Origin of the sequence: uncultured Ferrovibrio sp., assembly GCF_937960835.1 — a bacterium.
Taxonomy (GTDB): domain Bacteria; phylum Pseudomonadota; class Alphaproteobacteria; order Ferrovibrionales; family Ferrovibrionaceae; genus Ferrovibrio.
Window position 1 is genome coordinate 392,017 of sequence record NZ_CALGPC010000006.1, and the last position, 56,892, is coordinate 448,908.

Here is a 56,892-nt window from a genome sequence, read left to right on the forward strand (position 1 = left end):
GTCACCTCAGGCGGCGAACGGCTGACATTTGCGGGCGATGCCATCTTCCCTGTCGGTTTCGATCATCCCGACTGGCACAACGGATTCGAACATGATCCTGAGGAAGCGGTTCGTGTCCGCATCCGTCTTTTGCAAGAGGCGGCAATGACACGCGAATTGCTGGTGGCCACCCATCTGCCCTTTCCGTCCGTCGGCAGGGTGGCGGTCGATGGCGATGCCTTCCGTTGGATTGCGGCCTTCTGGGACTACTGACCCATTGGGGAGTTTTTCACGGTTCCACCCAGCATCAGGAACATCATGTCCACATTGGAAGATAAAGTCGTCATCGTCACCGGCGGCAGTTCCGGCATCGGCCGGGCTGCGGCACGACGCTTCGCCGAAGTGGGGGCGAAAGTAATGATTACCGGTCGCCGGTCGGCAGCACTCGAGGAAGCCGCCGGCGACCACCCGGGCATTTTCATGCTGGTCGCCGATTCTGCTGCGCCGCAGGATGCGGCGCGGACGGTCGCCAAGGCCGTCGAAGCCCATGGGCGGCTGGATATCCTCGTGAACAATGCCGGCGCTGGGGCCATCCTTCCTCTGGTCGATGCCACGGCCGAGCGGATCATGAGTATTTTTGCGGCCAATGTCCTTGGACCGAGCCTGCTCGCCGCCGCGGCGCTGCCCTATCTGCAGGCAGCAAAAGGAACCATCACAAATGTGTCGAGCACCTTCGGTCACAGAGCAGCAACGGGGCTATCGCACTATGCCGCCAGCAAGGCTGCCCTGGAGCACCTGACCCGCTGCTGGGCGCTGGAACTTGCTCCGCAGGGCGTAAGGGTCAATGCGGTTGCGCCGGGGCCAACCGACTCGGGCGCATTAACAGGAATGATGGGGCTTTCGCCGGAGCAGGCCGCCGCCATCGAGAAACAGGAGCGTGCCAGGATTCCGCTCGGGCGGCGGGGCAACCCTGACGACGTGGCCCGATGGATCGTCGCCTTATCGGATCCAGCGTCCGAGTGGGTCACGGGCCAGGTAATCGCCGTCGATGGCGGGCTCGGCGTTGCGTGAGGCTCAGATCGCGGAACTGAGTCCGATCGCCGAAAATGGTTTGCGATGGTACACAAAATTCAGCCCCATTGGTACACAATGGGGGCAGAGCGGTCGAGAAGAACCTGTAAATATTGGTATTTTCGACTGGCAGACTTGGTTTCCCCGTGGGGACGCCAATTCCACTTTCCACGCATTTCCGGTACCTTTTCGGTCGTACTTCCCTCAGCTGATACACCGGCTGCTACACAATGCTCATTCCCATGAGCTATGACGCGACGCAGCGGCGCCATCGGGCCGCGTGAGTTGAAGCGTTCGCTGGCCTCACGATGAGCCGTTGCCATCGCGCAATACGCTGCCACGCACGATTGGACCGAGAGAGTAACTGCACGCAGTCTTCAGGCGGCCGAGCGGGCCGCACGTGCTGTGACTTTATATTTGAAGCCGGTAGCGACGCTGGAAGGTGTGGCAGCGGCTGCGCCGTATGGGGGAGACCTCAACCGGGCCGAATATGCCGGGGCGCGCCTGCCGGCGAGGTTTGCCTTCGGTGAAGAGCGCGCCGATGACATTTCTTGCAGCTATCCGCGCTCCTCGATGGGCCCCTGCTGGTATTTTGCAAGCCTTCCCGAGGACGCCGGGCTGATTGCTCTGGCTATCCCTGCCTGACTATCCCTGTACCATCTTCTGGCGGCGTTCCTGCAGATTCTTCCACCCGACTTCAGTGTTGACTCTGACATGTTCGCGTAGCGCTTCGATGTCCGTCCCCATCTTACGGACCACAGGCCCACGCTCTGGCGGCAGATAGACCTCATCGGGTCGGGTCCTGAGCGCTTCCAGGATGGCCGCGGCAACGTCTTCAGGCATCATGGGCTTACCTGCGAATGCCAGGGCCAAGGCATCGTCCTTTGCTTCTTTCTCCAGCATGGGCGTCTCGGTGGCACCCGGGTAGATGAGGCTGAAGTCGACGGGGCTGTCGCGCTCCTCGATCGCTAGGGCAACATGGAAGGCACGTAATGCATGCTTTGCGGCGGCATAGCTGGCGAGGCCAGGATAGGGGATGAAAGCGACCATGCTGGCGACTGTCACCAGATGGCCGCTGCCCTGGGCCTTCAGACGGGGTAGTGCCGTCATCATGCCGTTAATGGCGCCCATGCAATTCGTTTCCATGGTCTGCCGGTGCGCTGAAAGCGGAAGATCCCGGGCCCAACCGGTATGGACAATGGCCGCGTTGTTGATCAGAACATCCAGGCGTCCCTCAACCTCCCAGACCCGGTCCAGGGCGGCTTCCCAGTCACTCTCCAAGGTAATATCGAGTTTTACGGGCCAGGTGTGCGGACCGAGCAGTTTGGCCGTCGCCTGCGCCTTGTCCAGATCGATATCCGCAATCACGACCCGATAGCCTGCGGCCACTGCCAATTTCGCCGTTGCTGCGCCGATGCCGCTGGCGGCACCGGTAATCATCACCACTTGGCTCTGTTTCTTGTCGTTGTTCATGTTGCTACGCAGGCCTTTGCTTAAAAATACGTTCTGATGGAACCGGTCACCTGATAGGCCTCGTCCACCAGATGCAGGACGCGCCACTTATCAAATGTCAGGCAGGGGTGAGAGATGCCGAAGCCGACCAGGTCGCCGACCTGCAACGGTGAGTCCTCGGGCAAACGAAGGTGGCAATGCTGGTCGTTCAGCTTCTCGACTACCAGGCCTGCAGGCGCAGGCTGCGGCGACGTGTGGAGGCCGGGGCGGAGCCACTTCAGTGCAATGGGCGGATCGTCATAGGAAATGTCGCGCTTCCCCATCGAGATGATGGCTTTGGCCGCCTCGGGACGTGACTGCACCGCAGCCCAGACCTCAAGGGCCGGTTGCAGATCGCCGATGGCGGCTACGCCGGGAGAGCGGCGGGCAAGCGCATGCCGCGCCCGGACATACATATGCGAATCATGAGTGATGTAGCAGCCGGACCGGATAATCACTCTGGTGGGCCGAGACAGCCGGACCTTTTTCAGCGCGGTGGCTACAAGATCGAAATACGAGGAGCCGCCGGCGGACAGGAGAACTTCCGGACGGCCATACAGATTCTCGGCATCCGCCATTTCAGCTAGGCGCCCCATGCCGGCGAGCAGCGCCTCGATCTGGGCGAGGACCTCCGGCGTTCCGTCGTTTCTCAGAAGGCCTTCAAAACCTTCGATTCCGGAAAGGCATAGAGCTTCAGACTCGGCTGCGACCTGCCGCGCAACTTCAATGGCCTCCTCAACGGTCCGGCACCCCGTACGGCCGCCCTGATAGCCCAGTTCCACCAGCGCATTCAGGGGCCGGGCGAGACCGATCTCGCGGGCGGCTGACGCGAGGGCAGCAACATTTTCCTTGCTGTCGACTAGGCAAAAGAATTCGACATCCGGATTGGCCTTCAGGCCGCGCAGCACGTCCCGGATGCTTCCGGCGCCGATCAACTGGTTGGCCATAAGGATGCGGGTGAAACCTGAGCGCACCGCCAGGGTGAAATGCTGGGACGTCGAGACTGTGATGGCCCAGGCGCCGTCGGCAATCTGCAGATCAAATAGGGCCGGGGCGAGGGTCGTTTTGCCATGCGGGGCAATGTCGACGCCGGTCTGGGCCAGAAATCTCCTCATCCAAGTGCTGTTGTTCAGCAGGGCCTGTTCGCGCAGAACAGCGACGGGCAGAGGCAGGTCACCGGCCAGCAGGCTCCATTTCCGGTCGCCGACCTGATCCAGAGGAAGCGGCTGTTCCAGGAAGGGCACACCCTTCTCGATGGTGGTCAGCGGCGCTTCCCAGTCGCGTATTTTGTAGTGGATCTTCGAATTGCTCATGGCGTTTCTCAAATCGGAGCCGGATCAAGGAAACGGGACAGCACGTTCTTGGTTATGCGGGCGACGTTGTTGCGGTAGCCGTTGTGGGATAGCGCGCAGCACCATCCAATCGACCCCACGGAGAAAACCGCGCCACCTTCTGCCGTCGGTGTCAGGACGATATCGGCGCGGGCGATGGTGCTCTCCTCGCCGGTAAAGCCGCGATACAGCACCGGCAGCTCTTCTGGGGCAGGGATGCCGCCCGCACCGGTATTGTCGGCTGTCGCCAGAATCATGGCTTCGGGAGCCGTACCCAGATCCCGGTCGGCACGGTCAATCTCGAGCGACGCAGCGCCCCCTGCACGGAGGCCGAAGTTTCCAATCACTTCGTCGTCGGCCAGCCCTTCCATCACGAATGCTGCCCGGGGGAGATGGCTGTCGGGCAGGCGACGGTAGGACGCACCCCGGTCAAAGACCTGGGCGGAGAACCCAACGCCGGTCAGGCGCTGCGGCGCACGTCCGGAGGATCGCCAAAGGCCGCTGGGCTCGCCCGTGAATGACAGGCAGTCTTCCCCAGCCTCGGCTTCCCAGCTCCGCAGGCCGGTGACGCCGCGCCGCAGTTCGATGAGACCAGATTTCGTCGGGTGGAAGGCAATCCGCCAGTAGAAGCCGTTGCCGCCGAGATACATGTGGCGTCCGCCGTCGTCTTGATACTCCTGCAGAGCATCGAGCATGTTTTTTGACGTGTACTCCGGATGAGTCATCGTCACGGCTACGCGATACGGCTTCAGAATCTTGACGCCTTCGCGATCCAGATCCTCATCGGTGATGACGTCATAGGCGAAACCTTCTTCTTCCAGCCAGTCGAGAAGATGGGTGTCGTTGACGTAATTGAACGTATAGGCTCCAGGCCGCTGGTTCAAAATCGGCCGGCGCGCTGAGGAATAGCAGACTCCGCTGTGGTCTCTGTGTGTGTCGTAGACCGAGCTGCCCAGTTCGCGGTGCTTGTGATTGTAGAGATCGTCGGGCGACAGCACGATCAGGCCATCGGCCATAACCTCGAAATGAATCTGGTCGATGCGGGATTTGTTGTTCGCATAGGCCAGATACGTGGCCGTCGGCGCTATCACCACAATGTCAGCGGTGGTTTTCCCTCGCGGAGGGCGCACAAAGAACGGGATATGGCTCTCGGTCTTTACCCCGTCATGCTCGGCAGTCAGTTCAAGCGAGTAGAAGCCCGAACGAATGCCGTCCGGCACCTTCGAGCTCTGTGTGACGGGCCAACCTGCATCTTCAACATCGTCGTCGTGGAAATGGATGGCGCCGTATTCTTCCGGTGCTGCGGTCCAGTTCGTGCGTGTGCCGGTCCAGTTTGCTCCGGTTGCAGCCCGCATCGGCATGCGCCTGACGGTGCCATGCAGGGCATTTCGCGAACGGTCAGAAATCGCGTCAGTGGAGATGTCCAGGCTAAAATCCCAGGCACCGATCAGGTGAGGATCGTTCAAATCCGGGACAACGCTGTCGACGATGCGGCGCATCTCGGCGCCGCTGAGAGCACGGCCATACAGGCGCGGCCGGTCAATCTTGCCGTTGAAGTGATTTCTGGTGGGGGAATGAGGCGCGGTTTTCCCGGACAATTCGGCTGCAAATGTCAGGGAGGCAACCTCTGCTAAATTAGGCTGCACAGAACTGCTGCCGCTCAGGTCCACATGCTGAGCTCGCCCACCATCCTTGTGAAGGCTTTCCGCCGTCAGCGTGAGCTTTCCTTCCGTTGCGGAGAAACTGGCGTGAACGTACAGCCATTCCCGCACGACAACCGGCCGGTCCGCTGCGAGCGACGCGGTATGTGTGCCATCCGTGATTTCGAAGGCGAGGCACCCGTCGGAATTAATATAAAGGCGCCAGCCGCCAGCCGCTGTTGAGCTCCCGCGGGCGAAGACGACCTGGTCTTTACCAGTCAGAAAGGTCGGCCAGATCCAGGCGCCAATGCTGAAGTCCTTCAGATTCGTCAGACCCTTCGTGTCCGGGATATCGCCATAGCTTCCATTGTGGATCGGATGCGAAGCGAGTTGGATCTCGCCATCCAGCGGGGACGGTTGATGGTGGAGCTTCATGCCTGGCCCGCGCGGGTCCGCATCGGCACACCGGATGCGAACAATTCGTGCAGAGGCACTCTTCAGAACATCGCTGGACAGATGAAACTGCACCTCGTCACCTGGGGCAACGGACCAGGGAAACGCGTAGCCGATAACCTTGCTGGAATCTTTCATGCGATTAGTCCATCTCGGCAGGCAGGGCATTGCCTGTCAGGGCTTCCCAACGAATGCGGAATACATGCCATTCGGCATCGTTCAGCGAGGTAAACGTTATCTCCGGGTAAGTGAGGATTTCGCCGTAGCGTTCATCCGGGAGCCGCGCGAGCATCCATCTGACGCCGGGCTCGACCGTCACCACACACCACCGACCACCAGTGCCAGACCAGCGCATGCGATGAATGACGCGGCGCAGTTCGGGGCTGTGCGGCCCCTTCGGCGCACGACGGAATTCACGGGCGAGATCGAGCCGGGTCGGATCGATCTCAAAATGCGCGGTATCTCGGCTGGTTCTCAACATGACTATTGTCTCCGGATAAACCGGTCCGGGATTGCTCCCGGACCGGCCTGCCACTTATACGCGGCGGACGTTCCAGAACACCGGGAAGGTGTCCAGAATGCCCTCGAGATTGCTCCGGTAAGCCGTCGGGAAGTAGAAAAGACCCAGTGGGATAAAGGGTACTTCCTTGAGGCAGATTTCCTGCAGCTTCCGGCCAATCTCACGCTGCTCTTCAACGGTGGTCGCTTCCAGCCATGCTGCGCGCAATTCCTCGATTGCCGGGATGTTCGGCCAGCCATCGAAAGCCGAGGCGCCAGCGCGAAGGTAGGTGTGGGCGGCCGTGTTGAAGGTGCCCGCGCCCGCAACGAAGTTGGCGAAGATGTGATAGCCGCCGGCGGAGATGTCGCCTTTGTTCTTCATGCGCGCCGACACGGTTGCCCAGTCCTGAACCTGGTGGTCGACGTTCATGCCGATTTTGCGCTGCATATCGGCAGCCACTTCGCCGAATGCGCCGATGACGGGGAAGTCGGCCGTCGACATAAGGACGATCTTCTCGCCCTTGTATCCGGCAGCTTTGAGCTCCTGCTTGAGCGCTTCGTAGTTCTTCTTCTCGACGAAGGTCGACAGACCGAAATCGCTCGCCAGTGTCGACTTGGGATGGAAAAAGCCCTGAGGAACGGACCAGCGGCTCTTATCCTCACCCACGGCAGCCAGCATGTAATTGGTCTGCTCGACAGCCTTGAGCACCACTTCACGAACGGCGCGGTTGTTGAACGGCGGCTGAAGGAAATTCATGCGCAGCAAGCCAATGTTGCCGCTCGAATCCTTGACGCCGACCTTGACGTCCTTCCCCTTGAAGATGGGGAGGAGATCCGGCGTCGGCGCTTCCCACCAGTCGATCTCGCCGGACATAAGTGCTGCGGCCGCAGTCGCTGGGTCGGGAATGGTGTGCCACTCGATGCGGTCGAAATGGGCGATCTTGCCGCCAGCCAGATTGTCGGCGGGTTCCGAGCGCGGAACGTAGTCTTCGAACCTCTCGTAAACGTTCAGGGAGCCGGGAATCCGCTTCTCCATGACATAGCGATACGGACCGGAGCCGATGATCTCGGGTACGGGAGTATTCGGATCCGTCTTGGCTAGCCGCTCGGGCATGATGCCGGTCGAGAAAGAGGCCATTTTGCCCAGCAGATCCGGCAGGATCGGGAACGGCTTCGACAGCTTGAATACAATGGTCTTGTCATCGGGCGCCGAAAGGTCGGTCAGCACGGCGGCCAGAGCGGCAGCAAAACCGTCCTTAACCATCCAGCGCTTGAGACTGGCAACAACGTCAACGCCGCGCACCGGGCTGCCATCATGGAATTTGAGGCCGTCGCGCAGGACGAGCGTCCAGGTCTTGCCATCCGCCGAAGGCTCACCGGATTTCACCATCTGAGGCCGCGGCACGTTGTTGCTGTCGACGCCGTACAAGGTGTCGTAAACCAGCATGGCGTGGTTGCGGGTAACGTAAGCCGGGGTGCCATGCGGATCGAGCACCGCAAGGTCAGCCTGCGGTACGAACTTCAGCACCTTGGTATCTTTGGCGCGCGCCTTGAAACTGCCACCGGATACCATCATCGCGCCGACAGCTGCCGTGCTGCCGGCCAAAAAGTCTCTACGCTTGATCTTCATTACAATCTCCCCTTGCGTTGGTCCTATTAAGCGATGGTGGCCGGCGCCATCGGCAGTAAGTGGCAGGCGGCCTGCTGATTTCCGCCGACAGGTGTCAGGCGCGGAATGTCGTGCGCGCAGAGGTCCTGAGCGAGCGGACACCGCGTGCGGAAAGTGCAGCCAGATGGCGGATTGAATGGAGAGGGCAATTCTCCCTTCAGGATGATGCGTTCCCGACGCGCGGCGGGGTCCACCATGGGAACGGCCGAAAGGAGCGCCCGCGTATAGGGATGTTTCGGGTTGTCGAAAATCTCGTTGCGCGACCCGATCTCGACAATGCGACCCAGATACATGACGGCCACCCGGTCCGTGATGTGGTCGACGATCGCCAAGTCGTGACTGATGAAGAGGAGCGCCAATCCGAGTTCGTTGCGGAGGTCAGCCAGCAGATTGACGATCTGGGCTTTGACCGACACGTCGAGCGCAGAAACTGCCTCGTCACAGATAATCAGCTCGGGATTGGGCGCCAGAGCGCGTGCAATGCCGATACGCTGCCGCTGGCCACCGGAGAATTCGTGAGGATAGCGGTCTGCGGAGTCTCTGGGCAGACGGACAAGATCAATCAGGCGGGCAATCTGCGCGTTGAGATCCTGACGGTCTTTGGCCAGGCCGAAATTCTTCAACGGCTCGGCAATGATATCGCGCACCCGCATTCTCGGATCGAGGCTCGAATAAGGATCCTGGAATACCACCTGGACCTTGCGGTGCCATAACTGCCCAGCCTTGTATTCCGGGCTGGTGATGGGTTTTCCGTTCAACAGGATCTCGCCATGCGTTGCCGGATGGAGGCCGGCTATCGCCTTGCCGACAGTCGACTTGCCGCATCCTGACTCTCCAACAAGCGAGAGCGTTTCGCCGCGTGCGATGTCGAAGCTGACGTCCTGGACGGCCTTGACGGTGCGCTTGCCCAAACCGAAGAAGCCGTGACCGTGGACATAGTGTTTTGCCAGGTTGCGGACGCTGAGAAGCGGTGTTGCGGTCATGCCGGTCCCCCTTCCAGCTCCACGAGGTGGCAGGCAGCCCAATGGCCGGGCGCTTTCTGGGTCAGCGCAGGTTCCAGTTTCCGGCACATGTCGCTGGCATAGGCGCAGCGGTTGGCAAATGCGCAGCCTTCCAGCTTTTTCCGCAGGTCTGGCACCAGGCCCGGAATTTCTGCCAGGCGAGCCCGCTGTGAGGCGCCGATGCGCGGTACGGCCGCCAACAGGCCCTGTGTGTAGGGATGCCGGGGATTGGCCAGCAGCGTTGACGTTGCCGCCTCCTCGATTATACGGCCGGCATACATCACCGCCACGCGGTCGGTCGACTCCGCCACCACGCCAAGGTCATGAGTGATGAAGATGATGGCGGTGCCCTGCTCGCGCTGGATTTGACGCAGCAGGTCGAGAATCTGCGCCTGGATGGTCACATCCAGAGCGGTCGTAGGCTCATCAGCAATTAGCAGCTTCGGTTTGCAGGCAAGCGCAAGCGCAATCATGATGCGCTGACGCATGCCGCCCGAGAGCTGATGCGCATATTCCTGGAGCCTGCGCGAGGGGTCGGGTATGCCGACGAGATCGAGCATCTCCAGAGCGCGGCGCTTCAGCTCGGATCTGGGAACCCGCTGGTGCAGCGCAATGGTTTCCTGAATCTGGAATCCGACGGTCAGTACGGGGTTCAGGCTGGTCATCGGCTCCTGGAAGATCATGCCGATGTCGTTGCCGCGGACCCGCTCCATCTCCTTTTCGGACAGAGTGAGCAAATCCCGTCCATCGAAAATGATTCGACCAGCGCTCTTTGCCATTCCGGGCGGGAGAAGCCGCATGATCGACATCGAAGTGACCGATTTTCCGCAGCCCGATTCCCCGACGATGGCGAGTGTTTCTCCGGCCTTAACCTGAAAGGAAACGCCATTCACAGCCCGGTTGATGCCTCGGGGCGTGCGGAAATGCGTCTGCAGGTTTTGGACTTCTAACAATGCCATGGTCAGATGTCCTTGACCAAACGGCTGTCCAGCGCGTCGCGAAGTCCGTCGCCGACGACGTTCACTGCAAGCACCGTTGCCGAAAGGAAGGCCGCGGGGATCAGCACGATGAGAGGCTTTACCTGCCAGAGCGAACGACCCTCGGCCATGATGTTTCCCCAGGAGGGGATGGAAGCCGGAGTCCCGGCGCCTATAAAGGAGAGCGTCGCCTCAATGATCATGGCGCTGGCGCAAATGTAGGTCGCTTGCACGATGATGGGTGCTGCCGCATTCGGAAGAATGTGGCGCAGGATGATCTTCGTCGAATTCGAGCCGCTGACGATGCCCGCTTCGACCCAGGCAAGCTCTCGCAGGGAAATCACCACGGAGCGAACAAGGCGTGCCACGCGTGGGACTTCAGCAACCGTAATGGCGAAGATGACGTTCGATACCGAAGGGCGGATCAGCGCGACGAGGGCGATGGCGAGGAGGATGGACGGAATCGACATGACGGCGTCCATCGCCCGCATAATCAAACCCTCAGCGGCGCGAATGTACCCAGCCATCACGCCGAGCAAGACGCCAATGCCCGTCGCCAAAGCGGCGACAGAGAAGCCCACCGTCAGAGAGACGCGGGTTCCATAAAGGACGCGGGACCACAGGTCGCGGCCGAGTGCGTCGGTGCCAAAGAAATGTTCCGCCGATGGCGGGCGCGTCCGCATTGCAGGATTGATTGACAGTGGATCGACAGTACCGAGCCAGGGGGCACAGATTCCGATGAAGATGATGATGGCAATGCCTGCCAAGCCGATGGTGACCGAGATGTTGCGCTGAATCATTCCGAGAAGCCCGGAACGAGGAATCCGTTCTTCCAAAATGTCGGGAAGCGGCGTTGCGACGGCCGGATTTTCGGCGAAACGGGATGTACGCATGGTCAGTACCGAATTCTCGGGTCGAAGAATGGGTAGATGAGGTCGATCACGAGGTTGATGACCATGTAGGTGAAGGAGAACAGCAGCACGACGCCCTGAATGACCGGGTAGTCGCGGCGAAGAATGGCGTCGGCGGTGAGGCGCCCGATACCGGGAATGGCAAAAACGGATTCCGTTACGACAGCGCCGCCGATGAGAAGACCAACGCCCAGGCCGACAATCGTAACCATGGGCACGGCGGCATTCTTCAGGGCATGGCGGAACAGAATACGTTGCGCATTCGCGCCCTTGGCTTTTGCCGTGCGGATGTAATCCTGCTGCAGGATCTCAACGAGCGCAGCGCGCCCAATCCTGGAAATCAGCGCGACATAGCCGGTTCCGAGCGCAAAGGCAGGCAGGATCAGGCTTCTGAGCCAGGGCCAGATACCCTTGGACAGAGGCGTGTAGCCTTGGATGGGGAGCCACTGCAATTCGACAGCAAGGATGTAGCTGGCGCAGTAGGCAAAGACGAATACCGGGACCGAAAAACCGGCCACCCCCATCAACATGACAAGACGATCGATGGCAGAACCGCGTTTAGCCGCTGCGACGACGGCCAGAGGCACTGCCACAGCGACAGACCAAACCAGCGTGAGAACAGTAAGTGAGAGGGTGGGCTCAAGGCGCTGGGCGATCAGGCTGGTGACCGGGACGTTCGAAACGAGGGAAACGCCGAGATCTCCGTGGACCACGTTCCACAGCCATGTGCCGAACTGGATGTGGAAGGGGCGATCGAGGCCCATCCTGGCCCGGATCTGAGCGATCTGTTCGGGAGTAGCTTGATCGCCTGCAAACAAAACGGCGGGGTCGCCCGGCGCGAGGTAAAGGAGGCCAAAAACCAGCAGCGCCACGAGAAACATGACCGGAATAGCGGTCATGACGCGTCTTGCAATGATTTTAAGCAACGCTTCCCCCCTTATTACTGAAAATAATATATGATATTTCAAAAATGCATCGCAACTGGATTCTTCTTCTGACGGACGCTGTCTATGAGGCGGGCGGGCCATACAGCGCTCGCCGCAGGCGCGCTTCGGTCGAAGCGGCGAGGCTGACTTATCGACACCCGTCGATGAGTTCTTCGTAATCTGTTGGGATGTTAGGCAGACGCATCTCTGCGGGTCGAGAAAAGCGTCTGGCAAATGATGCCTACCAATATCTTCGCGCGCATCGTGGGCGCGATACGCATACCGGTTGGCGGCGCACTACATCACTAATGATTGCGATGCGTCCCGCGACAGGCACCTGCGGTAGCCGTCATAACACAATGGTACGGACAGACGGCGAATCGCCAATCCTACGCAGGATCAGCGCGGAGCGCGTGCTTTGCGCATCTTTTTCTGGGGTTCGCCGACAACCCCGGCCTTCATCTGCTCGATGATCCGGTAGGAACCTTCGCGAAGATCGCGCACGATCAGTTCACCGGCTTCCGACGGCGAGCGCCGCGACAGCGCGTCGATGACGAGCAAATGCGGATGCGTTTCCGCCGCTGCCTGCCGGATGTGCGGGTACTGGTAGCTGATGATCGGGCCCGCCAACAGCCAGAGATTCTCGATGCAACGCACCAGAATGTCATTGCGGGAGGCGCGATAAATGGTGAAGTGAAATTCCTGATTTGCGATCAGCGCCGCTTTCCAATTCTCGGCCTTCTCGCAGTCCACGAAGGCCTGATGCAACTCGCGAAGCTTTTGGATCTCAGTTTCCGTGATATTGACGGTGCTGAGTTCGGCGGCAAGCCGCTCAAGCGGGACGCGCGTTTCCCGGATGTTAATGTACTGCTCGATCGAGAGCTGCGGCACACGAGGCTGGTAGCCGAGTTTCAGCTCCAGGGCGCCTTCACGAACAAGCTGGAAAATCGCTTCGCGCACCGGGGTTGGGGAAGTGTGATAGGTGGCGGCGAGCTTGCGAATGCTGAGGCGCGTCCCTGGTGCGTACAGGCCAGTCAGAAGGGCGACGCGTAGACGGGAGTAAATCCGTTCGGAAAGGCTGTCGCGAGTCAAGCCAATCGCTTCGTCCGGATCTAACTCTGGGTTGAGGGGCGCAATCGATGGCATGGCTCTATGGTCGTCGAACATTCGTCTCGCCCGCTAACGTGGATGAAGCGAGATTTGATGCACATTATAAAGTGTACTTGGTTCGAAACAATAAACAGCTTTTACGCGGTGTGCCTCAGCTGACTTCGACCACCATTTCGACTTCGACCGAGATCTGACGCGGTAACGACCCGGCGCCGACTGCCGACCGCGCATGAGCGCCACGTTCCGGCCCGAAGATGGCGATAAGCAGGTCGGAGCAGCCATTGATGACCCGTGGCTGGTCGCCAAAATCGGGGACCCCGTTCACAAAGCCGAGCACTTTGACGATCCGCTCAATCGAATCGATAGAGCCGAGTGCGTCATGAGCCAGTGCGAGCAGGTTCAGGGTGCAGATTTTCGCATGTTCGTATGCTTCATCCACACTGAAGTCCTGCCCGACCTTGCCGGTAAAGGCTGTGCCATCCGGCAGCACTGGCCCCTGGCCTGACAGGAAGAGCAGGTTGCCGCTGCGAACCGCAGGCACGAAGTTTCCGACCGGCTTGCGCGGTGGCGGCAGTACCAGCCCCAGTTCGCGCAGCCTTTCAGTGGGTTTCATCGCCATCATCCCTTCTTGACCGCGGCCAGAGCGTCCTTTGCCGCCTTAGTCATCAAGGAGGCGTCGCTGCCGACGGTCACGAAAGTGAAGCCTGCTGCAATCATGCGATTGGCATATTCGAGGCTGATGGTATGAAGACCCGCGAATTTCCCACGTTTGCGGGCTTCCGATGTAACGGTGGCATAGATATCCAGAATCGCTGGCTCTTCTCGGTCAAACAGTGGTTTCAGGCCTATCGCGAAGCCGAGATCGCTGGGTCCGATATACACGCCGCTGACCCCGGGAACATCGAGAATGGCCTTAAGGTTGGCGACCGCCTCCGCAGTCTCAATCATCGGAATCACCAGAACTTCGTCGTTCGCGATGTCCTGATAACTGCTGCTTCCGCCATAGGTGGCGGCGCGATTGGGGCCGTTGGATCTCCGGCCAAGTGGCGGATACATGCAGGCATCGACGAGCGCCTTGGCCTCAGCGGCCGAATTGACCATCGGGCAAATTACGCCCCAGGCGCCGGCATCCAATGCCTTGCCGATGATGCCCGCTTCATTCGTGGGAACCCGAACGAGCGGCGTGGCAGGGAAAGCGGACATGGCCTGGAAGCACTGAACCATGCTGGCGTAGTCCTGCACGCCATGCTGCAGATCGACAGTGATGCTGTCCCAGCCGCAACGCGCCATCAACTCGGCGGAATAGCCTGATGGGATCGAGAGCCACCCATTTATGCTGGCTTTCCCGGCCTGAAGGCGGGCTTTCAATGTATTGGGCATCGTTTCCAACCTAGTTTGCAGAATCGTTGAATTATACTATATGATATATCAAAATTGCAATGATGTGAGGCGGATGGTGGAATTCAGGCAGTGCATCTCTTTTGACTTAATTCTGGGTGAGAGCCCCGTCTGGGACATGCGTCGCCAGCGTCTGTGGTTCGTCGACATACTGGCGCCATCCATCCATTCTCTCGATCCGGTGACGGGCGACGTGCAGCACTTCAAGATGCCCGCAGCCGTCGGGAGCATCGGGCTGGCCAAAGGTGGCCGCCTGATCGTGGCGCTGCGTACCGGTGTCCACCTGTTTGACCCAAAGTCGGAAAAGTTGGAGTTCCTGGTTCATCCGGAACCGGACCTGCATATGAATCGCCTTAACGACGGCAAAGTGGGGCCGGACGGGTGCTTCTGGGTTGGAAGCATGCATGACGCTATTCCCCGTCAGCCGACTGCCGCCCTGTACCGGATTACGCCGGACGGCGGCTGCACGCGGGTCGTCGAGGGCGTGCGGGCATCGAACGGCCTGGCATGGAGCCCGGACAGCAAAGTGATGTACCACGCAGACTCCCGGGCGCCGGATATCCGAGCTTATGACTTTGACATCAGAACCGGGAACCTATCGAACGTGCGCACATTGGCGGCGCCGGATGAGGCATTGGGCCTGCCCGATGGGGCGGCGGTCGATACGGATGGCAATTACTGGAGTGCAGGCATTACGTCCGGCCGGTTGAACAAGTTTTCTCCCAGCGGAGAACTTCTGGAGTCGATCGAGCTGCCTGTGCCGGCGCCAACGATGCCATGCTTTGGCGGGCCCGATATGAAAACGATGTTCATCACTTCACTCGACAAACAGGTCGGTGACCGGATGTATCCCGGCACCCTCATTGCCTGCGAAACCAACGCAGTCGGTGTGCCGGTCGGCGAATTTGGATAGCGCACCCAATCTTGCGGAGCCGGATGCGGGCAGATTTTAGATGCTATCCGCGTTCGCCCGGCTCTTCGGCGATGCGCGCCTTGGCCTCGATATGCTTTTTCAGCACCTGGCCGGCGAAGAAGACATGTTCCTGCATCAGGGCTTCGGCGCGTTTGGCCTGGCGGCGCGAGATCGCATCGAAGATGCGATGGTGATCGTCATGCGAGCGGTGGATGATCTGGTAGTCGTCCCAGACCATGATGCGGTTCGAGGCGAAGGGGATGTTATGCGTCTGCCGCACCAGATCGCCCAGAATGCGTGCGCCTGACGCGCGCAGGATCGTCTCGTGGAAGTCGACATTCATCTGGCGGTAACGCGCCAGATTCTCCGGCAGCAGCTTGCCGCTGGACAACAGGCTGTCGCCATCGGCCACGCAGCGCTCAAGGATGGCGAGATCCTCCTTCGACAGGCCGTTCTCCGCCGCCATCCGGCAGGCAAGGCCTTCCAGCGCGGCGCGCGCCTCATAGGCGGCGACGATGTCGTGCGTGCCGAATTCGCGCACGCCGTAGCCGCGCTGCGTCTCGTAATCCAGCAGGCCTTCGATGCGCAGCGTGTTGAGCGCTTCGCGCACCGGCGTGCGCGAAACCCCCATGCGCTCAGCCAAAGGGATTTCATAGAGGCGTTCGCCGGGATTGAAGGTGCCCTGCAGGATCAGCTCGCGGAGCTGATCAGTCACCGATTGGGAACGGGTCCGTTTGCTCATGTGGTTCCATTATGCATCCGGCGGAGGCGGTCGGGAGAATGTATACATGAAAGCGAGCAGGCATTACTACTACTTCGCCTAAATGTATAGCGAAAATGATATTTATACTGATTTTCCGCCATTTTAATTAGTTACATGTGAAATTTATTTATCAGATAGTATTGACGCGCTCACAAAAATGTATGCACATAGGGTCAGGAAACGCGCTCAAATCTGGGCACCGTGATGAAAAATGCGACAGTCTCCGGTTCCGCGGAGAAGACCGAGTCAGTCACCCGACTTGCCTTGTTGACCGGCGGCGCCCGGGGCATCGGCGCCGCCATCGCGCAGCGTCTGGCCGCGGACGGCCTGACGGTGATCATTGCCGATCTTGAGATCGAAGCCGCCCAGGCGACTGCGGCGGCGCTGCCTGGCAAGGGCCATGCCGCCTTACGGCTCGATGTCAGCGTCGAATCGGAGGTCGAAGCTCTGTTCGACCGGATCGAGGCCGAGCGCGGCCCGATCTCCGTTCTGGTCTGCAATGCCGGCATCCTGATCCTGCCGGGCGGACAGCGCCTGCCGATCTGGGAAACATCGCTGGACGACTGGGAAAAGACCCATGCTGTGAATGCGCGCGGCACCTTTCTGTGCTGCCGCGCCTATCTGCGCCGCCGCGTGAAGACGCCGGTGGAACATGGCCGCATCGTCACGCTCGGTTCGGTCGCCGCCCAGCTCGGCGGCTATCGTTCCAGCAGCGCCTACATCGCCAGCAAGGCCGGCGTGCTCGGCTTCACCAAGGCAGCGGCCCGCGAAGCCGCGCCGTACGGCATCACCGTGAATGCCGTGGCGCCGGGCGTGATCGACGCGCCGATGCTGCGCCAGTCGCTGTCGCCCGAGGGCGACGCCGCCATGGCAGCCGCCATTCCGCTCAATCGCCTCGGCACGCCCGAGGATGTCGCTTCTGCCGTCGGATATCTCGTTTCACCGGCCGCCGGTTACCTGACCGGGGTCACCATCGACGTGAACGGCGGCTATCGCATGCAGTAACCCCGGTTTCCAGAGAGGGAGGAAGACCAATGAAAACCATGTTCAGAGCGGCCTTAATGGGTCTCGTGCTGACCGGCTCAGCCGGTTTCAGCGCCCAGGCATTTCCGGTCAAGGCCGGCCAGGGCAGCTACAGTGATCCTGGTATCACCGACGACACCATCAAGATCGGCCTTTTTGCGCCGCTTTCGGGTCCGGCGCAGGCCTATGGCGAGGATCCGCTGAATGCGGCCCGCATGTGGTACGAGACGGTCAACAGCATGGGCGGCATCTGGGGCCGCAAGATTGAACTGGTGATCGAGGACGACCGCTGCAACGCCAACGACCTGGTCGCGGCCGTGAAGAAGCTGGTCGAGCAGGACAAGGTGTTCATGATCAACGGCGGCTCCTGCTCGGCGGCTGCCGTGGCGGCGCAGGAATACGTCACCCGCGCCAAGGTCCCTTACGTGATGCTGAATGCGTCGGGTGACGGCGCGCTGTATCCGCCGACCGACTACATCTTCGGCGCCATCTCGATCTCGCAGCGCGCAGTCGGCGGCACCGCGGTCGACTTCGCCACTCGTCATCTCAAGGGTAAGAAGATCGGCTACATCAACCACGACGATGCTTATGGCGCGTGGAATCTGGAAACCGCCGAGTTCACCGCCAAGGAAGCCGGCGCCACGCTCAGCGTCGAGTCGATCAATCCCAACATCACGGATGTGACCGCGCCACTGCTGAAGATCCGCGCCTTCAATCCGGATGTGATCATCCTGACCACCTATGCCCGCCCGGCGACCCTGATCCTCAAGAAGGCGCATGAACTGGGCATGAAGATGCCGATCATCCTGACGGTGACCGGCACCGCCAACCTGAAGCAGCTGGTCGACAACGTCGGCACCAAGGACGCGTTCAAGAACTTCTACGTCCAGGACGTGATCAACGACACGCCCGATGGCCCAAAGCAGAAGTGGGTCCTCGACATGTACAAGAAGCGTTATCCGGAACTGGCGGCCAAGCCCGACCATCCGACGCCGTACATGCCGTATGGCATCCCGGCGGCCCAGACCGTCACCCATGCGCTGCTGCTGGCCGGTCCGAACCCGACGCGCGAGGGCGTTGCCCGCATCATGCGGTCGCTGACCTTCGAATCGGGCGTCATGGCCGGTCTGATCAGCTATGGCGAGAATGACCGTGCGGGTCAGGAATCGTCGATCTTCCTGAAGTTCGACGGCGACAAGCAGGAGCTGCAGCCCGGCGTTTATGTGAGCCGCTGGGTCTACAAGCCGTAATCAGTCAACAGAGGCAAGGGCACGGCCATGGACTGGCAAGTAATCTGGCTATTCCTTCAGCAGGGTGTGGCATCCGGCCTGGTGACAGGCAGCATCTATGCCCTGCTGGCCGTCGCCATTGTCATCATCTTCAAGACGACGGACGCCCCGAACTTCGCCGCCGGCGAACTGTTCATGGCGGCCGCCTATGTTGCGCTGTATCTGCTCGTGTTCCTGGCGCTGCCGTTCGTGGCGGTGGTCCCGATCAGCCTCGGTATCGCCTTCATCGCGGCTGCGCTGTTCTACCGCATCGTGCTGCAGAAGATCGGCTCCTCGGCGGCGGTCACCGTCAATGTGGTGATCGCCACCCTGGGTCTGTCGTTTGTGCTCAAGGGACTGGTGCGCAAGACCGGCGTGGGCGACGTGCCGCGCTCCTTCCCGTCTATCTTCGGCAATGACACCGTGATGATCGGTCAGGCCGTGCTGACCATGCAGGATATCGGCATCCTGGTGCTGGCTGTCCTGTCGATGACGATCTTCTTCCTGTTCTTCAACTTCACCCGCACCGGCCGCGCCATGCGCGCCGTGGGCATGAACCCCAAGGCTGCGGTGCTGGTCGGCATCAACCTGCGGCGGACGCGGATGCTGATCTGGGGGCTGTCCGGCCTGCTGTCGTCGCTGGCCGCCATCCTGATCGCGCCGAAGATCCTGATGACCGCCGATATGGGCAGCGTCGTCATTCTCGGTTTCGCCGCCGCCATCATCGGCGGCTTCACCAGCCTGCCTGGCGCGGTTCTGGGCGGCATCATCATCGGCGTCGTCGAGAATCTCGTCGGCCTGTTCATTTCCTCGCGCGCCATCTCGGTCGCGCCCTTCGTCGCCATCATGCTGGTGCTGGTGCTGCGGCCGCAGGGCCTGCTGGGCGGCAAGGTTGCGGTGAAGAAGGTATGACCATGCCCATCACACTCCCCGCAAAGCTGGGTTCGCTGGCGGTTGCGCTGATCGCGCTGATCGTGCTGCCGCACCTGACCACAGGTTACGTCGTCTATCTGGCGAACCTGATGCTGATCTACATCATCCTCGCCCTGGGGCTGAACATCCTGATCGGCGAGACCGGCCAGTTCGGCCTTGCCCATGTCGCCTTCTACGGCATCGGCATCTACACCACCGCGATCCTGGCCGGACGCTTCGATGTGCCGTTTCCGGTCGCCATCGTGGCCGGCATGCTGCTGGCCGGCGCGATCGGTTTCCTGCTCGGCGCGGTCTCCTTTCGCATGCGCGACATCTATCTGGCGCTGTCGACCTTCGCTTTCGGCGAGGCGATGCAGTGGGTGTTCAAAAGCTGGGACGACGTGACCAACGGGCCGAACGGCATGCGCATCCCGCAGGCCAGCATGTTCGGCTTCCGCATCACCAACGACCATGACGCCTATTACATCGTGCTGGCTGTCACCATTGTCGTCGTGCTGGCGACCGTTGCGCTGATGCGGTCGCGGCTGGGCCGCGCCTTCCGCGCCGTGCGCGAGTCTGAGCCGGCCGCGCTGGCGCTAGGCGTCAACGTGCGGCTCACCAAGGTGATCGCGTTTACGCTGTCCGCGGTCTATGCCGGACTGGCCGGCGGCGTCTATGCCAGCTTCTCGTCCTTCATCCATCCCGACAGCCTCGGTTTCACCACGACGATCCTGGTGCTGACCATGATCGTCGTCGGCGGCCTCGGGTCGATTGCTGGGGCGATCATGGGCGCGCTGATCCTTGGCCTGATCCAGGAGCTTCTGCGTCAGGCCCCGTCGTATCAGGAGATCATCTACGGCGTGATCCTGATCCTGTTCATGATGTACGCGCCCAAGGGCGTGGCCGGTGCCATCAAGGCGCGGTTCGGGCGGAGTGCGGCGAAATGACCGTGACACCCTTCCTCTCGATCAAGAACCTCACCGTGAAGTTCGGCGGTCTGACGGCCGTGAACGACTTCTCGATGGACGTGATGCCGGGATCGATCCACGCGCTGATCGGTCCGAACGGCGCCGGCAAGTCCACGGTATTCAACTGCATCTCGCGCTACTATCAGCCGGTGAGCGGCGACATCCTCTTCCAGGGCACGAGCCTGATGCAGACGCCGGCCCATGGCACGGCCATCCGCGGCATTGCGCGCACCTTCCAGAACCTGGAGCTGTTCAACGGCATCAGCGTGGTGGAGAACGTCATGGTCGGCCTGGATGCCGCGCTGAAGCGCGACGGCAAACGGCTGTCGCCGCGCCAGATGCGCCTCGAGGCCGAAGCCATCCTTGAGCGCACGGGGCTGGCCGATTATCGCAACGAGCAGGCCGATGCCCTCGATTTCGGCCATCAGAAGCTGCTGGAACTTTCGCGCGCCCTGGCCGTGCGGCCGAAACTGCTGCTGCTCGACGAGCCGGCTGCGGGCCTGCGCAATCGCGAGATCGCCGCGCTGGACCGCCTGCTGGTCGATCTGGTGCGCAAGGAGGGCCTTACCGTCATCCTGGTCGAGCATGTGATGCAGCTTGTGATGTCCATTTCCGACGGGATCACTGTGCTCAGCTTCGGCCAGAAGATCGCTGAAGGCCTGCCGGCCGAAGTGCGCCAGAACCAGCAGGTGATCGAGGCCTATCTCGGCCGTGAAGGAGGGGCCGCGGCATGATGCTCGAGCTGAAAGCGATTTCTGCGGGCTACGGCCGCATCAACGCGCTCTCGGGCGTCAGCCTGAAGGTGGACACAGGGCGCATTGTCGCGCTGCTGGGTGCCAATGGCGCTGGCAAGACCACGACGCTGAACTGCATTTCCCGCGTCGTTCCGCTGACCTCGGGGGAAATTCATTTTGAAGGGCGCCGCGTCGATCGCCTGGCATCCGAAGAGATGGTCGCGCTCGGCGTCTGCCAGGTGCCCGAAGGCCGCGAGATCTTCGCCAGGATGAGCGTGCGCGAGAATCTCGAGATCGGCGCCCATCTGCGGCGCGACAAGGCGGCGATCCGGCAGGATTTTGATCGCGTCTGCGAGTATTTCCCGCGCCTGCGCCAGCGTTTCACGCAGGAGGCCGGAACCCTGTCGGGCGGCGAGCAGCAGATGCTGCTGATTGCCCGCGCGCTGATGGGTCGCCCGAAGCTTCTGCTGCTGGATGAGCCGTCGCTTGGCCTGTCGCCGCTGCTGGTCGAACAGATCTTTGCCATCATCCGCCAGCTCAACAAGGAAGGCCTGACGATTCTGCTGGTGGAGCAGAATGCGCGCATCGCACTGAACGTTTCCGACTACGCCTATATTCTTGAAAACGGCGAAATCGCCTTCGAGGGCAACTCGGCCGATCTGGTGCAGGACGACCGCGTGCGCCAGGCCTATCTGGGGGCGTGACATGACCGCGCAGCGTGTTGCTTTTGTCACCGGCGGGGCCCAGGGCATCGGCCGGGCCATCGCCGCGCGGCTTGCGGAAGACGGTTTTCATGTCGTGATCGCCGACCTGCAGGCCGCGGCAGCCGAGCAGGCCGCCCGCGAGATTTCGGCCGGCGGTGGCAAGGCCGAAGGCATCGGGCTGGACATCCGGGACCGTGCGGCGGTGTCGGCGGCTTTTGACCGCCTGCCGCGCATCGACGTTGCGGTCAACAATGCCGGCATCTTCACCGACCGGCCTTTCTTCGAGCTTACTGAGAAGGATTTCGACCAGGCGCATCAGGTCAACGTCGTCGGGCTGTTCATCGTCGCGCAGGAAGCGGCAAAACGGATGGAAGCCGGCGGCCGCATCATCAACATCGCCTCGCGCGCCTTCCTGGGAGCGCGCGGCCATGCCCATTATGTGGCGTCCAAGGCTGCCGTGGTCGGTCTGACCCGCGCCATGGCCATCGAATTGGCCTCGCGCGGCATCTCTGTCAACGCGGTGGCGCCGGGCCTGATCGATACGCCGATCCTGCGCGCGCTCAGCGAGGAGCGGCTGAAGTACCAGCTTTCCCTGCAGCCGACCGGCAAGGCAGGGCGGCCGGAAGACATCGCCAATGCCGTGGCTTTCTTCGCCGCGCCGCGTACCGATTTCATTACCGGGCAGACCCTGCTGGTTGATGGCGGCAAGTCGCTTGGCGGCGGTATGGGCCTGTAACATGCCTCAGACATTCGGTCTCGCCGGTCGCGCCTATCTGATCACCGGAGCCGGTCAGGGGATCGGGCGGGCGCTCGCGCTGGCGCTGGCCGCGGAGGGCGCCCATCTGGCGCTGGCCGATCTGAATGGCGACGCGGCCGCGGCGATTGCCGAAGAATGCCGCAGGCATGGCATACGAGCGGCGGATTTTGCCCTGGATGTACGCGATGCCGCTGCAACGGAAGCGGTGGTCGAGGCGGCGGAGAAGGCTGTCGGCCCGCTGGCCGGCGTCGTGCCCAGCGCCGGCGTGGCCCGCGCGGCCCATGCCATCACCATGCCGGAAGATGTCTGGGATCTGGTGCTCGACACCAACCTGAAGGGTACCTTCCTGACCTGCCAGGCGGTCGGCCGCCGCATGGTCGAGCGCGGTTCAGGCGCCATCGTCACGATTGCATCGATTACCGGACTTGGCGGCCAGAGCGGCCGGGCGAATTATGCGGCGTCCAAATGGGGCGTGATCGGCCTGACGAAGACGCTTGCCATCGAATGGGGCCGTTTCGGCCTGCGCGTCAACGCCGTGGCGCCGAACGCGGTCGATACGCCGATGATCCGCGCCGGCGTGCCAGCCGATTTCGTGACCGGCGTGATGGAAGACCGCACGCCGCTTGGCCGCATCGCGCAGCCTTCGGAAGTGGCGGATGCCATTCTCTATCTGCTGTCGGATCGTGCCAGTTATGTGAACGGCAGCATCCTGCCGGTCGATGGCGGGCTGACGGCCGGATTCCTCACCCACAAGTCCGGCGCGGAGATGGCGCTGAAGCGTTAGGCAAGACGATGAGCAGTGCGATGCGTGAGTATGATGTCGTGGTTGTGGGCTCCGGCGCCGGCGGTATGGCCGCGGCGCTGACTGCAGCCATCCATGGTCTGTCGGTCGTGGTTCTGGAGAAAGCCCCCAAGGTGGGCGGCTCCACCGCCGTTTCGGGCGGCGCCGTCTGGATTCCGAACAATCCTCACGCACGGTCGATGGGCATCGAGGACAGCGAGGCCGATGTGCGGCAGTATCTGCAGCAGGTGCTCGGCAACGCGATGCGGCCCGATCTGATGGATGCCTTCCTGCGCGCCGGCCCGCGGATGGTGTCGTTCTTCGACAAGAACACGGATGTGAAATTCGCCGCGCGCGCCTATTCGCCCGACTATTATCCCGAACTGCCCGGCGCCGGAAAGGCCGGCCGGCCGATGGATCCACTGCCCTTCGATGCCCGCGAACTGCGCGACGGTTTCGCGCGGCTGCGCGATCCGCTGAAGGAATTCATGGTGCTGGGCGGCATGATGGTCAACCTGACCGATGTGAAGCACCTGCTCAACGTCACGCGCTCGTTCACGTCCTGGAAATACGGCATGGCGCTGGTCCTGCGCTATTTCCGCGACCGGGTGACGGGCTACCGGCGCGGCACGCGTCTGCTGATGGGCAATGCGCTGGCTGCCCGGCTGCTGAAAAGTGCCGACGCGCTGGGCATCACCATCGTCACCAACGCCGCTGCGAAGCGTCTGCTGGAGCGGGATGGCCGCGTCATTGGCGTCGAGACCGTCCAGGGCGAGCAGTATGGCGCCCGCCGCGGCGTGGTGATGGCGACCGGCGGTTTTCCCTGGGATGCCGAGCTGCGGCGGCGTCTGGCGCCGCCGGGAGCGGGAATGTGGTCGATGGCGCCGGAAGAGAATGCCGGCGACGGCATCCGCATGGCGCAGGCCGTTGGCGGCAACTTCCTTGAATCGCCGGCCGACATGGCCTTCTGGGCGCCGGTTTCCATCTGGAAGCAGGCGGACGGCAAGGAAGTGCGTTTCCCGCATCTGGTCTGGGACCGCGCCAAGCCCGGTCTGATTGCCGTCGGCAAGAATGGCCGGCGCTTCGTCAATGAAGGCACCAGCTACCATGAATTCGTCCGCGCCATGTTCCGCACCGGCAACATTCCGGCATATCTGGTCTGCGACCGTCCCTTCATCGACAAATGGGGACTTGGCCTTGCGCTGCCGGGCAAACGGCCGCGCCGGCATCTCATCCGCGATGGCTATCTGATCGAGGCCAAGAGCATCGCAGAACTGGCCGCGAAGCTCGGGATCGATGCTGCCGCGCTGGAGGATACGGTCGGCCGGGTCAACCGCTTCGCTGCCGCCGGGACCGACGAGGATTTTGGCAAGGGCTCTTCCGAATACAACCGCTATTACGGCGATCCCGATAATCCCGGCCATCCCAATCTTGGCCCGGTCCGCACCGGCCCCTTCTATGCCGCGCGGGTCTATCCCGGCGATATCGGCACGGCGGCCGGATTGCAGACCAACAGCCATGCTCAGGTGATCGGCCGGGACGGACGGGTCATTGCTGGTCTCTATGCCTGCGGCAACGACATGGCCTCGATCATGGGCGGCCACTATCCCGGCGCCGGCATTACGCTCGGCCCGGCGCTCACCTTCGGTTATATCGCCGGCTGCCATCTCGCCGGCAAAGACCCCATGCAGACGGAGGACATCCGATGAAAATCTTCTACTCCCCGGCTTCGCCCTATGTGCGCAAGGTTCTCGCTGTCGGCATCGAACTCGGTCTTGCCGACCGCATCGAGAAGCTGCCCAGCGCGGCGCATCCGGTGAACCGCGACGCCAACATCGTGGCCCACAACCCGATGGGCAAGGTGCCGACCTTCTTCACGGATTCCGGCTACGCGCTCTATGACTCACGCGTGATCTGCGAATATCTCGACGATCTTGCCGGCGGCAATCGTATGTTCCCGAAAGGGGAGACGCGGTGGGAGGCTCTGCGCGATCAGGCGCTGGCCGACGGTCTGCTCGACGCCGCGCTGCTGGCGCGTTACGAGCAGGTGGTGCGCCCGGCCGAACACAAGTGGCAGCCCTGGCTCGACGGCCAGATGGCGAAGATCACCTCCTGCGTCGATGCGCTGCAGGCCAAGGTCGCCACCCTGGAAGGCCGCGTCGATATCGGCACCATCGCAGCCGGCTGCGCGCTCGGCTATCTCGATTTCCGTTTCCCCGATTACGACTGGCGCAAGGGGCGCGAGGCGCTGGCGAACTGGTTCAAGCAGTTTTCCGAACGTCCCTCGATGCGCGACACTGTGCCGTTCGACGCGGCGGCCAAATAACCGGCGAACGAAGCGCCGTTGAGTCAGGTCTGAGGCTGAGACGTCGGTTCAGCTTGCCTGCGATTGCAGGCAAGCTGGGCTGAGGTCATAGGCGCTAAGCTATGAAGCAGTGGCGAAGCGGCGCAGGCGCTGGCAGAAATCGGCGAACTCCTCCTGGGTGATGGCAAAGGCGGCCTGCGCTTCGAAGCGCTGGAGCAGCTGCTTCCACTTGCGGTCGGATGAGGTGAAGATGCCGTCCCGGATGAAGGTGACGTTATAGCCGCGCTCCAGGGCGGACTGCGCCGTTTCGTTGATAGAGGTCACGCCATCGCATCCCACGATGAAGAGATGGTCGATCTTGCTCTCGCGCAGGAAAGCGCTGAAGAGCGAGCTGGAGAATGCATCGGGTGAATGTTTGATGAAGACGTGGTCGGACACCCGCTGCAGGGCCGTTTCGGATGCGATCTCCTGGCTGCGCATGGCCTTGCCGGCATGGCCGAGATACCGGGAGGCATAGATCACCGTCACGCCTGACTTGGCGGCGAGATCGGAAATCGCATTGATCCGGTCGATCAGGCGGCCAGGCGCCTTGATCCGCCCATGGCCGCCGGCTGCTTCTGCCGTGTCGGGCACGTCGATGACGAGAAGTGCGTGACGCCGGGCGATGACGCCTGCCGTTCCGGCAGTTCCGCCAACCGTCGTCACATCCTCCACGCTTTCGTCGGCTATCGGCGTCCAGGTGATGGAGCGCGTCGGCGGTGACTGATAGGATCTGAATTCCTCAAGGAAATAGGAGTCCGCCGCATAGCCGTAGCTGGCATGCTCCTGGTCGTCGACCATTGTCGTGATGGCGCCCGCCAGCGATGCGCCGGCGCGCCGCAGCTTGCTGGCCGCGACGGCGACCGTATCGCGTGCCGTGCTGCCCCAGCGCACCACCATCACGGTGCTGTCGGCATGCTGCGCCAGTAGCAGCGTTTCCGATGCTGCCAGTACGGGCGAGGCATCGATCATGATGATGTCGTATTGATCCTTAAGCAAGGTCAGCAGTTCGGGGAAGCGGCGGATCCAGGTCAGCAGGGAGCCGCGCGAGAACCGGCCGGGCAGCATGATATCGGCACCGGAGACGACATCCGATATGACCACCTCGCTGAGACGGGCTTTGCTCTCCAGCAGTTCCGCGAGGCCGGCGCCGGCGCCGACGCCCAAAGCCTCGCTGGTGCCTTTCTTCCAGAAATCCGCGTCGATCAGCAGAACGCGGTTGCCACATTGCGCGGCCAGTGCGGCAAGGCTCAGGGCCAGCGTGGTTTTGCCTTCGCCCGGCAGCGCCGATGTAATCACCGACACGCGTGGCGCGTTCTGCACCGCGAAGAGGCCGGCATAGACCGCCTTGAGCGCTTCGCGGTAGGCCGAGCCATACTGCGCCGCCTGGGTTGGCGAACGCCGCGCGGCTTCGGAGACCGGCAGCATGCCGAGGCCGGGGATCTTGAGCTGGTCCTCGACCTCCTTGAGGCTGCGGATACTGCGGTCCGATCTTTCGACAAGCAGCACGGTCGCTGCCGCGCCGACCATCGAGCCGATTGCGGCGACCAGGATCAGCAATGCGCGCTTGGGGCTTTCAGGAGTGACGGGCAGCTGCGCATAGGACGCGATCTGCGCATCGGGTTTCTGCCAGGAGGTATCGGCATTCTGGACGGTGGTCGTCAGGCGCGCCATGAAATCGTCCAGCACGCGCCGATCGGCCTGGGCCGTGCGTTCCAGCGCCCGCAGCGTGACATCGGCTGCGTTCATGCGGGCGACATTTTCCTGCAGGCCGGCAAGCCGGTGCCTCAGTTCCTGTTCCTTCATGCGCGCGATATGCAGGTCGTCTTCGATGGAGGAGATCACCCGCTGGCTTTCGCGGCGCATGGCGGCGTGGATGTTGCGCAGCTTCTCCCGCAGTGCGGCGGCAGGAGGATACTTGTCGCCGAACTCCGTCGACATCGCGGCGATCTGCTGCTGGACCTTGGCCTCCTCGATCTGTAGCTCCTCCATCAGCTTGGAATTGACGATATCGCCGGTGACGCGGCTGCGCATCGCCTGATCCAGCGAGCTGCGGTATTGCAGCAGGCGCGCCTCGATGGCGGCGCGGGCTGTCTCAGCGGTGGCGAGCTCGGCGCTGACATCCGTCATCTGCTTGAGCAGGAGCGGCGAGCCACCAGGCATGGAGAACAGGCCGTGCTGAGCGCGGAATTCCTCCACCGCCCGTTCCGCATCCGCCACTTTCGCTTCCAGCTGGGCAATGCGCTCGCGCAGCCATTCCGAGGTGCGCTTGGCCGATTCCGAGCGCAATTCGAGCTGGCGGGCGATGTAGTGATCGACCAGCGCATTGGTCACCCGCATGGCGAGCTGCGGGTCGCGTGACTTGATGGCCACGTCGATCATGCGGGAGTTGTTTTTGATGCTGACCCGCAGGTTGGACAGAAAACCCTGCACTGCCTGCGACAGCGTGAGACTGGCATCGTCCGCCTCGATGGCCGGCGGGGGGCCAAGAATAAGCTGCTTGATCTCCTCTATGGCATTTCTGACATGGGCGATCCCACCGGTTTCATTCCGTGCAGCAACGGCGCGGTTGAATTCCGGATGCTCCTCCAGGCCAAGATCACGGATGACCTCGGCGGCGAGCTGCGGCGATTGCAGGATCTCGACGGCGGTTTGCACCGCGATGCTGTCGGGCGGAAGGATCGGCGCGGTGTCGCGGCTGGAGCGGCCTGCCTCCGACGAATCCCCCAGCACAACGAGGGCATGTGCAACATACTGCGCGGGCAGCCGCAGGATGATCGCGCTGGCAATCGCGGTCGCCAAGGCCGCAATCGCGATGAACAGCACCTTGCGCCGCCATAAAGTGCGCAGAAAGGCCATGTAATCGAGAGCGTCGCTCTCCTGGTCTGCGCCGCCGCGCGAAAAGCGGAACGGCCAGGCCGGGCCGCGCTCCATGAAACCGTCATCGCGCGGGATCAGCGCGCCCGCCGCCCCATCTCTGGACGTTCCTCCGGATCGACCGGGCTGCCAAATGTCGCGTTTCGCATTCCGCCCCATCTCAGCCTCCGTAGGGTGAACGGCACGCGCTCATCACGTTTTGTCTCATCACGCCGAGCTGCCTCTTTTGCACCGCTGCAATTTGCCGCTTGTCTTCCGCCGAATGTGTCGATAAGAAAAGAAAAGAAAAGAAAAGGCAAGAACAAGTTCGGGGCAAGGGCCCGGAAATGGGAAGGGAGAAGGCCGATGTCTGGCAGCGGCGAGACTTTTTACGGCCCAAAGGTCGGACTGTTCGGGCGGCTACCGCTCTATTTCGGGTTATCCCGATCGGCCAAAAGATTCCGTGCAACCGATCTTGTAACGCGACTTCCGGGACTGATGCTGATCTGGGACTGGATCGGCATCAGCGCGATCGGCCTTTTGCTGGAAACCGTAAGACCGGACGCGAGCCAGCCGTCCCGTTATCTCGTCATCGTGCTCTGCGCCACGCTGACGGCGAATTACATGCATCTCCTGCAGGGATACTGCATCCGCAGCATGCGCCGAGTGGCCGTGCAGATCACGAAAGTGTCGCTCGCCTGGATCGGCGCACTGGCAAGCCTGGCCCTGATCGAAAGCTTCACGGTTTCGCCGGGCATCTTCGATAAGGTCAGTTCCGCAGCAGGCGGCTTTACGGCTGCCGACGTGACGGCGCTCTGGGCGGCGGCATGGTTCGTGCTCACCTGGATCTATCTATGCGCGACGCGCGGCATGGTGGGGCATCTGCTGGCGCGCTGGCAGAAGGAGGGCCGGCTGGCGCGCCGGGTGGCGGTGATCGGCACCGGCCAGGCCGCGGCTGCAATCGCCGGTGAATTGCAGGCGCATGGCGACGAGGCGCGGGTCGTCGGCCTGTTCGCGGATGGAGACGTTTCTTCCGGGGCCGGCAATACCGGCAATCTGGAACTTCTTGCTGCGATGGCCGATACCGGCGAGATCGACGAGGTGATCCTCGCGATGCCGGAAGATCCGCCTGCCGCGCTGCGCGAGACGGTGGAGAAGCTGGCGAGCACGCAGGTGGAGGTGAAAGTCTATCCGCGGCTGCCCAATCTCGGTTTTCCCATTCAGGGTTTCAGCAAGGTCGCCGGCATTTCGGCACTGACGATCCAGTCGCGGCCGCTGGCCGGCTGGGGCGCACCTCTCAAACGCGCCGAAGACGTCGTGCTGGCCAGCCTTCTGCTGATGCTGCTGGCGCCGGTGTTTCTGGTGATCGCCTGTTTGATCAAGCTGGACAGCGCCGGACCGGTGCTGTTCCGGCAGGAACGCCACGGCTTCAACAATAACCGGTTCCGTGTCTTCAAATTCCGCACCATGCACCACGATCCGGTGCCTGATCCCTCAACGCCGCAGGCGCGCCGGAACGATCCACGGGTGACGCGGATCGGCGCCTTTCTACGGCGCACCAGCCTCGATGAGCTGCCGCAGATCCTCAACGTGCTGCGCGGCGAGATGTCGCTGGTCGGTCCGCGGCCGCATGCTACGGCGCATAACGATCTCTATGCCCGCCTCATCAACGGCTATCTGGCGCGGCATCGCGTCAAGCCGGGCATCACGGGCTGGGCGCAGGTGAATGGCTGGCGCGGCGAGACGGAGACGCTCGAAAAGATGCGTATCCGTCTTGAACACGACCTGTTCTATATCGCCAACTGGTCGCTGCTGCTGGATATAAAAATTCTTCTGCTGACCATTCCGGTCGTGCTACGCGGCACCAATGCCTATTGATGCCGTCTATTGAGGACGTCAGGCGTTACCCGCTGTATTCACCCAGATGCAGAAGACTCCAATGGAGAATTATTAAGCTGCGCGGCCCTGCAGAATGATGCACGGCAACGCAGCAATAATCCGATACAGGGAGCTGGAAAGAGGTATCGAAGTACCCTGATCAGGGTACTCTTCTGCGGCGGCTGGTTTTGCGGCTGTCCAGAATCCGCTCCACCTCCATACGGGTGGTCGCCGTCGAGCGCAGCAGCCGGTCGATCGCCTGCAGCAGCGCTTCGTAATTCTCGTCGCTTTCACTGAGCGAGATGGCATCCATGCCGGCCAGGAAGGCGGCGATGTCGCTGCTCACTCGTCCCCAGATCTCCTCGCCGGAGCGGCGAATGGGCTGAAACCGCGATTCAACGGAAAGAACCTGCGCCGATACGCGCTCGGTTTCTTCGCGCGGCGGCGCGGAGCGAAAAGTCTTTTCCTGTTTGATATCTTTATCGTCTGCGCGGCGGACGATGTAGCGGATGGCTGGCGCAGTGCATCCGTAGCTTCGCGCGATGTCAGCCAACGTTTCCCCCTTTCGGAAGCGTTCCGAAATTTTCGGCCATTCCTCCCGCCGAATTTTTCCGCGAATTCTAACGTTGCTCAAATTCAGCTGACCTCATCCTATCACGCGTGCAAGAAACTACCATGTACCGCATCGGTGACCAAATGGTGATTTAGGCGCACCCGCACTGCATACAAGAGTGATACCACAGCGACCGTTAATGGTCTCTTTATTGTCTCACTATTTTTTCTTTTTTCTTTTCTTTTCTTTTCATCGTTGGTAAGAGTCCGGACATCGGTCTTTTAACGCCGCACCAACGGTCACTCATGACAACACTGTTTCGAGAAATAGGCGCGTTGGCGCCCGGCGCCGGACGGGCCGGTCAAGCCGAACGGCAGCTTCGCCTGCCGCCAGTCGCAATTCTTGCCGGCGGCCTCGGGACCCGGCTATCGGAGGAAACCACCGCCAGGCCCAAGCCCCTCGTCGAGATCGGCGGCAAGCCGATCATCTGGCATGTCATGAAGCATTACGAAACCTACGGGATGAACGAGTTCGTCATCGCCCTGGGTTACAAGAAAGAAGCGGTCATCCAGTTCTTTCTTAATCTTCATACCAGCAGCCAGAACCTGACGGTCCGCACCCGCGACGGCTCCACCATCCTGCATGACACCCCCGGAGGGCCAGACTGGACGGTCCACCTGATCGATACGGGGCCGGAAACCGCTACCGGCGGACGCATCAAGCGGCTGCGCCCCTATCTGGGCAGCGGCACCTTCATGCTGACCTGGTGCGACGGCCTGTCCGACGTTCCCCTCGATGAACTGCTCGCCTTCCATCGTGCGCACGGAAAACTGGCCACGATAACGGTGGTGCGCGCGCCATCCCGCTTCGGCTTTGTCGAAATGGCAAGTGACAGCCAGGTGCAGCGCTTCACCGAAAAGCCCGATCAGGGCGAGGGCTGGATCAACGGCGCCTTCTTCGTGCTGGAGCCCGGAATCTTCGACTACATCGCCGGAGACGAGACGATGTGGGAGCGCGAGCCGCTGCAGGCGCTCGCCGCCGATGGCCAACTGGTCGCCTATACGCACCGGTCCTTCTGGCAATGCATGGACACGCTGCGGGAGAAGACGCTTCTTGAGACGCTTTGGTCCAGCGGCGCAGCGCCCTGGAAAACATGGAAATAGCCAGATAGGGGGGCAATGTGAAAATTCTCGTCACCGGACATACGGGCTATATCGGCACCGTGCTCACGCAGATGCTGCTGGACGCGGGCCATCAGGTCGTCGGCATCGATACCGGCCTTTTTGAGGCCTGCACCTTCGGAGCGGATGTCCGCTCAGGGATTCCCTGCATCGACGCCGATATACGCGACCTGACTGCGGATCAGCTCCGCTCCATCGATGCCATCGCGCATCTTGCGGGCATCTGCAACGATCCGCTCGGAGACCTGCAGCCGGAAACCACGACAGCGATCAACGAGACGGCGACAATCCGTCTGGCCGAACTGGCGAAGGAGGCCGGCGTCGAGCGCTTCGTCTTCTCCTCCACCTGCAGCGTCTATGGTGCCGCGCTTCAGGACTGGGTCGACGAGACCTCGCCGACCAATCCCGTCACACCTTATGCCGTCTCGAAATATAGGGCGGAGCTGGGCCTGCTGGCGCTGGCGGACGACCGCTTCTCGCCGGTGCTGCTGCGCAGCGCCACGGCCTATGGCTTCTCGCCGCGCATCCGCTTCGATCTGGTGCTGAACAACCTTGTGGCACATGCGGTTACAACGGGCCGCGTGTTCCTGAAAAGCGACGGCATGGCCTGGCGGCCGCTGGTGCATATCGCCGATATCAGCCGGGCTTTCTGCGCCGCCATCGAAGCGCCGCGCGAAGCGGTGCATTGCGAGACCTTCAACGTCGGCACGACCGGCGAGAACTACCGGGTGCGCAGCATCGCGGAAATCGTGCACAACACCGTGCCGGGTTCAACGATCGCCTACGCCGAGAATGCTGCTGCCGACAAACGCTCCTACCGCGTCAGCTTTGCCAAGATCGAAAGCCAGCTTCCGAATTTTGCGCCGAAGTGGACTGCGCTGGACGGCGCCCACGAACTGCTTGCCGCCTATACGAAGTTCGGCCTGTCGCTGGAGGATTTCGAGGGTGAGCGTTACCAGCGGCTTGCTCATCTGAAATACCTTCTGAAAACCGGCGTCCTGGATCCGTCCTACCGGAAGATACCGCAGGCCGACGTGGTGGTGCGGCCGGAACTTGGCGATGCCCCTGCATATGGGGCGCCCCGGCATGGAGCGCCGCAGCCGTGATCGCGCACCGCTGTCCGACCTGCGGCGCAGAGGATGCGCATGTTTTCCGGCGCATTTCAGATGTGCCGGTGAATAGCTGCCTGCTGTTCGATGACAGCAGCCAGGCAATGGGCCTGCAAAGAGGCGATATCGATCTCGCCTTCTGCAATCGCTGCGCCTTCATCTTCAATGCCGCCTGGCGGCCCGATGCCACAGTTTATTCCGACGCCTATGAGGAAACCCAGGTCTTTTCCGAAACCTACTCCGCCTATCAGCGGCAGCTCGCAGAAGAGCTGGTCGATCGGTATGCGCTTTTCGGCAAGGGGATCGTCGAGATCGGCTGCGGGAAGGGCGCATTCCTGAACCTGATCTGCGCTTTGGGGGACAATAACGGCATTGGCTTTGACCCGAGCTTCGTGCCCGAGAGAGCCGCAGGCGATGCGAGGACGGTTTTCAGGCGTGAATATTTCGATGAAAAGACCGAGTTGGCGCCCCCGGATTTCATCTGCTGCCGCATGACGCTGGAGCATATCGCCGAGACCCAGGCCTTCGTCCGGGCGGTGAGGCGGATCGCGTCGCCGGACCGCGGCACCATCGTCTTCTTCCAGGTTCCCGATGTGCGTCGCATTCTCGCCGAGGGCGCGTTCTGGGACGTCTATTACGAACATTGCTCATACTTCTCTCCGGCCTCTCTGGGATATCTCTTCCGCAGCGCGGGTTTCGACGTGCTGAGGATGGAGAGCAATTACGACGCCCAGTATCTGACCATCGAAGCCCGTCCCGTGACGGCCGCACTTGCTATCGACCCCCTTCAGGTATCGGAGGAGGTGGGGCGTCTGGCCGAGGACGTCGCCCTTTATCCGGAGCGCGCATCGGGCTGCGTGGAATACTGGCGGTCGATGATTGAATCCGTCTCCCGCAGCGGGGGCCGCGTCGCTCTCTGGGGCTCGGGCTCAAAAGCGGTTGCCTTCCTGTCGGCGGTCGCGATGGCGGACGAGATCGAATACCTGGTCGACATCAATCCCTTCCGGTGGGGCAAGCGCGTGCCGGGCAGCGCGAAACTGATTGTCGGTCCTGAACATCTGACGCGCTTTCCGCCGGATCTGGTGATCGCGATGAATCCCATCTACCGGCGGGAGATCGCCGCCAGCCTGGTCGAAAATGGCTGCGGCAGCACGGTTCTGTGCGCGTTGGGGGATTGGAAAGTCCAGCCGGAATCCGCGCGCATGGTCGCTTGACGAAAAAGGCCTGCGCTCGAATGCAACGCTTCCCGTGCACCGGGAGCGGCTTTGTTGGGAGAAGATTTGATGCATCCTCGTCCTGATGTGTTCGGTGTTCCGCTCAGCGCGCTCACCATGGATGAGGTTCTGGCCAGCATAGACGAGTGGATCAGGCGGGAAGAGCGGCACTATATCTGCACCATCGACGTGCATGCGCTGGTGGAAAGCCAGTTTGCTCTGGATGTCCGCGACATCTACCGCTCAGCTGCGATTGCGGCGCCGGACGGGATGCCGCTCGTCTGGCTATTGCGTTACGCCGGCCACAGCCAGGCCGACCGCATATGCGGTCCGGACCTGATGCCGGCGGTGTTCCGGCAGTCGCAATCGAAAGGCTACCGCCATTTCCTGTACGGCTCGTCGGAAGAGACGCTGTCGATGCTCCGGTGCGAGCTGAACCGGAATTTCCCCGGCGCCAGGGTCGTCGGCCATCACTCGCCGCCATTCCGGCCGCTCAGCCCAGAGGAGGAGCGGGAAGTTGACCGGCTGGTGAATGCCGCCGAGCCGGACATTGTCTGGGTCGGCCTCGGCGCGCCGAAGCAGGATCGCTGGATGGCGGCGCATCGCAGCAGGCTCAACGCCCCGATCCTGATCGGCGTCGGCGGCGCCTTTGAGATGATGGCCGGCAAGGTGCGGCGCGCGCCGCCCATCATACGGCGGACCGGCTTTGAATGGGTATTCCGCATGATCCAGGAGCCCCGCCGGCTATCGGGTCGTTATCTCAAATCGAACATCCAGTTTCTGATGATGCTCGCCAGTCAAAGACGGCGGGCGGAACGCCGGGTTGCCGATATCTGAAGATTGCCGGTTCGACATCCTCAAGGGAGCGCTTTGCCATGCAAATCACGGAATGCCGATCCTGCCGAAGCCCGTCCCTGCGCATCATCCTCGATCTGGGCTGCCACCCGGCATCGAATGCGCTGCTCTCGCCAACTGACGATCTGAGCCAGGAGTCGCGGTATCCGCTGCAGGTGGCGTTTTGCGAGGACTGCGCGATGCTGCAGCTCACCGAGACAGTGCCGCCGGAAATCCTCTATCAGCGGGACTTTCCTTATTACTCGTCATCGTCGCCCGCCTTGCTGCAGCATGCCGCCGACATTGCCGAGCGCGTGATCCGGGAGCGGCAGATCGGGCCTGACAGCCTGGTGGTCGAGATCGCCAGCAATGACGGATATCTGCTGCACAACTTCGTCATGCGCGGCATTCCCTGCCTGGGCGTCGATCCGGCCGACGGACCGGCCGAGCGGGCGCGTCAGTCCGGCATACCGACGCTGACCGATTTCTTTTCCTTTCAGCTGGCAGATCGCCTGGTGGCCGAGGGCCGTGAGGCTGATGTCATGATCGCCAACAACGTGCTGGCTCATATCCACGACATCAACGATTTCGTGGCCGGTTTCGCCCGCATGCTGGCGCCCGGGGGAGTGGCGGTGTTCGAGATCGCCTATGCGGTCGACATGATCCAGAAATGCGAGTTCGACACGATTTACCACGAGCACCATTTCTACCATACCCTGCATGGCCTTCTGCCGCTCTTCATGAGGCATGGATTGCACATCAACGATGCCGAGCGGCTGTCCATCCATGGCGGGTCGCTGCGCATCTGGGTAAGCCATCAGACCGGCCGCAGCGCCGGGCTGCGCGAGCTTGTCGCGATGGAACGCGATCTCGGCGTTCATCGCGCTTCCTGGTATGAGGATTTCTCGCAGCGCGTTTCAAATCTCAGGCTGTCGCTGTCGAGTCTGCTGCGGGCCGAGAAGAACAAGGGGCGGCGGATCGCGGCCTACGGCGCTGCTGCCAAAGGGTCGACGCTCGTCAACAGCCTCGATCTGGAGCCGGGCTTTTTTGAATTCGTGGCGGATGCAAATGCCTATAAACACGGCAAGCTGACGCCCGGTCAGCACATCCCCATCGTGCATCCTGATCATCTGCTTGAGAGCAAGCCGGATCTGGTGCTGCTGCTGGCCTGGAATTTCGCGGGCGAGGTGCTGCATCAGCAGGCGGCCTATCGCGCGGCAGGAGGGCGTTTCGTCATTCCCATCCCGAGGCCCCGCATCATAGAGCCTGACGAAGTGATCCATGAGAAGAGGTTCGCGCTCGATCCGCAGGCGCCGCAGCGCATGCCGGCCGAGCCCGAGATCGAAATGCTGGCTTCTGCACGCGGTTCAACCGTGCCCACGGCACCACGCGCTGTTTCGCTATGAATCTGGTACGGCCCGCCTTATCAGCGTTTCTGCATTGGGTTTTGCCGAACCGGCTCATGAAGTTCGCTTTTCTCGACCAGGTCGTGGCAAGTGGCGCGAACTTCCTGTCCGTGATCCTGCTGGCCCGTGCGCTGGGGATATACGAACTGGGCCGCTTCACCCTGGCCTGGATGCTGATCGAGTTCATGGCCACGCTGCAATTCGCAGCAATCATCCAGCCGATGCTTAATATCGGACCGAAGCAGCCCGATGCCGACCGTGTCCACTATTTTCAGGCCGTGCTCGTGCAGCAGGTGGCCGTCAGCCTGTTGCTTGGTTCGCTGGTAGGCGCTGGCGTCGAACTGGTCGGCGTGCTGCTGGGCAATCCGGGGCTGACAGGTTTTGCGCTCCCGCTCTGCGCCGGCGTCGTGGTCTATCAGCTCTACGAATTCTTCCGGCGCTATCTCTTCGCCCGCGGCCATCCCGGCGCGGCCCTCGGCATCGATATTCTGCGGTTCGGGCTGCAGCTCGCAGCCATCGCCGCCCTGCCATTCGTCTGGCCTGGCGCAACGGGAGAGGCGGGCATCTGGATCATTGCCGCCGCCTGCGCTGTGGCCGTCACGCAGGGTGCCCGCCTTTTCGGTCCCATGCGGTGGGATGCAGCAGTTTTCCGCAGCGTGCTGGTGCGGCATTGGCATTTTTCAAAATGGCTGCTGCCGTCCAGCTTCATGTTCTGGACGACCTCGCAGGCCTATCTTGCTGTTGCAGGCATCATGCTTGGCGCCACCGCGACCGGCGCGCTGAAAGCGGCTACCACTATAACCGGTATCTTCAACCTGCTGCTGCTGTCACTGGATAACTTCGCGCCGGTGCAGGCCGCGCGGGCGATGCATGTCGGCGGCCACGCGGAGCTGAAGCGCTATATCATCCGGCTCGGCAGTCTTTGCATGACCTTGATGGCCGGCGGCGTGGCGGTTCTGAATATTGCACCCGATCAGCTCGTGCATCTGATCTATGGCGACGACTATCAGGGCCTCGGTCAGCTTGTCCGGCTGCTCTGCGCTCCGGTGGCGGTCTACGCCTTCACCGCGGTTCTCGTCATCTGGGCCGCGGCTCAGGAGAATACGCGTCTCATCTTCTGGTCCTATGTGGTGGCCACACCGGTGGGCATCGTCGTGGCTTTCCCGATGGTGGAATACTTCGGACTGACCGGACTGGTGCTCTGTTCCTTCCTGGTGGAATGCATCCGGGCCGCCGTGCTGCTGGTGCCGCTGGCGCGCTGGAGCGGCAGGAGCCGCAATGAGCCGACGCGCATGGGCGAACCGCACAGCGAAACAGTGACATAGGAAACACAGCATGGGGACGCATGACAGGTTTGAAACGTGACCTCGTCCGATACGCTCTTTGGTCGGTATGGGCCAGCGGCGCGCCCCGTCTGATGGCAAGCCGCTATGCCGGGGAAGGCGGCATCCTGGCCTTCCATCGGGTCCAGCGCCGCAGCACGCATTCGCCGATCACGCAATCGCTGTCGATCACGCCGGAGAGTTTTCGGCAGGTCATCGAAACGCTGGTCCGCCAGGACTATACCTTCCTGTCGATGTCCGAACTTGCCGCGCGTCTGCAGGAACGGAACTGGACAGGCGAGCGGTTCGTCTGCCTGACCTTCGACGATGGGTTCAGCGATACCTACACCGAGGTCTTTCCGGTCTGCCGCGAGTTCAACATCCCGATGACGATCTATCTCGTGGCGGCTTACATCAAGCGCGCATTCCCGGTATGGCTGCTCTGTCTGGAGGCGCTGCTGAGCCGGAGCGACGATATCTGCTTCACCTGGGAAGAGCGGGAGTTGCGTTTCGTCACCCGCACCGACAGGCAGAAAAGCCGGGCCTATGGAATAATCGCCCCGCTTCTGGCCGCAGCCGATCCGAAGACAGTGCTGCAGGTCTGCACGGAGCTGGAGTTCCGGTATGGCGTCGACTTCGCGGCACTGAGCGATGAGCATCTGCTGACACCTGCCATGATTACGGAGATGCAGGCCAGCGGCCTGGTGGAATTCGGCGCGCATAGTGTCCATCATGCCTGCCTGGGCCGCCTGGATGAGGCCAGCGCCTTTCGCGAAATCGCGCAGAGCAAGATGGAGTGCGAAGCCCTGCTTGGCGTCCCGGTCCGGCACTTCGCCTACCCTTACGGCGACAGGCTCTCCGCCGGCGAGCGCGAGGCAGACATATGCCGCATTCTCGGCTTCCAGACGGCGGTGACTACGGAATGCAACACGATCTTTCCGACCGATCGCGAGCGCCCGTTTCTGCTGCCCCGCCTGACCTATAACGGATGGTTTCAGGATACCCCGCTGCTGGAGCTGCTGCTGTCCGGCACCTTGCCGGCATTGCGCCGTATGCTGCAGGCTTCGCCGAAGCTGCCGGCACAATCAGCTTCTTTGCCCTTGAGCCCCAGCGCCGAGCAGGGGTAGAGGCAGGCGCGCCGCGCTTTACAAAGACGTCTTACTACAGCTACGTCGCATCCATCTGACGGGCGCTGACCAGCCGTTCAGGGCTGCGGTGATGCGGGCGTTTCAGCACAACGAAGGCATGGTCGATGAGGCCGGGCGCACCGAAATGGCCGGGATCGCGGCCGGCGGCCAGCATGGCCTTGCGGAACCAGGGCTGCGGCGCCAGTCCGGTGATGACGGACAGCGCAAGCCTTTTCGGCAGCGCCATCGCCCGCCGCCCTTTGTGATTCACCTGGGAATATTCCTCGATGGAAAAAAGGAAGTGCGCCGCAAGATAGTCGAAGGTGGCGCGGGTCCAGAAGATCTGGTGCTCGAAGAGGTTGGTGTAATACCAGTCCCCAGGCACGGGCACGGTGCGCCAATCGCCGGTCTCGACGATCAGATATCCGCCCGGCCTGACGAAGGACAGAAGATTGGCAACGGCATTGTCGGCATCAAGGAAATGCTCGAAGACGTCGAAGGCCGTCACGACGTCATAGGGGCGGCCAGACCATGACAGCTGTCCTTCGAGTTGGCCGATGATGTATTCGCCGTTCCGCATCACGATCTCGCGGCATTGCGGATACTCGACGACATCCATGGCCGATACGCGATCGGCCTTCTCATAGAGCTGGGCCAGGAGATCCCCATTGGAGGCGCCGATATCCAGGAAGGATCGCGCATCCCCGATATAGGGATCCATCATCGGCAGGGCCGGATGCCGTCCCGGTTTCGGGCGCCACACATCCGTCGCGCCGCCTGACATGACCTGATTGCAGGCTTCCGCCGTCGGGGCGGCCGATTTGAACAGCATCGAACAGTCGCTGCATTCGAGAAGCGAGACGCCGTCCGTGGGGAGAGGAATCTCGAAACGGGCGAAATAGTAATGCTTGCGCCGCAGCGCCGAGCGCTCCCGTCCCATTCCTCCGCAGAGCGGGCATCGCGTGACGTTCCGGTAGTCAATCTCCAGCCGCTGGAATGCCACCTTTCATCCTCGTTGCTTGCTGCCGGCATCCTATTCGATCGAAATGTTCGATCTGGGCCGACAGACTGTTTCTAGTTAGAAGAGAACATCACTGCTGTGACAAATTTGGGACAGGCGAGAAGCGGCTGACGATACGCCAGGCAGCAGGCAGTCGCAGTCTGGAAAATACGCGCTCCGTTCCGATTGCATATTGTTTCAACGACCAAGCCGTTTCGCTCATTTTGGTGAGTTGTCCGGCAACAACTTTCGGCAAATGCGTGGAATCAAGCGATGTTACGCTTGAAAGAACGACATCATCGCCAGGCGATACCGGCAGATTCGGATCTATCAGAATGCAATCCCGTGCGCGATAGACGGGATTATTGCGCTCATCCTGTACTACGATAGCGAATGCAGTCGAAGGAAATACAGCAAGCATCGGACGTATCTTTTCGTCCCATCCCCTTGGACGTGTAAAGTCCAGAAACCGTGCGAGGAAATCGTCGCGCGCATCAGCAGCGCCGTCTGGCCGGTGTCGTTTGTCCAGGGAATGGCGCTGACTTCGCCGATGCTGACATCGTCCGCATCGATGCGGCCTTCGATCAGCGCGACAAGCTGATCTTCCGAAATCTTCAGAAATGACGCGGTTTTTTCGGTTTCTCCTGGCTGGAACTTCCGCTTGCCGTTGATCATCTCGTAGACGCGCACGGGCGGCAGATCGAGATGGCGCGCAAGATCGGAGGCGGTCGCATTCACCGCGCGCAGCCGCGGACGCAACCACGGCATCGGCTGTCTCGTTACCTTCCTCCCCATGCTGCGGGCCTCGCAAGAATCGACACCTTAAGTTGGCGTATAAATAGCAGCGCGCTGTTTACGATTATCGGAAAATAACATTGGCCACCAATTCTCAGTGGGTAGGTTCGCCGCATCACCGATGACGACATCATTGCTGCCGCCTCCGGGCCGCAGAGAGCGTCACTGTGATCTGTACCGTTGTCCCTGTTCGTTGCAGGCGATGACCAATGCTTACCCCCGGCGCCGTTATGCCGTCATTTGAAGGAGTAGTGTTTTGGCTACAACGATTCAGAGTCTGATCCAGTCCGCTGCACCAGGTTCAACAGTCATCGTCCCGGCCGGAACGTATAACGTGTCCGGCCTTGTCCTGCCCGGCAACATCACGCTGAAGGCGGGCGGCAATGTCACCCTGAACGGCAACCTGACCGTGGGCGGCAACAACACCACCATCAGCGGGTTCACCTTCGCCGGTGGAACCGTCAATATCGGCAACACGACCGGCACGAAGATCGAGAATTCTGTCTTCAACGGCGGCAGCCGCGCGATCAACCTCGACAACGCGAAGTCCGCCTCGATCGTGAACAACGAGTTCCACAAGGTGTCCGGCAATGTCATTGCCGGCTGGGGCCTCGACCAGTCGACCATCTCGGGCAACAAGTTTTACGATTCCTGGCAGCCCATCAATCTGAACTTCAACAACAATCACTCCCAGGGCCGCAACATCACCATCGAGAACAACTACTTCACCGGCACGCAGCGCATGCCGATCGAGGTTGGTCCGGCCGAGGCCTATACGCTGAACATGGTGGTGCGGGGCAACTGGTCGGAGAACATGAACAACGCCGGTTCCGACCGCGGCTGGAGCACGGATGTCGCCTACTCTCTGGTGCAGGGCAACGGCGTCAACACCGTGATCACCGGCAACTATGCCAAGGGCATCGGCACCGGCGTCGGCATCGAGCTGAACGGCTCGGGCGAGATCTACGGCAACTACATCGAGAACTTCTGGTACGGCTCGATTGTCTACGGCAAGGGCTTCAACGTTCATGACAATGCCTTTGTCGGTGACTACATCGAGCGGGTGCTGAATTACGGCAACCAGTCGGGCACGATTGCCAACAACAAGACCTCGGCGAACGGCTTCCCGATGCCGAAGAAGCCCGGCAGCGCGCCTGCGACGACCGAGCCCAAGCCGACCGAGCCGAAGCCGGCCGATCCCGATCCGGTCGACACGGATCCGGCGCCGACCGACGGCAAGGGCAGCGGTCATCCGGTGATCGCGGTCGACGACAACTACAAGATCGACGTCAATCAGTCCCACTGGTTCAACACCAGGCACATACTGATGAACGACAAGGGCCTCGATGGCGGCCTCAAGGTCACCAAGATCGACTCCAAGAGCGCGGCCGGTGGCACGGTCACGCTGTCGAGCGATGGCACGGTCAAGTACACTCCGGTCAAGAACTGGCAGGGCAAGGATTCGATCGAGTACACCGTGGTTGACAAGGACGGCAGCTCGGACACCGGCACGATCTACTTCCAGGTCGGCAACGGTTCCTCGACGACGACGCCGAAGCCTGCCGAACCGGCGCCCAGCAACCCGCCGGTCAGCGGCGGCGGCACCGGCAACCCGGTGGTTGCCGGCGATGACTACTACAAGACCAACGTCGATCAGAAATGGTACTTCAACACGAAGTATCTGCTGCTCAACGATAAGGGTCTTGATGGCGGCCTGAAGGTCACCGCCGTGGCATCCAAGTCGGCTGCCGGCGCCACCGTCACGCTTGATGAGAAGGGCACTGCCATCTACACCCCGCTGAAGGGCTGGCAGGGCCATGACACCATCGAATACACGCTGGTGGATAAGGACGGCAGCACGGATATCGGCATCGTCCACATGCAGGTTGGTGACGGTACCGCGACGACGACGCCCCCGAGCAGCGGCACGACCAATCCGCCTCCGTCGAACGGTGGCAACACTGGTGGCAGCACCGGCGGCAGCAATCCTGCTCCGTCGACCGGCACCGGCAATCCGGTGGTGGCCGGCGACGACTACCAGAAGACCCAGGCCGGGTCGAAGTACTACTTCAACAGCAAGTATCTGCTGATGAACGATACCGGCAAGGATGGTGGCCTGAAGGTCACCGAGATCGGCACCGTGACCGAAAAGGGCGGCACCGTGAAGTGGGATGCCAGCACCGGCACGGCGATCTACACGCCGAAGACCGGCTTCAGCGGCAAGGATGCCGTCGACTATACGGTGGTTGACAAGGATGGCAGCCAGGATATCGGCACTATCCATTTCGACGTGCTGCTGGCCTGATCGAAACAGCAATCTGAAGCCTCCTGGCCGCCGGAAAAATCCGGCGGCCTTTTTTTCCCGGCCGAATTTTGTCTTGGCCGAAGCCGGGCCAGTCAGTGCCCCCAACTCTGTCCGCCGGACCGTCATTCGCCGGACTGCTTTTCTCTGGTTTTCTCTAGACCGTTATCCCCCGTTCCGCGTGCCCAAGGCCGATTTCAGCGCCGGCTCGTAAGGCTGGCGATCCTGAAGGCCGACCAGCGCGCCGGTCAGGCGCTGCCACTGATGGCCGCGCGACACAGCCCGATGCACAACGGCATAAAAACAGGCGCAGCGCTGCGACAGCGGAAGCTCGGCGGCGATCGCTGTGCGGCAATAGGCGAACAGCAGCTTGAGCTGCTGGATGAAGATCGAATCCTGCCGCCCCGAAAACCAGGCCGCGCGGTAGGTGCCGGAGGTCTGGGCGCTGAATTGCTGCGCGTGGCAGCGCCGGTAAAACAGCGTGTCCTGGCCGAGCCAGAACGGGCCAAGCAGGCTCATCCGCGCAAGCAGAACCTTGTCGGCGCCGCTGAAGGCGCCCTGTGGCATCGCCCGCAGCAGCGCCGCGTGACGCATAAGGCCGAAGATTTCGATGCACATGAACATGTTGAGCATCACGGCCCGGAAACGCCGCACGGGATCCGCCGCCATGAGATCGGTGTTCTGTTCCGGCAAGGGCGGCCAGCAGACGCCCATGCGGTCCACATTGCCGCCGCGCTCAGGAGAGTAGGGCAGCGGGGCGCCGGTTTCATCGATCAGCACCGAGGCGGGCGAGGCGAGCACGATGCCGGGATCGCGTTCCAGGGCATCGAGGCAGGTCTGCAGGAATTCAGGCCCCAGCACATCGTCATGCGCCGCCCATTTGAAATACGGCGTGTCGCATTGGGCGGCGACGAAATTGTAGTTTGCGGCAGCGCCGATGTTGCGTGGCTGGCGGATGTAGCGGATCCGCGCGTCCTTCTTTGCGTAGGCGTGGCAGATATCCCCGGTGCCGTCCGTCGAGGCGTTGTCGGAGATCAGCAGAACAAAATCCGGGTAGGTCTGGGCCAGGATGGAGTCGATGGCCGCCGCCAGATAGTTCTCGCCGTTATAGACCGGAAGGCCAACGGTGATTTTTTTCATGCCTGCCCTGCGGACGTGCCCTTATTTGCCTGCGCCAAGGATTACAGGAGTCGATAAGAAAAAAAAGACAATTTTATATTTTTTCTTTTCTTTTTTTCTGGGGTCTGGCATCGTTATGATCCAACGAGGAGGCAAGTCCTTGAAAATCCTGCTTTCCGCCTTTGCTTGTGAGCCGGATCGAGGCTCCGAGTATGCCGTGGGCTGGAACTGGGCGTTGTCGCTTGTCCGCGCCGGGCATGACGTCGTGGTGCTGACCTGTTCCGAAGCCAGGCCGGCCATCACCCGCACCCTGGAAAAGCTGCAGCTGAACCGGCGCCTGCGCTGCGAATATTTCGACGTGCCAAAGCCCTTCCGGTGGAAGGCCCGCGGGCCGCTGCATCTGCATGCCGCCCTATGGCAATGGATGGCGGTCGACTTCGCCAAGGAGCTGCACAAGCGGGAAAAGTTCGACCGCGTCCATCACGTCACCTATGCCGGGCTGCGCATTCCAAGCTTCATGGGCCGGCTGGGGATTCCCTTCGTCTTCGGTCCGGTCGGCGGCGGCGAGCGCGCGCCGTGGCGCCTGCGCTGGGGCTACAGCCTGTACGGGCTGATCCATGATGCGGCGCGGGACGCCGCCAACGCCCTGATCCCGTTCATGCCCTTCCTGACCGAGACGCTGGAGCGGGCTGAGCGGATTTACGTCACCTCAAGCGATACGCTGCGCCTCCTGCCGCGCCGCTTCCACGACAAGGCGAAGGTTGAGCTTGCGATCGGTGCCGAGGATTCAGACGCCACCATCGCCCAGCCTGTTTCGCGCCCGCCGCGGAAGGATTGTTTCCGTGTTCTGTTTGCCGGTCGCTTTGTCGACTACAAGGGCATGCATCTTGGGCTGCCGGCTTTCGCGCGGCTGGTCCAGGCGATACCGACAGCACGGCTGACCATGGCCGGAGACGGGCCGATGAAGCGCCGCTGGCAGAAGCTGGCGGACGAGCTTGGCATAGCGGACAGCATCGACTGGCTGCCCTGGCAGGATCATCACGGCATGGCCGTGCTGTATGCCAATCACGACGTTCTGCTGTTCTCGGCCATGCACGATACCGGCGGCATGGTGGCGCTGGAGGCGATGCATCACGGCCTGCCGGTTGTCTGCCTCAAGATCGGCGGACCCGCGGCGCTGGTCGATGCGAGCTGCGGCTACGCCGTGGATCCCAGGGATAAAAGCGCGGCGCAGGTGATCGCCGAAATGGGAGACGCGCTCATCAGCCTTGCCCGCGAAAACACCCGGGCCGCACTGGCGCAGGGCGCGCGGCAGCGCTGCCATGTCTTTTCGTGGCGGGAAAAGGTCATCAGGATCCACGGCCTGGCTGACGAGAGCCCGGCCTGATGGGGGACGGGCCTGATGGGCACGGCGCTTGACCGCCTGAAAGTCTCCGCGCTGCTGGTTCTCCTGGCCGGGTATCTCATCCTGGATTACCCCTTCATGCTGCTGCGGATTCCGCCGGTCGGCTTCGGCATTCCGCTGGGCGAGGTGCTGCTTGTCATCGTTCTGCTCGGCATCAATCCACGGCTGGCGCTGTCCCGTCTGGGCTGCGTCACCCTGCTGGCGCCGTTTCTGGTCTGGTGGGGCTGGGGGCTGGGGCGCCTGGCTTTCGATGCGGCCGAGCATGGGATGTGGGCGCTGCGCGATGCCACGTCCATGATCGAATCCCTTTACGTGCTGGTCGGCTTCAGCCTTGCGGCCGATCCGCGCGCCACCGAGCGGCTGATCCGCTGGCTCTATCCCATCATCGTAATCGGCTGCTCATACTGTCTGCTGTATGTCTTCGCCGATCAGCTCGCGGCCATCTCGCCCACAATCTTGGGCGCGTCCGGCCAGGCGGTGCCGATATTCGGCGCCTTCGCGATGGCGGGCACCATGCTGCTCTGGGCGGCATTTGCATGCCTGATCACCCCGACGCAGCAGCCGCACCGCCGATTGCTGCTGACGGTGGCGGCAGGTTTCCTGATCGCCTTTGCGATGATCGTGCTGCAGAAGCGCACGACCTATCTGCAGCTCGCCGGTCTTGCCGCCTTGCTGCTCTATGTCCGGCCGCGGGCTCTCAGCCGCCTCGGGATCACGCTGCCGCTCTTGGGATTTGCGCTCCTCGTCATCACCGCTTTCGACATCCGCATTTCCGGACGGCTGACATCGGAAATATCACTGTCCTTCTTCCTGGATCACCTGCTGGCAATCGTCGGCATCGGCACCGACGAACAGGGCGCCATTGCCGATGCTGCCAGCGGCGTGCCCTTGCGCCTGCATTGGTGGACGCGCATCTACGAGCAGCTGACCAGCGATCCCATTGCCCTGATCGGCGGCCTTGGCTACGGAATTCCGCTGACGGATTTCAGGGATACGCTGGGTGTCGTCACCCGCGAGCCGCATAACTCGGTGATCTCCGTGGTGGCGCGGCTCGGCCTGATCGGCCTCCTATCCTGGATCTGGATCGTGATGGCGTTCTTCCGCGCTGGCTTCCAGGTCTATTGGATCAGCCGCCGCCGGGGCTATGACGAGATTTCCCGCCTCGCCCTGCTCGTCATCGCCTTCGCGATCCTGACCTTGGTCGGCTGCGTCGGCGAGGACAATATGGAAAAGCCTTTCTTTGCCATCCCCTTCTATACGCTCTGGGGCTTCATACTCCGGATCGCTTACCAGTTGCGCGGCGAGGTAGCGGGAGAATATCCGGCTGCGGCGGGGCTGCGCATCGCGCGGTCGGAATATCCATGAGCGCGCTGCCCGTCATCGGCACGGTATTGATCCTGCTTGCGGCCGGATCCTGCCTATCCATCGCGGCAGCATCGGATGACAATCGCGGGCTCGAAGACGCCATCCAGCGGGTCCGTGCCGGCGACACGGTGATCATCGAGCCCGGCACATATCACGTTGCCAATCTCGAACTGCCGCCGGATGTAATCCTCCATGCGCCCGAGGGCGCCACCATCGTCGGCAATCTGATTGTGCGCGGCCCGGGAACGGTGATCAGAGGCTTCACGCTGGATGGCGGCATGATCGACATTTCGCGCTCCCATGCGGTCACCATCGGCGATTGCCTGTTCAAGGGCGGCGAGACAGCCATCAAGCTCGATGAAGCCAGCGGCGCGCTGATCGTCAACAACGAGTTCCGCGCAGTGGCCGGCGGCGTCATCACGGGATGGGGACTGGATCGCTCGACGATCTCCGGCAACCATTTCTACGATTGCGGCCAATGCATCAACCTTGCCTTTAACAATGACCGCGAGCGGGGGCGGGGCATCGCCATCGAACGCAACATCTTCAAGGGCGTAGCCCGGATGCCGGTCGAGGTCGGCCCCATCGGCGCCTATACCGAGAACCTCGTCGTGCGCGACAACTGGGCGGAGGAGTTCCGCAACCGCGGTCCCGATCCGGGCGAAACCATGTCCACCTTCGTTGCCTATTCACTGGTGCCGACCCATGGCGTCAATACGGTGATTACGGGCAACTACGCCATCGCAGGCTCACGGGGGCGCGGCGATATCGGCATCGAGCTGGCCGGGTCGGGGACGATCACCGGCAACCATATCGAGGATTTCCGCTTCGGCGCGATCGTCTATGGCACTGACTTCCGGGTGCGTGACAATCTGTTCCTGCGTACGACCGATGCGGCCGTTCTCAACTACGCCAATCTGCCGGGCGAGATTTCGCTGGATGGTGAAAGCTCCCGAATCACGCATCCGCCTGAACGCCGCGCTTGGCCATGCCGTGCATCCGAAGGCGGAGCGGAGCATTTCCATCTTCCCGACTGGCCGTGTGACTGAATGCGCCACCGTTCACTTCTGAGCAAGGTTCCGATTTTACATCCGCCAGGCGGGCATGATTGCTGATGCAGGAGGCTTTCTTTGCGAAAGTGACACTTCTGGGCGATCCGCTGCTGCTGCTCTTCTGCGGGTTCGGGGTGTTCTTCTATCTCTGGAGCGACGATGAGCGCCGCGCTCTCGCCCGGAGCTGGGCCATCTCATTTGGCCTTTGCGTGCTGCTGACTGTTGCCGGCAAATTCGTGCTGCATCTCATCCGCTGGAATGACGGCACTGCCCTGCGGCTGCTTAGCCCGAGCGGGCATGTGGCGATCGGCACCAGCTTTTATGGCTGCTGCGCCATGATGCTGAGCATGCAGCAGGGCCGGACCATGCGTGCCGTGATCTGGACAGGCGTGGCCTTGCTGCTCGGCCTGATCGCCGTCAGCCGTCTGGTGCTGCAACTGCATTCTGTCCCGGAGATCGTCCTCGCCTTTGCCATCGGCGGAGTATCGCTTACCGTCTTCATCCGTCATCCGGACAGCCATCGGCCAGTCCAGCTCCGATCCGGCCAGATGATCGCGCTGATCGTGCTGCTTGCAGTCGCTTTCCTCACGCCGCATCTGAGCGGCGAGGCGCTGATCCTTTACGTCACCGGAAAGATCGGTAACTGAAGGCAGTTCTATCGCTGTCAGATCGGCTTGCGCTGCGTCCAGGTCAGGCAGCCACCGATGATGCCGTCGCCCACCAGCCAGGCGCCATGGCGATAGAGCGTAAGGCTGCTTTGCGCTGGCGGCAGCAAAAGCGTCCAGAGCGCGCCGGAGCGGTCGGACCACACGACGCGGGCATCGAGCGCGACGGCTGCAGCAAAGACCTGTGCTGCATCGGCGGCGGGGAAGAAGGCCAGTACCTGCCTGTCTTGCGATCGATCCTGCTGTGGCGGGAGCGCTGCATAGGCGCCTGCCGTGACGATCAACAGGCTCAGCAACACCGATGCAGCGGTGGCGCTTCGCAGCGAGCCGCCGGAATATGTGCCGCCGCGGCGCAGCCACAATCCCATCGCCAGCGGCATCAGGCCGAAGAGCGTGAACCAGATGAGATCCCAGAGCAGCGGATTGGGCGAATCCATCTTGATGCGATGCAGCCCGATGATCCAATGCGACAGCACGCCATCGAGGATGTGCCAAAGGCCGAAGCCGATGGCGCCATGTGCTAGCAGCAGCCGTCCGCCGCGCGGTGCGGCAAGGCTTGCGCGCTCACGCCATAACAGCCACAGGCCGAATACGGCCACCACATACATCAGCGCATGAAAGAGGCCGTCGGCCATGAGCTGCAGACGCAGGTCGCGGAAGGCCTCGCCCTCCAGGCCGAGCAGCAGATGATGCCATTGCAGGATCTGGTGCAGCAGAATGCCGTCGAAGAATCCGCTCAAGGCGAAGCCGAGCAGAAAGCCGGGCCAGACAAAGCCTGATGAAAGATCGCGCATGCAGCCGGAACCCCGTCCCTGCGGGAAGGTTCCGGCGATGGACTATGGCTCGCCGCGCGACTAGCCGCGCAGTGCCATGACGTCGCAGCGCAGCAGGTCCAGCATGGCTTCGGCCACACTGCCGAGTAAGACATTGCCCACGCCATCCTTGCCATGGGTGCCGATCACCACAAGGTCGGGGTCGAGGCGGTCGATCTGTTCCTGCAGGACGGCGGTGGCGCGGCCGCTGCCAAAAACAAGCTCCGGGCCGCCCGGCTTGCCGGGCACGCCGCAGCCCGCGGTGGCGCAGCGGGCAGTGACCATGTCGGCAATCAGGTTTCGCCGCTCCTCCGCCTTGGCCGCATCGCCGGTTTCGTCGACATGCAGCACGCAGAATTTCGCACCGGGGAATTTGCCGAGCGCAAGATCGAGCGCTTGACGCGAGGGCGCGCCAAGATCGACCGCGATGGCAACATGCCGATAGGGCCGGCGCGGGCGGACCTTGACGACCAGAGCGGGGCAAGGCGCGCGACGCACCACCTTGTCGATCGTGGTGCCGCGCAGCAGGCCGGTCAGCGACAGATCGGTCGAAACGCCCATGACGATGAGATCGGCCGACATGGCACCGGCTTCCTGAAGGATTGCCTCGGGCGCCTTGCCCGGCACGACTTTCAGTGTGGTCTGGATATGCGCAGGCAGTTCGGCATCACGCAGTTCGCGTTCCAGGCTTGCCTGCGCCTCGCGCAGATTAAGGTTGATATACCGCTCGGGCAGGATGTCGGCATCCACGGCATGCAGGACGCAAAGCGAAGCGCCGCTCGTCTCAGCCAGCAAGACGGCGCGGTCAAAGGCGCGGTCGGTATTCGCAGTCAGGTCGGAAGCGACCAGAATCCGGCTGAAGCCCTTGGTGTTGCTCTGCATGGTGATGATGTTCCCTGCTGTTACCGACTGTTATGCGCTGTTAACCACACTAGTCCGTTGTGGCAGCCCTGGGGATGACCCAGATCAAATCCAGCGCAAAGGGTTTAATTCCGGTTACAGGCTGATCCAGGTCAATATCTTCAAGTCCTGTTCTGCGCTATTCAGGAGGGGCATGCAGAGGATGTCCGCCATGAGCACCCGCAACCAGGTCATCATCGCGCTGATCACGGCGCTTGTCGTGACGGCAGCCATCTTCGGGCTGGAAAGCGGCGGCTTCCTGGAGGGCTGGTGGTTCGAGATCGCGCTGGTCGCGGGCTTCAGCCTGACCGCGGTGATCTGCTATGCCGTTACGGCGCCGGCGGCTGTGTTGTCCTACATGCTGGTCGGACTGACGCTCGGCTATTGCAGCGCTTCCATTGGCGTCGCGGCCTATTTCGCTTCGCTGGCCTGGCTGCTGGAGGCCGAGCAGGCGGCTTCCAACTGGCGTGTGGTCGCCGGCATTGCCGCGTCCGACCTTGTCCTGGCGCTCGCCGCGCTGCCTGCCGTGATCAAGGTGGTCCGCATCGAGGACCAGCGGGTGGTCAGCGGCGCAACTTAAGCATCAGTATTATTCCGTAGCCGATTTAATCCGCAGCCTGTTCCTCGGCCGGCATGTCGACTGGCACGCCAGGGGCGTTCTTCGAGCAGCGGATGGTCAGCGCGGTTTTCACATGCGCGACGTTGGGCAGCGCCGTCAGTTCCTTGGTCAGGAAGGTCTGATAGGCGTCCCAGTCGCGGGCGACGATCTTTAGGATGAAATCATTCTCGCCCGCCAGCATGTAGCATTCGCGCACCTGGTCCCAATTGGCGACGGTCTGCTCGAAGGCCACCAGGTCATGCTCGGCCTGACTGTTGAGGCCGACCAGGGCGAAGACGGTGACGCCATAGCCCAGCAACTGTGGGTTGAGATCAGCATGGTAGCCGCGGATATAGCCGGCTTCCTCCAGGGCGCGCACCCGGCGCAGGCAGGGCGGCGCAGAGATGCCGACCCGCTGGGCGAGATCCACATTGGTCATCCGCCCATCGGCCTGCAGGTCGGACAGGATCTTGCGGTCGATGAGGTCGAGTTTTACACGCTGCATGGAAATTTTCTCGAAAGCTGTCTGGGCGCAATAATATTATAAACTTTAAGGGGGGCCAACCCATGGCTTATTTTATTTCACGCATTTGCAAGGTTCCCAGCGGCCCACGCTGGAAAATCGGAGATGTATTACATTTTTTACGCCCTAAAGTGGTGGTCGCCCTGGCTTGGCCAGATACCGAGGCCGCACACCGTTATGGGCTACAGCCATAGGCGGCGTAACGGCGGACACCGTCAGCGGGCAAGAGTGAGATACCGGGGACCGGTTAGGCTCCTTGCTCGGCCATCATTAGAGTGATGTATGCGCCGGAGGGCAGAGACCGGTGCCAGCGAGTCGCAACGAGCATTCGCGAACTGAGAATTGAGTCTAGACGATTGGCATGCTGCGGCGCAAAGCCTGCCGTGAAACATGCTTCCCGGCGCAGCTGTTGCACCGCCACAAAGCGCTGTCATAATTGAGAACAATCAATTTTGTGCAACGCGCGCGTCGGAGTCTCCACCATGGCCGCCACGTACCGTACCAAAGTCCTCATTCTCGGCTCCGGTCCGGCCGGCTGCACGGCGGCGATCTATGCGGCGCGCGCATCGCTGAAACCGATTCTGGTGCATGGCCTGCAGCCGGGAGGCCAGCTCACCATCACCACCGACGTCGAGAATTATCCGGGCTTTGCCGAGGTGATCCAGGGCCCCTGGCTGATGCAGCAGATGGAGGCCCAGGCCGCCCATGTCGGCACCGAGATCATCAACGACTACATCGTCTCGGTCGATCTCTCGAAGCGGCCCTTCGTGGCCAAGGGCGATACCGGCGACACCTATATCGGCGACACGCTGATCATCGCCACCGGCGCCCAGGCGCGCTGGCTGGGCCTGCCGAGCGAGCAGGCTTTCCAGGGCTTCGGTGTTTCCGCCTGCGCCACCTGCGACGGCTTTTTCTTCCGCGGCAAGAAAGTGGTCGTGGTCGGCGGCGGCAATACGGCGGTGGAAGAGGCGCTGTATCTGACCAACCATGCCAGCGAAGTGACCGTCGTGCATCGCCGCGACAGCTTCCGCGCCGAGAAGATTCTGCAGCAGCGCCTGTTCGCCAATCCGAAGATCAAGGTGATCTGGGACAGCGTGGTCGACGAAATCCTCGGCGACGAGGAGCCGAAGGGCGTCACCGGCGTACGGCTGAAGAATGTGAAGACCGGGGCGACACAGGTGGTGCCGACCGACGGCGTGTTCATTGCCATCGGCCATTCGCCGAATACCGAGCTGTTCAAGGGCCAGCTGCCGCTGGACAGCGACGGCTATCTGGTCACCAAGCCCGGCACAACGCAGACGTCGATTCCAGGCGTCTTCGCCGCCGGCGACGTGCAGGACAAGATTTACCGCCAGGCGGTGACGGCAGCCGGTACCGGCTGCATGGCCGCGCTGGAGGCTGAGAAATTCCTGGCGCATCACGCAGAGCCATCAGCCGAAGCGGCCGATTGACGCGTCGTTAGCGGGGCAGGGGGGAGTGAATGTCGGCGCTCGACTGGGACAAGCTGCGCATTTTTCATGCCGTTGCCGAAGCCGGCAGCCTGACCCATGCCGGCGAGGCACTGGGCTTGAGCCAGTCGGCGGTCAGCCGCCAGATCGGCGCGCTGGAAGCGCAGCTCAACGCGACGCTATTCCATCGCCATGCGCGCGGCCTGATCCTGACCGAACAGGGCGAGCTGCTCTACCGCACCGCGCGCGAGATCTTCGCGCGGCTGGCGGTAACGGAAGCGATGATCGCCGATGCCAAGGACAAGCCTTCGGGCGATCTGTGCGTCACCACGACGGTGGCGTTCGGCACCATCTGGCTGGCGCCGCGCTTGCGCGAATTCATGGACCTTTATCCCGATATCCGCATCGAGATGGTGGTGGACGACCGCGAGTTGGACCTGTCCATGCGCGAGGCCGATGTGGCGATCCGCATGTGGAAGCCGACCCAGGCCGATCTGATCTACCGCAAGCTGCTGACGGTGCATAACCACGTCTACGCTTCGGTGGATTACGTCACCCGCCATGGCGCGCCGCAGACGCTGGAGGATCTCGATCACCACAAGCTGATTGTCTATGGCGAAGAGGCGCCGGCTTATTTCAGCAACATCAACTGGCTGCTGAAGGCAGGCGATCCGGTCGCGCCGCGCGAGCCGACATTGTCGATCAACAACGTCTATGGCGTGATGCAGGCGGTCGCAAGCGGATTGGGCATTGCCTCGCTTCCCGACTACATGGCGGAGGGCAATCCGCGCATCGTGCGTGTGCTGCCTAATGTCGATGGGCCGGGCTTCGATACGTTCCTGGTCTATCCGGAAGAATTGCGCAACACCAAGCGGCTTGCCGTATTCCGCGATTTCCTTCTGCGCAAGGTGGCGGACTGGCAGTATTGAGATGATGCCCCGGCCGCCGCTGCCCGACATACTCGCCCGCCGAAACGAGTTACTGGTCAGGATCCGGCAGCCATACGACATGGTGGGGCAAGTCTTCGCCGCGGCTGTCGCGGCACTGCTGCTCGATGGAGCGCTGCCCGATCTGTGGCGTTTCGGCTATGTCGCGGCGACGCTGATCGTGGTCCTGCTGCAATATTTCACGCATCGCACCTTCCGCGCCGACCGGAACCGCTTGCGCCGACCGAAGGACTGGTGGCTGCGGCTGGCGGCGATCTATGTGCTGAACGGCACACTGTTCGGTGCCATGATGGTCATCCTGGTCACGCTGCCGCGCGAGCCTGCGCCGCTCTTGGCACTGATGGTGGTGGTCGGCATGACCACCTCGGTGGCGCTGACGATCTCGGTGCAGCTCGTGCTCTCGGCAGCAGTCATCCTGACGGCGACCGTGCCCGCCATCGTGGTGCTGCTGCTCAGCCCGATGCCCGACAGCAAGCTGTTCGCCGCCGCCGCCGTCATCCTGGCGGGCCTGCTGCTGTCGTTTGCCTATCGCCTGAACCACTATTTCCGCCGCAGCACCGCGCTGGTCCTGCGGCTGCGCAACATGCTGCAGGACCGCGCGCGGACCAGCGAGCATGCCGAGGAGACGCAGCGCCGCCTGCGTCTCATCCTCGACACCGCGCCGTTCCCGATCGTGGTGGCGCGCCGCGAAGACGGCGCCTTCCTGTACAGCAACCGGCCGGCCGCCGAGCTGTTCGGCATCGAAGGCCAGCTTGTCGCCGCTTCGCCGCGCTACGTGCTCGATCCGCTGCATCATCAGCGCATCTTCGGCCAGCAGAGCACGCAATCGGACGAAGAGCTTCAGATCGCCACGGCACAAGGCAAGACGATCTGGGCCACCATCGCCGCCGTGCCGATGCAATATGCCGGCGAAGACGCAGCCCTGGTGGTGGTCAACGACGTCACTGCCAAGCACGCCTCGGAAGAGCGGCTGCGCGAAGCTGAGCAGCGGCTCAGCGACGCGCTCGCGGTTGCGCCCGATGGCGTCGGCCTGTTCGATGACCAGGACCGGCTGATCATCTGCAACAAGGCCTATGCCGATATCGCCGGCGTGCCGCTATCGCAGATCATCGGCATGTCGCATGACGAGATCTGCCGCCGGTCGATGGCCAACCGCCCGCGGCCAGGGCAAGCCGGGGTGCGTACCGATTACCAGGGCTGGTACGCCGAGCGTGTGCGCACCTTCAAGGCGGCCAGCGGCGAGCCGCATATTTTCCTCGATACCGGCAGCCGGCGCTGGCTGCAGATCCGCGACTTCCGCCTCGCTTCAGGCGGCACCGCCTCGCTGATTACTGATATTAGCGAATTGAAGGCGCGCGAGCGCGAACTGCGCGAGGCGAACGAAAACCTCGCAGCCCAGGCGGAAATGCTGGCGGCGCGCTCCGAGACCCTGGAGGCGGCGCGCAAGACGGCGATCAAGGCGCATCAGGATGCGGAATACGCCAACCGGGCGAAGTCGCAATTCCTCGCCCATATGAGTCATGAACTGCGTACACCGCTGAACGCCATCATCGGTTTTTCCGAGATTATGGCGATGCATCTGCTCGGACCTTCGGGCGTGCCGCAATATGACCGCTATGCGGAGGACATCCTCGCCGCCGGCCGCCATCTGCTGTCGGTGATCGACGACATCCTCGACCTGTCGAAGGTCGAGGCCGGCAAGATGAAGCTGGTCTGCGACCATGTACCGTGGAGCCGGCTCGCCAGCGATTGCCTGACGCTGCTGCGGCCGATGGCGGCCGACCGCATGATCGTGCTGCAGGCCGAACCGGCCCCGGAAGGTGCGGCGCTTTATGCTGACGAGCGGCTGGCCAAGCAGATGCTGGTGAACCTGCTGTCGAATGCGGTGAAATACACGCCCTCGGGCGGCCAGGCCGCCCTCCGCCTGCGCCCGCAGTCCGATGGCAGCGCGGTGGTCGAGGTGGCCGATACCGGCGTCGGCATGGGGCCGGAAGATGTCGAGAAGGCCCTGGAGCCGTTCGGGCGGATCGACTCTGCCCTGGTGTCGCAGATGCGCGGCACGGGTCTTGGATTGCCGCTCGTAAAAGCCTTGATAGAACTGCATGGCGGCCGTCTGGAAATCGACAGCGAAGTGGGCAAAGGCACCGTCGTAAGGTTGTATTTTCCCTCGCCTCCTGCCGTAACGGGAGCGAACTAAGCCCTTTCAACTCTTGGTAATTTTTGTCACTGAGTAGTTATGCGGACATCGCATAGCTGGCTTGACAATTCGATGGATACTCATTGACGACGGTAACGGGTAAATCTTTGCCCGTCAGATGTTGCGTCGCAGCATCTTCTAGGTTTTTGGCTCCGGCCAGAAACTTTGGCCGGGATAGCTCCCCCGCTGTTTCGGCCATCCGCGCGTCTCGCGCGGAGCCTCCCTGTTAAGACTTGCCGGCCTGGTTTTCCAGGCCGGCCTTTTTTTTATCCTGAAAACCGGATTCAGACGCCGCCGTTCAGCAGGGCGGGCAGTTCGGCCATGTCGGAAAAGACGCGGCAGCCCAGATCACGGAAGGTGGCTCCCTGATGATCCTGCGGATCCGGGCGATAGGCAAACACCGTCATGCCGGCGCGCAGGCCGGCGGTCACGCCCGGCAGGCTGTCTTCCACCACCGCACAGACCTGTGGCGCATAGCCCATTTCTTTGGCCGCATGCAGGAAGAGATCGGGATGCGGTTTGCCGCGGGCGACCTGCCGCGCGCTGAAGCAATGGGGGCCGAAATAGCCGGCCAGGCCACAGAGCGCGAGGCTGAGTTCGATCTTTTCCAGCTCCGACGACGAAGCGACGCATTTCGGCTGCGGCACCTGCCGCAGCATCTC

At 62.1% G+C, this 56,892-nt stretch carries 54 protein-coding genes (2 of these 54 cut by a window edge); 30 read left to right on the plus strand and 24 right to left on the minus strand.

Annotated elements, in window-relative coordinates; all coding sequences use genetic code 11:
• Together Q0603_RS06270 and Q0603_RS06275 are read left to right on the plus strand one after the other, a co-directional pair.
• Window positions 1-252, plus strand: the final stretch of a protein-coding gene (locus Q0603_RS06270; RefSeq protein WP_298723705.1) for an MBL fold metallo-hydrolase. 666 nt of this gene lie to the left of the window's left edge; the window shows 252 of its 918 coding nt (coding positions 667-918); the start codon falls outside the window, past its left edge; the stop codon is at window positions 250-252.
• A gap of 45 nt (window positions 253-297) precedes the next feature.
• Window positions 298-1,050: an SDR family oxidoreductase gene (locus tag Q0603_RS06275; protein WP_298723707.1), complete on the plus strand. Its 753-nt coding sequence runs from the start codon at window positions 298-300 to the stop codon at window positions 1,048-1,050.
• 645 nt (window positions 1,051-1,695) lie between these two features.
• On the opposite strand, the gene Q0603_RS06280 is transcribed toward Q0603_RS06275, so the two are convergent.
• From Q0603_RS06280 to Q0603_RS06335, 12 genes are all read right to left on the minus strand, one after another.
• Entirely contained in the window at window positions 1,696-2,523 is an 828-nt protein-coding gene (locus tag Q0603_RS06280) for an SDR family oxidoreductase (RefSeq protein ID WP_298723709.1), read from the minus strand.
• Between the two features lie 20 nt (window positions 2,524-2,543).
• Window positions 2,544-3,854 carry an amino acid deaminase gene (locus Q0603_RS06285; protein WP_298723711.1) on the minus strand — a complete coding sequence of 437 codons (1,311 nt, stop codon included), beginning with the start codon at window positions 3,852-3,854 and terminating at the stop codon, window positions 2,544-2,546.
• A gap of 8 nt (window positions 3,855-3,862) precedes the next feature.
• Window positions 3,863-6,103, minus strand: coding sequence for a LamG domain-containing protein (locus Q0603_RS06290; protein ID WP_298723712.1), 2,241 nt, complete (start codon window positions 6,101-6,103; stop codon window positions 3,863-3,865).
• 4 nt (window positions 6,104-6,107) lie between these two features.
• The gene (locus Q0603_RS06295) at window positions 6,108-6,446 is read right to left on the minus strand and encodes a hypothetical protein (RefSeq protein WP_298723714.1); all 339 of its coding nucleotides are present in this window, start codon (window positions 6,444-6,446) and stop codon (window positions 6,108-6,110) included.
• Window positions 6,447-6,500: 54 nt separating this feature from the next.
• Window positions 6,501-8,093, minus strand: a complete 1,593-nt coding sequence (locus tag Q0603_RS06300; RefSeq protein WP_298723716.1) for an ABC transporter substrate-binding protein — start codon at window positions 8,091-8,093, stop codon at window positions 6,501-6,503.
• Window positions 8,094-8,119: 26 nt separating this feature from the next.
• Window positions 8,120-9,115, minus strand: coding sequence for an oligopeptide/dipeptide ABC transporter ATP-binding protein (locus tag Q0603_RS06305; protein ID WP_298723718.1), 996 nt, complete (start codon window positions 9,113-9,115; stop codon window positions 8,120-8,122).
• The gene (locus Q0603_RS06310) at window positions 9,112-10,092 is read right to left on the minus strand and encodes an ABC transporter ATP-binding protein (RefSeq protein ID WP_298723720.1); all 981 of its coding nucleotides are present in this window, start codon (window positions 10,090-10,092) and stop codon (window positions 9,112-9,114) included. Before Q0603_RS06310 ends, Q0603_RS06305 begins: the two co-directional genes overlap by 4 nt.
• A gap of 2 nt (window positions 10,093-10,094) precedes the next feature.
• On the minus strand, window positions 10,095-11,003 hold the full coding sequence (locus tag Q0603_RS06315; protein ID WP_298723722.1) for an ABC transporter permease: 909 nt from the start codon (window positions 11,001-11,003) through the stop codon (window positions 10,095-10,097).
• A gap of 2 nt (window positions 11,004-11,005) precedes the next feature.
• Complete coding sequence (locus tag Q0603_RS06320; RefSeq protein ID WP_298723725.1) at window positions 11,006-11,947, minus strand: ABC transporter permease; 942 nt, start codon at window positions 11,945-11,947, stop codon at window positions 11,006-11,008.
• A gap of 399 nt (window positions 11,948-12,346) precedes the next feature.
• Window positions 12,347-13,114: a GntR family transcriptional regulator gene (locus Q0603_RS06325; RefSeq protein ID WP_298723727.1), complete on the minus strand. Its 768-nt coding sequence runs from the start codon at window positions 13,112-13,114 to the stop codon at window positions 12,347-12,349.
• Between the two features lie 94 nt (window positions 13,115-13,208).
• On the minus strand, window positions 13,209-13,670 hold the full coding sequence (locus tag Q0603_RS06330) for a RidA family protein (RefSeq protein ID WP_298723729.1): 462 nt from the start codon (window positions 13,668-13,670) through the stop codon (window positions 13,209-13,211).
• A gap of 5 nt (window positions 13,671-13,675) precedes the next feature.
• On the minus strand, window positions 13,676-14,437 hold the full coding sequence (locus tag Q0603_RS06335; protein WP_298723731.1) for an aldolase/citrate lyase family protein: 762 nt from the start codon (window positions 14,435-14,437) through the stop codon (window positions 13,676-13,678).
• Window positions 14,438-14,510: 73 nt separating this feature from the next.
• Between Q0603_RS06335 and Q0603_RS06340 the strand changes: the two genes are divergently transcribed.
• The gene (locus tag Q0603_RS06340) at window positions 14,511-15,368 is read left to right on the plus strand and encodes an SMP-30/gluconolactonase/LRE family protein (RefSeq protein WP_298723734.1); all 858 of its coding nucleotides are present in this window, start codon (window positions 14,511-14,513) and stop codon (window positions 15,366-15,368) included.
• 43 nt (window positions 15,369-15,411) lie between these two features.
• Here the strand turns inward: Q0603_RS06340 and Q0603_RS06345 are convergent, their stop codons facing one another.
• The gene (locus tag Q0603_RS06345) at window positions 15,412-16,110 is read right to left on the minus strand and encodes a GntR family transcriptional regulator (protein ID WP_298723737.1); all 699 of its coding nucleotides are present in this window, start codon (window positions 16,108-16,110) and stop codon (window positions 15,412-15,414) included.
• 225 nt (window positions 16,111-16,335) lie between these two features.
• Here Q0603_RS06345 and Q0603_RS06350 point away from each other — a divergent pair, with 225 nt between their 5' ends.
• From Q0603_RS06350 to Q0603_RS06395, 10 genes are read left to right on the plus strand one after another with little or no spacing between them, the layout of a single operon-like run.
• Complete coding sequence (locus Q0603_RS06350; RefSeq protein WP_298723739.1) at window positions 16,336-17,136, plus strand: SDR family NAD(P)-dependent oxidoreductase; 801 nt, start codon at window positions 16,336-16,338, stop codon at window positions 17,134-17,136.
• Window positions 17,137-17,165: 29 nt separating this feature from the next.
• Window positions 17,166-18,404 (plus strand): ABC transporter substrate-binding protein, encoded by a 1,239-nt coding sequence (locus Q0603_RS06355; protein ID WP_298723741.1) that lies wholly within the window; start codon window positions 17,166-17,168, stop codon window positions 18,402-18,404.
• Window positions 18,405-18,431: 27 nt separating this feature from the next.
• Window positions 18,432-19,334 carry a branched-chain amino acid ABC transporter permease gene (locus Q0603_RS06360; protein WP_298723743.1) on the plus strand — a complete coding sequence of 301 codons (903 nt, stop codon included), beginning with the start codon at window positions 18,432-18,434 and terminating at the stop codon, window positions 19,332-19,334.
• 2 nt (window positions 19,335-19,336) lie between these two features.
• Window positions 19,337-20,281, plus strand: coding sequence for a branched-chain amino acid ABC transporter permease (locus Q0603_RS06365; protein ID WP_298723745.1), 945 nt, complete (start codon window positions 19,337-19,339; stop codon window positions 20,279-20,281).
• The gene (locus Q0603_RS06370) at window positions 20,278-21,036 is read left to right on the plus strand and encodes an ABC transporter ATP-binding protein (protein ID WP_298723747.1); all 759 of its coding nucleotides are present in this window, start codon (window positions 20,278-20,280) and stop codon (window positions 21,034-21,036) included. Before Q0603_RS06365 ends, Q0603_RS06370 begins: the two co-directional genes overlap by 4 nt.
• Complete coding sequence (locus tag Q0603_RS06375; protein ID WP_298723749.1) at window positions 21,033-21,740, plus strand: ABC transporter ATP-binding protein; 708 nt, start codon at window positions 21,033-21,035, stop codon at window positions 21,738-21,740. Before Q0603_RS06370 ends, Q0603_RS06375 begins: the two co-directional genes overlap by 4 nt.
• A 1-nt stretch (window position 21,741) precedes the next feature.
• Entirely contained in the window at window positions 21,742-22,476 is a 735-nt protein-coding gene (locus tag Q0603_RS06380; protein WP_298723750.1) for an SDR family NAD(P)-dependent oxidoreductase, read from the plus strand.
• A 1-nt stretch (window position 22,477) separates the two neighbouring features.
• Window positions 22,478-23,281, plus strand: a complete 804-nt coding sequence (locus Q0603_RS06385; RefSeq protein ID WP_298723752.1) for an SDR family NAD(P)-dependent oxidoreductase — start codon at window positions 22,478-22,480, stop codon at window positions 23,279-23,281.
• Between the two features lie 20 nt (window positions 23,282-23,301).
• The gene (locus tag Q0603_RS06390; protein WP_298723754.1) at window positions 23,302-24,987 is read left to right on the plus strand and encodes an FAD-dependent oxidoreductase; all 1,686 of its coding nucleotides are present in this window, start codon (window positions 23,302-23,304) and stop codon (window positions 24,985-24,987) included.
• Window positions 24,984-25,604, plus strand: coding sequence for a glutathione S-transferase (locus tag Q0603_RS06395; protein WP_298723756.1), 621 nt, complete (start codon window positions 24,984-24,986; stop codon window positions 25,602-25,604). Before Q0603_RS06390 ends, Q0603_RS06395 begins: the two co-directional genes overlap by 4 nt.
• Window positions 25,605-25,703: 99 nt before the next feature.
• Here the strand turns inward: Q0603_RS06395 and Q0603_RS06400 are convergent, their stop codons facing one another.
• Entirely contained in the window at window positions 25,704-28,556 is a 2,853-nt protein-coding gene (locus Q0603_RS06400) for an isochorismatase family protein (RefSeq protein WP_298723759.1), read from the minus strand.
• A gap of 420 nt (window positions 28,557-28,976) precedes the next feature.
• Here Q0603_RS06400 and Q0603_RS06405 point away from each other — a divergent pair, with 420 nt between their 5' ends.
• Window positions 28,977-30,356, plus strand: coding sequence for an undecaprenyl-phosphate glucose phosphotransferase (locus Q0603_RS06405; RefSeq protein WP_298723761.1), 1,380 nt, complete (start codon window positions 28,977-28,979; stop codon window positions 30,354-30,356).
• A gap of 160 nt (window positions 30,357-30,516) precedes the next feature.
• Here the strand turns inward: Q0603_RS06405 and Q0603_RS06410 are convergent, their stop codons facing one another.
• Window positions 30,517-30,909 carry a hypothetical protein gene (locus Q0603_RS06410; protein ID WP_298723763.1) on the minus strand — a complete coding sequence of 131 codons (393 nt, stop codon included), beginning with the start codon at window positions 30,907-30,909 and terminating at the stop codon, window positions 30,517-30,519.
• Between the two features lie 305 nt (window positions 30,910-31,214).
• Between Q0603_RS06410 and rfbF the strand changes: the two genes are divergently transcribed.
• The 7 genes from rfbF (at window position 31,215) to Q0603_RS06445 (ending at window position 39,102) form a co-directional block, all read left to right on the plus strand.
• On the plus strand, window positions 31,215-32,072 hold the full coding sequence (gene rfbF, locus Q0603_RS06415) for a glucose-1-phosphate cytidylyltransferase (RefSeq protein ID WP_298723765.1): 858 nt from the start codon (window positions 31,215-31,217) through the stop codon (window positions 32,070-32,072).
• Window positions 32,073-32,089: 17 nt separating this feature from the next.
• A complete protein-coding gene (locus Q0603_RS06420; protein WP_298723767.1) occupies window positions 32,090-33,196 on the plus strand; it encodes an SDR family oxidoreductase in 1,107 nt (368 codons plus the stop codon).
• Window positions 33,193-34,413 (plus strand): class I SAM-dependent methyltransferase, encoded by a 1,221-nt coding sequence (locus Q0603_RS06425; protein ID WP_298723769.1) that lies wholly within the window; start codon window positions 33,193-33,195, stop codon window positions 34,411-34,413. The genes Q0603_RS06420 and Q0603_RS06425 overlap by 4 nt, the downstream gene beginning before the upstream one ends.
• Before the next feature lie 69 nt (window positions 34,414-34,482).
• Window positions 34,483-35,250, plus strand: a complete 768-nt coding sequence (locus Q0603_RS06430; RefSeq protein WP_298723771.1) for a WecB/TagA/CpsF family glycosyltransferase — start codon at window positions 34,483-34,485, stop codon at window positions 35,248-35,250.
• 38 nt (window positions 35,251-35,288) lie between these two features.
• Window positions 35,289-36,653 (plus strand): class I SAM-dependent methyltransferase, encoded by a 1,365-nt coding sequence (locus Q0603_RS06435; RefSeq protein ID WP_298723773.1) that lies wholly within the window; start codon window positions 35,289-35,291, stop codon window positions 36,651-36,653.
• 56 nt (window positions 36,654-36,709) lie between these two features.
• On the plus strand, window positions 36,710-37,978 hold the full coding sequence (locus tag Q0603_RS06440; RefSeq protein WP_298723775.1) for a lipopolysaccharide biosynthesis protein: 1,269 nt from the start codon (window positions 36,710-36,712) through the stop codon (window positions 37,976-37,978).
• Between the two features lie 20 nt (window positions 37,979-37,998).
• Complete coding sequence (locus Q0603_RS06445) at window positions 37,999-39,102, plus strand: polysaccharide deacetylase family protein (protein WP_298723777.1); 1,104 nt, start codon at window positions 37,999-38,001, stop codon at window positions 39,100-39,102.
• 40 nt (window positions 39,103-39,142) lie between these two features.
• Here Q0603_RS06445 and Q0603_RS06450 read toward each other — a convergent pair whose 3' ends face one another.
• The 3 genes from Q0603_RS06450 to Q0603_RS06460 form a co-directional block, all read right to left on the minus strand.
• Window positions 39,143-40,105, minus strand: a complete 963-nt coding sequence (locus Q0603_RS06450; RefSeq protein WP_298723779.1) for a methyltransferase domain-containing protein — start codon at window positions 40,103-40,105, stop codon at window positions 39,143-39,145.
• A gap of 88 nt (window positions 40,106-40,193) precedes the next feature.
• Window positions 40,194-40,523 carry a hypothetical protein gene (locus Q0603_RS06455; protein ID WP_298723781.1) on the minus strand — a complete coding sequence of 110 codons (330 nt, stop codon included), beginning with the start codon at window positions 40,521-40,523 and terminating at the stop codon, window positions 40,194-40,196.
• Window positions 40,484-40,870, minus strand: coding sequence for a hypothetical protein (locus Q0603_RS06460; RefSeq protein WP_298723783.1), 387 nt, complete (start codon window positions 40,868-40,870; stop codon window positions 40,484-40,486). The genes Q0603_RS06455 and Q0603_RS06460 overlap by 40 nt, the downstream gene beginning before the upstream one ends.
• 361 nt (window positions 40,871-41,231) lie before the next feature.
• Here Q0603_RS06460 and Q0603_RS06465 point away from each other — a divergent pair, with 361 nt between their 5' ends.
• The gene (locus Q0603_RS06465) at window positions 41,232-43,202 is read left to right on the plus strand and encodes a tandem-95 repeat protein (RefSeq protein WP_298723785.1); all 1,971 of its coding nucleotides are present in this window, start codon (window positions 41,232-41,234) and stop codon (window positions 43,200-43,202) included.
• A gap of 162 nt (window positions 43,203-43,364) precedes the next feature.
• On the opposite strand, the gene Q0603_RS06470 is transcribed toward Q0603_RS06465, so the two are convergent.
• Window positions 43,365-44,339: a glycosyltransferase family A protein gene (locus tag Q0603_RS06470; RefSeq protein WP_298723787.1), complete on the minus strand. Its 975-nt coding sequence runs from the start codon at window positions 44,337-44,339 to the stop codon at window positions 43,365-43,367.
• A 139-nt stretch (window positions 44,340-44,478) separates the two neighbouring features.
• Here Q0603_RS06470 and Q0603_RS06475 point away from each other — a divergent pair, with 139 nt between their 5' ends.
• Window positions 44,479-45,705: a glycosyltransferase family 4 protein gene (locus Q0603_RS06475; RefSeq protein WP_298723789.1), complete on the plus strand. Its 1,227-nt coding sequence runs from the start codon at window positions 44,479-44,481 to the stop codon at window positions 45,703-45,705.
• A gap of 562 nt (window positions 45,706-46,267) precedes the next feature.
• On the opposite strand, the gene Q0603_RS19335 is transcribed toward Q0603_RS06475, so the two are convergent.
• Window positions 46,268-46,318 (minus strand): hypothetical protein, encoded by a 51-nt coding sequence (locus tag Q0603_RS19335; RefSeq protein ID WP_366132460.1) that lies wholly within the window; start codon window positions 46,316-46,318, stop codon window positions 46,268-46,270.
• Here Q0603_RS19335 and Q0603_RS19340 point away from each other — a divergent pair.
• The 3 genes from Q0603_RS19340 (at window position 46,309) to Q0603_RS06490 (ending at window position 48,787) form a co-directional block, all read left to right on the plus strand.
• Complete coding sequence (locus Q0603_RS19340) at window positions 46,309-47,088, plus strand: O-antigen ligase family protein (RefSeq protein WP_366132461.1); 780 nt, start codon at window positions 46,309-46,311, stop codon at window positions 47,086-47,088. The two genes, Q0603_RS19335 and Q0603_RS19340, sit on opposite strands and share 10 nt — an antisense overlap.
• Window positions 47,085-48,137: a right-handed parallel beta-helix repeat-containing protein gene (locus Q0603_RS06485; RefSeq protein WP_298723793.1), complete on the plus strand. Its 1,053-nt coding sequence runs from the start codon at window positions 47,085-47,087 to the stop codon at window positions 48,135-48,137. Before Q0603_RS19340 ends, Q0603_RS06485 begins: the two co-directional genes overlap by 4 nt.
• Before the next feature lie 65 nt (window positions 48,138-48,202).
• On the plus strand, window positions 48,203-48,787 hold the full coding sequence (locus Q0603_RS06490) for a phosphatase PAP2 family protein (RefSeq protein ID WP_298723796.1): 585 nt from the start codon (window positions 48,203-48,205) through the stop codon (window positions 48,785-48,787).
• 17 nt (window positions 48,788-48,804) lie between these two features.
• On the opposite strand, the gene Q0603_RS06495 is transcribed toward Q0603_RS06490, so the two are convergent.
• Both Q0603_RS06495 and Q0603_RS06500 read right to left on the minus strand, forming a co-directional pair.
• Window positions 48,805-49,599 (minus strand): DUF2243 domain-containing protein, encoded by a 795-nt coding sequence (locus tag Q0603_RS06495; protein WP_298723798.1) that lies wholly within the window; start codon window positions 49,597-49,599, stop codon window positions 48,805-48,807.
• 60 nt (window positions 49,600-49,659) lie between these two features.
• Window positions 49,660-50,499, minus strand: a complete 840-nt coding sequence (locus Q0603_RS06500) for a universal stress protein (protein ID WP_298723800.1) — start codon at window positions 50,497-50,499, stop codon at window positions 49,660-49,662.
• A gap of 190 nt (window positions 50,500-50,689) precedes the next feature.
• On the opposite strand from Q0603_RS06500, the gene Q0603_RS06505 reads away from it, so the two are divergent.
• A complete protein-coding gene (locus Q0603_RS06505) occupies window positions 50,690-51,097 on the plus strand; it encodes a hypothetical protein (RefSeq protein ID WP_298723802.1) in 408 nt (135 codons plus the stop codon).
• A 25-nt stretch (window positions 51,098-51,122) separates the two neighbouring features.
• Here the strand turns inward: Q0603_RS06505 and Q0603_RS06510 are convergent, their stop codons facing one another.
• Window positions 51,123-51,620 carry an Lrp/AsnC family transcriptional regulator gene (locus Q0603_RS06510; RefSeq protein WP_298723804.1) on the minus strand — a complete coding sequence of 166 codons (498 nt, stop codon included), beginning with the start codon at window positions 51,618-51,620 and terminating at the stop codon, window positions 51,123-51,125.
• A gap of 500 nt (window positions 51,621-52,120) precedes the next feature.
• On the opposite strand from Q0603_RS06510, the gene trxB reads away from it, so the two are divergent.
• From trxB to Q0603_RS06525, 3 genes are all read left to right on the plus strand, one after another.
• Entirely contained in the window at window positions 52,121-53,089 is a 969-nt protein-coding gene (gene trxB, locus Q0603_RS06515; RefSeq protein WP_298723807.1) for a thioredoxin-disulfide reductase, read from the plus strand.
• Between the two features lie 29 nt (window positions 53,090-53,118).
• Window positions 53,119-54,015, plus strand: a complete 897-nt coding sequence (locus Q0603_RS06520; protein WP_298723809.1) for a LysR family transcriptional regulator — start codon at window positions 53,119-53,121, stop codon at window positions 54,013-54,015.
• A 79-nt stretch (window positions 54,016-54,094) separates the two neighbouring features.
• On the plus strand, window positions 54,095-56,230 hold the full coding sequence (locus Q0603_RS06525; protein WP_298723811.1) for an ATP-binding protein: 2,136 nt from the start codon (window positions 54,095-54,097) through the stop codon (window positions 56,228-56,230).
• A 284-nt stretch (window positions 56,231-56,514) separates the two neighbouring features.
• Here the strand turns inward: Q0603_RS06525 and Q0603_RS06530 are convergent, their stop codons facing one another.
• A protein-coding gene (locus Q0603_RS06530) for an HAD family hydrolase (protein WP_298723812.1) crosses the window boundary here: on the minus strand, window positions 56,515-56,892 show its 3' portion. The gene runs 282 nt beyond the window's last position; only the last 378 of its 660 coding nucleotides appear in the window; its start codon lies beyond the right edge, outside the window; its stop codon occupies window positions 56,515-56,517.

Bases quoted from the DNA above. Each gene is read 5' to 3' on its own strand.
- Q0603_RS06275 (WP_298723707.1), top strand. From the start codon at position 298: ATGTCCACATTGGAAGATAAAGTCGTCATCGTCACCGGCGGCAGTTCC.
- Q0603_RS06280 (WP_298723709.1), bottom strand. From the start codon at position 2,523: ATGAACAACGACAAGAAACAGAGCCAAGTGGTGATGATTACCGGTGCC.
- Q0603_RS06285 (WP_298723711.1), bottom strand. From the start codon at position 3,854: ATGAGCAATTCGAAGATCCACTACAAAATACGCGACTGGGAAGCGCCG.
- Q0603_RS06290 (WP_298723712.1), bottom strand. From the start codon at position 6,103: ATGAAAGATTCCAGCAAGGTTATCGGCTACGCGTTTCCCTGGTCCGTT.
- Q0603_RS06295 (WP_298723714.1), bottom strand. From the start codon at position 6,446: ATGTTGAGAACCAGCCGAGATACCGCGCATTTTGAGATCGATCCGACC.
- Q0603_RS06300 (WP_298723716.1), bottom strand. From the start codon at position 8,093: ATGAAGATCAAGCGTAGAGACTTTTTGGCCGGCAGCACGGCAGCTGTC.
- Q0603_RS06305 (WP_298723718.1), bottom strand. From the start codon at position 9,115: ATGACCGCAACACCGCTTCTCAGCGTCCGCAACCTGGCAAAACACTAT.
- Q0603_RS06310 (WP_298723720.1), bottom strand. From the start codon at position 10,092: ATGGCATTGTTAGAAGTCCAAAACCTGCAGACGCATTTCCGCACGCCC.
- Q0603_RS06315 (WP_298723722.1), bottom strand. From the start codon at position 11,003: ATGCGTACATCCCGTTTCGCCGAAAATCCGGCCGTCGCAACGCCGCTT.
- Q0603_RS06325 (WP_298723727.1), bottom strand. From the start codon at position 13,114: ATGTTCGACGACCATAGAGCCATGCCATCGATTGCGCCCCTCAACCCA.
- Q0603_RS06330 (WP_298723729.1), bottom strand. From the start codon at position 13,670: ATGAAACCCACTGAAAGGCTGCGCGAACTGGGGCTGGTACTGCCGCCA.
- Q0603_RS06335 (WP_298723731.1), bottom strand. From the start codon at position 14,437: ATGCCCAATACATTGAAAGCCCGCCTTCAGGCCGGGAAAGCCAGCATA.
- Q0603_RS06340 (WP_298723734.1), top strand. From the start codon at position 14,511: ATGGTGGAATTCAGGCAGTGCATCTCTTTTGACTTAATTCTGGGTGAG.
- Q0603_RS06345 (WP_298723737.1), bottom strand. From the start codon at position 16,110: ATGAGCAAACGGACCCGTTCCCAATCGGTGACTGATCAGCTCCGCGAG.
- Q0603_RS06350 (WP_298723739.1), top strand. From the start codon at position 16,336: ATGAAAAATGCGACAGTCTCCGGTTCCGCGGAGAAGACCGAGTCAGTC.
- Q0603_RS06355 (WP_298723741.1), top strand. From the start codon at position 17,166: ATGAAAACCATGTTCAGAGCGGCCTTAATGGGTCTCGTGCTGACCGGC.
- Q0603_RS06360 (WP_298723743.1), top strand. From the start codon at position 18,432: ATGGACTGGCAAGTAATCTGGCTATTCCTTCAGCAGGGTGTGGCATCC.
- Q0603_RS06365 (WP_298723745.1), top strand. From the start codon at position 19,337: ATGCCCATCACACTCCCCGCAAAGCTGGGTTCGCTGGCGGTTGCGCTG.
- Q0603_RS06370 (WP_298723747.1), top strand. From the start codon at position 20,278: ATGACCGTGACACCCTTCCTCTCGATCAAGAACCTCACCGTGAAGTTC.
- Q0603_RS06375 (WP_298723749.1), top strand. From the start codon at position 21,033: ATGATGCTCGAGCTGAAAGCGATTTCTGCGGGCTACGGCCGCATCAAC.
- Q0603_RS06380 (WP_298723750.1), top strand. From the start codon at position 21,742: ATGACCGCGCAGCGTGTTGCTTTTGTCACCGGCGGGGCCCAGGGCATC.
- Q0603_RS06385 (WP_298723752.1), top strand. From the start codon at position 22,478: ATGCCTCAGACATTCGGTCTCGCCGGTCGCGCCTATCTGATCACCGGA.
- Q0603_RS06390 (WP_298723754.1), top strand. From the start codon at position 23,302: ATGCGTGAGTATGATGTCGTGGTTGTGGGCTCCGGCGCCGGCGGTATG.
- Q0603_RS06395 (WP_298723756.1), top strand. From the start codon at position 24,984: ATGAAAATCTTCTACTCCCCGGCTTCGCCCTATGTGCGCAAGGTTCTC.
- Q0603_RS06400 (WP_298723759.1), bottom strand. From the start codon at position 28,556: ATGGAGCGCGGCCCGGCCTGGCCGTTCCGCTTTTCGCGCGGCGGCGCA.
- Q0603_RS06405 (WP_298723761.1), top strand. From the start codon at position 28,977: ATGCTGATCTGGGACTGGATCGGCATCAGCGCGATCGGCCTTTTGCTG.
- rfbF (WP_298723765.1), top strand. From the start codon at position 31,215: ATGACAACACTGTTTCGAGAAATAGGCGCGTTGGCGCCCGGCGCCGGA.
- Q0603_RS06430 (WP_298723771.1), top strand. From the start codon at position 34,483: ATGCATCCTCGTCCTGATGTGTTCGGTGTTCCGCTCAGCGCGCTCACC.
- Q0603_RS06435 (WP_298723773.1), top strand. From the start codon at position 35,289: ATGCAAATCACGGAATGCCGATCCTGCCGAAGCCCGTCCCTGCGCATC.
- Q0603_RS06440 (WP_298723775.1), top strand. From the start codon at position 36,710: ATGAAGTTCGCTTTTCTCGACCAGGTCGTGGCAAGTGGCGCGAACTTC.
- Q0603_RS06445 (WP_298723777.1), top strand. From the start codon at position 37,999: ATGACAGGTTTGAAACGTGACCTCGTCCGATACGCTCTTTGGTCGGTA.
- Q0603_RS06455 (WP_298723781.1), bottom strand. From the start codon at position 40,523: ATGCTTGCTGTATTTCCTTCGACTGCATTCGCTATCGTAGTACAGGAT.
- Q0603_RS06460 (WP_298723783.1), bottom strand. From the start codon at position 40,870: ATGCCGTGGTTGCGTCCGCGGCTGCGCGCGGTGAATGCGACCGCCTCC.
- Q0603_RS06470 (WP_298723787.1), bottom strand. From the start codon at position 44,339: ATGAAAAAAATCACCGTTGGCCTTCCGGTCTATAACGGCGAGAACTAT.
- Q0603_RS06485 (WP_298723793.1), top strand. From the start codon at position 47,085: ATGAGCGCGCTGCCCGTCATCGGCACGGTATTGATCCTGCTTGCGGCC.
- Q0603_RS06490 (WP_298723796.1), top strand. From the start codon at position 48,203: ATGCAGGAGGCTTTCTTTGCGAAAGTGACACTTCTGGGCGATCCGCTG.
- Q0603_RS06495 (WP_298723798.1), bottom strand. From the start codon at position 49,599: ATGCGCGATCTTTCATCAGGCTTTGTCTGGCCCGGCTTTCTGCTCGGC.
- Q0603_RS06500 (WP_298723800.1), bottom strand. From the start codon at position 50,499: ATGCAGAGCAACACCAAGGGCTTCAGCCGGATTCTGGTCGCTTCCGAC.
- Q0603_RS06505 (WP_298723802.1), top strand. From the start codon at position 50,690: ATGAGCACCCGCAACCAGGTCATCATCGCGCTGATCACGGCGCTTGTC.
- Q0603_RS06510 (WP_298723804.1), bottom strand. From the start codon at position 51,620: ATGCAGCGTGTAAAACTCGACCTCATCGACCGCAAGATCCTGTCCGAC.
- trxB (WP_298723807.1), top strand. From the start codon at position 52,121: ATGGCCGCCACGTACCGTACCAAAGTCCTCATTCTCGGCTCCGGTCCG.
- Q0603_RS06520 (WP_298723809.1), top strand. From the start codon at position 53,119: ATGTCGGCGCTCGACTGGGACAAGCTGCGCATTTTTCATGCCGTTGCC.
- Q0603_RS06525 (WP_298723811.1), top strand. From the start codon at position 54,095: ATGGTGGGGCAAGTCTTCGCCGCGGCTGTCGCGGCACTGCTGCTCGAT.